Source organism: Bacillus sp. NPDC060175 (assembly GCF_042728695.1).
In the GTDB taxonomy this organism is placed as follows: domain Bacteria; phylum Bacillota; class Bacilli; order Bacillales; family Bacillaceae_G; genus Bacillus_A.
Genome location: NZ_JBHWYR010000016.1, coordinates 1 through 55,823, shown reverse-complemented (window position 1 = coordinate 55,823; position 55,823 = coordinate 1). Strand labels below are relative to the sequence as shown.

At 34.4% G+C, this 55,823-nt stretch carries 56 protein-coding genes and 2 pseudogenes; 12 read left to right on the top strand and 46 right to left on the bottom strand.

Annotation, left to right across the window (positions count from 1 at the left end; genetic code table 11):
• The coding region (locus ACFWDE_RS10920; protein WP_377892227.1) for a Gly-Xaa-Xaa repeat protein at positions 1–1,702 on the top strand (1,702 nt) is incomplete at its 5' end.
• 80 nt (positions 1,703–1,782) lie between these two features.
• On the opposite strand, the gene hfq is transcribed toward ACFWDE_RS10920, so the two are convergent.
• Both hfq and miaA read right to left on the bottom strand, forming a co-directional pair.
• Positions 1,783–2,007, bottom strand: coding sequence for an RNA chaperone Hfq (gene hfq / locus ACFWDE_RS10915; protein WP_000813896.1), 225 nt, complete (start codon positions 2,005–2,007; stop codon positions 1,783–1,785).
• Between the two features lie 21 nt (positions 2,008–2,028).
• Positions 2,029–2,982 (bottom strand): tRNA (adenosine(37)-N6)-dimethylallyltransferase MiaA, encoded by a 954-nt coding sequence (gene miaA, locus ACFWDE_RS10910; protein ID WP_377892225.1) that lies wholly within the window; start codon positions 2,980–2,982, stop codon positions 2,029–2,031.
• A 181-nt stretch (positions 2,983–3,163) separates the two neighbouring features.
• Here miaA and ACFWDE_RS10905 point away from each other — a divergent pair, with 181 nt between their 5' ends.
• Positions 3,164–3,409: a hypothetical protein gene (locus tag ACFWDE_RS10905; protein WP_002199601.1), complete on the top strand. Its 246-nt coding sequence runs from the start codon at positions 3,164–3,166 to the stop codon at positions 3,407–3,409.
• A 62-nt stretch (positions 3,410–3,471) separates the two neighbouring features.
• On the opposite strand, the gene entD is transcribed toward ACFWDE_RS10905, so the two are convergent.
• From entD to gabP, 8 genes are all read right to left on the bottom strand, one after another.
• A complete protein-coding gene (gene entD, locus ACFWDE_RS10900; protein WP_377892223.1) occupies positions 3,472–4,428 on the bottom strand; it encodes a cell wall-binding protein EntD in 957 nt (318 codons plus the stop codon).
• Between the two features lie 348 nt (positions 4,429–4,776).
• The gene (locus tag ACFWDE_RS10895; protein WP_377892220.1) at positions 4,777–6,633 is read right to left on the bottom strand and encodes a PTS fructose transporter subunit IIABC; all 1,857 of its coding nucleotides are present in this window, start codon (positions 6,631–6,633) and stop codon (positions 4,777–4,779) included.
• A gap of 13 nt (positions 6,634–6,646) precedes the next feature.
• Complete coding sequence (gene pfkB / locus ACFWDE_RS10890) at positions 6,647–7,558, bottom strand: 1-phosphofructokinase (protein WP_377892217.1); 912 nt, start codon at positions 7,556–7,558, stop codon at positions 6,647–6,649.
• Complete coding sequence (locus tag ACFWDE_RS10885) at positions 7,555–8,307, bottom strand: DeoR/GlpR family DNA-binding transcription regulator (protein WP_377892215.1); 753 nt, start codon at positions 8,305–8,307, stop codon at positions 7,555–7,557. Before ACFWDE_RS10885 ends, pfkB begins: the two co-directional genes overlap by 4 nt.
• A gap of 166 nt (positions 8,308–8,473) precedes the next feature.
• Positions 8,474–9,637 (bottom strand): iron-containing alcohol dehydrogenase, encoded by a 1,164-nt coding sequence (locus tag ACFWDE_RS10880; protein ID WP_377892213.1) that lies wholly within the window; start codon positions 9,635–9,637, stop codon positions 8,474–8,476.
• Between the two features lie 116 nt (positions 9,638–9,753).
• Positions 9,754–10,296 carry a DUF420 domain-containing protein gene (locus tag ACFWDE_RS10875; protein ID WP_219919617.1) on the bottom strand — a complete coding sequence of 181 codons (543 nt, stop codon included), beginning with the start codon at positions 10,294–10,296 and terminating at the stop codon, positions 9,754–9,756.
• Between the two features lie 317 nt (positions 10,297–10,613).
• Entirely contained in the window at positions 10,614–10,931 is a 318-nt protein-coding gene (locus ACFWDE_RS10870; protein ID WP_377892211.1) for a hypothetical protein, read from the bottom strand.
• Positions 10,932–11,086: 155 nt separating this feature from the next.
• Positions 11,087–12,481 carry a GABA permease gene (gene gabP / locus ACFWDE_RS10865; protein WP_377892209.1) on the bottom strand — a complete coding sequence of 465 codons (1,395 nt, stop codon included), beginning with the start codon at positions 12,479–12,481 and terminating at the stop codon, positions 11,087–11,089.
• A 270-nt stretch (positions 12,482–12,751) separates the two neighbouring features.
• On the opposite strand from gabP, the gene ACFWDE_RS10860 reads away from it, so the two are divergent.
• The gene (locus ACFWDE_RS10860) at positions 12,752–13,834 is read left to right on the top strand and encodes a chitinase (protein WP_377892206.1); all 1,083 of its coding nucleotides are present in this window, start codon (positions 12,752–12,754) and stop codon (positions 13,832–13,834) included.
• 57 nt (positions 13,835–13,891) lie between these two features.
• Here ACFWDE_RS10860 and ACFWDE_RS10855 read toward each other — a convergent pair whose 3' ends face one another.
• A complete protein-coding gene (locus ACFWDE_RS10855; RefSeq protein ID WP_377892203.1) occupies positions 13,892–15,109 on the bottom strand; it encodes a M20 family metallopeptidase in 1,218 nt (405 codons plus the stop codon).
• Between the two features lie 124 nt (positions 15,110–15,233).
• Positions 15,234–16,127: a metallophosphoesterase gene (locus ACFWDE_RS10850; RefSeq protein WP_377892201.1), complete on the bottom strand. Its 894-nt coding sequence runs from the start codon at positions 16,125–16,127 to the stop codon at positions 15,234–15,236.
• Positions 16,128–16,323: 196 nt separating this feature from the next.
• Here ACFWDE_RS10850 and ACFWDE_RS10845 point away from each other — a divergent pair.
• Together ACFWDE_RS10845 and ACFWDE_RS10840 are read left to right on the top strand one after the other, a co-directional pair.
• A pseudogene (locus tag ACFWDE_RS10845) lies at positions 16,324–17,139 on the top strand (formate/nitrite transporter family protein).
• 141 nt (positions 17,140–17,280) lie between these two features.
• The gene (locus ACFWDE_RS10840; RefSeq protein WP_001043902.1) at positions 17,281–17,553 is read left to right on the top strand and encodes an HU family DNA-binding protein; all 273 of its coding nucleotides are present in this window, start codon (positions 17,281–17,283) and stop codon (positions 17,551–17,553) included.
• A gap of 19 nt (positions 17,554–17,572) precedes the next feature.
• On the opposite strand, the gene ACFWDE_RS10835 is transcribed toward ACFWDE_RS10840, so the two are convergent.
• From ACFWDE_RS10835 to ACFWDE_RS10765, 15 genes and pseudogenes are all read right to left on the bottom strand, one after another.
• Positions 17,573–18,052 carry a GNAT family N-acetyltransferase gene (locus ACFWDE_RS10835; protein ID WP_377892198.1) on the bottom strand — a complete coding sequence of 160 codons (480 nt, stop codon included), beginning with the start codon at positions 18,050–18,052 and terminating at the stop codon, positions 17,573–17,575.
• A 145-nt stretch (positions 18,053–18,197) separates the two neighbouring features.
• Positions 18,198–20,615: a heavy metal translocating P-type ATPase gene (locus tag ACFWDE_RS10830; RefSeq protein ID WP_377892197.1), complete on the bottom strand. Its 2,418-nt coding sequence runs from the start codon at positions 20,613–20,615 to the stop codon at positions 18,198–18,200.
• Between the two features lie 98 nt (positions 20,616–20,713).
• The gene (gene copZ / locus ACFWDE_RS10825; protein ID WP_377892195.1) at positions 20,714–20,920 is read right to left on the bottom strand and encodes a copper chaperone CopZ; all 207 of its coding nucleotides are present in this window, start codon (positions 20,918–20,920) and stop codon (positions 20,714–20,716) included.
• A 197-nt stretch (positions 20,921–21,117) separates the two neighbouring features.
• A complete protein-coding gene (locus ACFWDE_RS10820; RefSeq protein WP_000349641.1) occupies positions 21,118–21,420 on the bottom strand; it encodes a metal-sensing transcriptional repressor in 303 nt (100 codons plus the stop codon).
• Positions 21,421–21,748: 328 nt separating this feature from the next.
• The gene (locus ACFWDE_RS10815) at positions 21,749–21,976 is read right to left on the bottom strand and encodes a hypothetical protein (RefSeq protein ID WP_000849103.1); all 228 of its coding nucleotides are present in this window, start codon (positions 21,974–21,976) and stop codon (positions 21,749–21,751) included.
• Positions 21,977–22,236: 260 nt separating this feature from the next.
• Positions 22,237–23,172, bottom strand: coding sequence for a cation diffusion facilitator family transporter (locus ACFWDE_RS10810; protein WP_377892191.1), 936 nt, complete (start codon positions 23,170–23,172; stop codon positions 22,237–22,239).
• Positions 23,173–23,264: 92 nt separating this feature from the next.
• Positions 23,265–23,525, bottom strand: coding sequence for a ferredoxin (locus tag ACFWDE_RS10805; protein WP_377892188.1), 261 nt, complete (start codon positions 23,523–23,525; stop codon positions 23,265–23,267).
• Positions 23,526–23,585: 60 nt separating this feature from the next.
• Positions 23,586–24,294 (bottom strand): annotated as a pseudogene (gene gpmA, locus ACFWDE_RS10800) (2,3-diphosphoglycerate-dependent phosphoglycerate mutase).
• Positions 24,295–24,360: 66 nt separating this feature from the next.
• Positions 24,361–24,735, bottom strand: coding sequence for an ArsR/SmtB family transcription factor (locus ACFWDE_RS10795; RefSeq protein WP_377892185.1), 375 nt, complete (start codon positions 24,733–24,735; stop codon positions 24,361–24,363).
• Positions 24,736–24,904: 169 nt separating this feature from the next.
• Entirely contained in the window at positions 24,905–25,723 is an 819-nt protein-coding gene (locus ACFWDE_RS10790; RefSeq protein WP_377892182.1) for an alpha/beta hydrolase, read from the bottom strand.
• A 16-nt stretch (positions 25,724–25,739) separates the two neighbouring features.
• Complete coding sequence (locus tag ACFWDE_RS10785; RefSeq protein ID WP_377892180.1) at positions 25,740–26,561, bottom strand: ABC transporter ATP-binding protein; 822 nt, start codon at positions 26,559–26,561, stop codon at positions 25,740–25,742.
• Between the two features lie 14 nt (positions 26,562–26,575).
• Positions 26,576–27,598 (bottom strand): FecCD family ABC transporter permease, encoded by a 1,023-nt coding sequence (locus ACFWDE_RS10780; protein ID WP_377892177.1) that lies wholly within the window; start codon positions 27,596–27,598, stop codon positions 26,576–26,578.
• The gene (locus ACFWDE_RS10775; RefSeq protein ID WP_377892175.1) at positions 27,591–28,598 is read right to left on the bottom strand and encodes a FecCD family ABC transporter permease; all 1,008 of its coding nucleotides are present in this window, start codon (positions 28,596–28,598) and stop codon (positions 27,591–27,593) included. Before ACFWDE_RS10775 ends, ACFWDE_RS10780 begins: the two co-directional genes overlap by 8 nt.
• A gap of 27 nt (positions 28,599–28,625) precedes the next feature.
• Entirely contained in the window at positions 28,626–29,591 is a 966-nt protein-coding gene (locus ACFWDE_RS10770; RefSeq protein WP_002146170.1) for an iron-hydroxamate ABC transporter substrate-binding protein, read from the bottom strand.
• 304 nt (positions 29,592–29,895) lie between these two features.
• Positions 29,896–30,654 (bottom strand): exodeoxyribonuclease III, encoded by a 759-nt coding sequence (locus tag ACFWDE_RS10765; protein WP_377892171.1) that lies wholly within the window; start codon positions 30,652–30,654, stop codon positions 29,896–29,898.
• 154 nt (positions 30,655–30,808) lie between these two features.
• Between ACFWDE_RS10765 and ACFWDE_RS10760 the strand changes: the two genes are divergently transcribed.
• From ACFWDE_RS10760 to ACFWDE_RS10750, 3 genes are read left to right on the top strand one after another with little or no spacing between them, the layout of a single operon-like run.
• On the top strand, positions 30,809–31,399 hold the full coding sequence (locus ACFWDE_RS10760; protein ID WP_377892168.1) for a bifunctional transcriptional activator/DNA repair enzyme AdaA: 591 nt from the start codon (positions 30,809–30,811) through the stop codon (positions 31,397–31,399).
• Entirely contained in the window at positions 31,386–31,916 is a 531-nt protein-coding gene (locus ACFWDE_RS10755) for a methylated-DNA--[protein]-cysteine S-methyltransferase (protein WP_002146167.1), read from the top strand. The genes ACFWDE_RS10760 and ACFWDE_RS10755 overlap by 14 nt, the downstream gene beginning before the upstream one ends.
• Positions 31,913–32,824: a DNA-3-methyladenine glycosylase 2 gene (locus tag ACFWDE_RS10750; RefSeq protein ID WP_377892164.1), complete on the top strand. Its 912-nt coding sequence runs from the start codon at positions 31,913–31,915 to the stop codon at positions 32,822–32,824. The genes ACFWDE_RS10755 and ACFWDE_RS10750 overlap by 4 nt, the downstream gene beginning before the upstream one ends.
• 39 nt (positions 32,825–32,863) lie before the next feature.
• Here ACFWDE_RS10750 and pepT read toward each other — a convergent pair whose 3' ends face one another.
• The gene (gene pepT, locus ACFWDE_RS10745) at positions 32,864–34,096 is read right to left on the bottom strand and encodes a peptidase T (RefSeq protein WP_377892161.1); all 1,233 of its coding nucleotides are present in this window, start codon (positions 34,094–34,096) and stop codon (positions 32,864–32,866) included.
• 196 nt (positions 34,097–34,292) lie between these two features.
• On the opposite strand from pepT, the gene ACFWDE_RS10740 reads away from it, so the two are divergent.
• A complete protein-coding gene (locus tag ACFWDE_RS10740) occupies positions 34,293–34,937 on the top strand; it encodes a YczE/YyaS/YitT family protein (protein WP_377892158.1) in 645 nt (214 codons plus the stop codon).
• Positions 34,938–35,073: 136 nt separating this feature from the next.
• On the opposite strand, the gene ACFWDE_RS10735 is transcribed toward ACFWDE_RS10740, so the two are convergent.
• From ACFWDE_RS10735 to ACFWDE_RS10725, 3 genes are all read right to left on the bottom strand, one after another.
• On the bottom strand, positions 35,074–35,391 hold the full coding sequence (locus ACFWDE_RS10735) for a hypothetical protein (protein ID WP_002146163.1): 318 nt from the start codon (positions 35,389–35,391) through the stop codon (positions 35,074–35,076).
• 321 nt (positions 35,392–35,712) lie between these two features.
• On the bottom strand, positions 35,713–36,288 hold the full coding sequence (locus tag ACFWDE_RS10730) for a histidine phosphatase family protein (protein ID WP_377892156.1): 576 nt from the start codon (positions 36,286–36,288) through the stop codon (positions 35,713–35,715).
• Positions 36,289–36,379: 91 nt separating this feature from the next.
• Positions 36,380–36,796, bottom strand: a complete 417-nt coding sequence (locus ACFWDE_RS10725) for a VOC family protein (RefSeq protein ID WP_377892154.1) — start codon at positions 36,794–36,796, stop codon at positions 36,380–36,382.
• 431 nt (positions 36,797–37,227) lie between these two features.
• Here ACFWDE_RS10725 and ACFWDE_RS10720 point away from each other — a divergent pair, with 431 nt between their 5' ends.
• Positions 37,228–39,948: a sensor domain-containing protein gene (locus ACFWDE_RS10720; RefSeq protein WP_377892151.1), complete on the top strand. Its 2,721-nt coding sequence runs from the start codon at positions 37,228–37,230 to the stop codon at positions 39,946–39,948.
• Positions 39,949–40,052: 104 nt separating this feature from the next.
• Here ACFWDE_RS10720 and ACFWDE_RS10715 read toward each other — a convergent pair whose 3' ends face one another.
• From ACFWDE_RS10715 to ACFWDE_RS10700, 4 genes are read right to left on the bottom strand one after another with little or no spacing between them, the layout of a single operon-like run.
• Complete coding sequence (locus tag ACFWDE_RS10715; protein ID WP_377892149.1) at positions 40,053–41,117, bottom strand: undecaprenyldiphospho-muramoylpentapeptide beta-N-acetylglucosaminyltransferase; 1,065 nt, start codon at positions 41,115–41,117, stop codon at positions 40,053–40,055.
• 48 nt (positions 41,118–41,165) lie between these two features.
• Positions 41,166–41,516 (bottom strand): DUF6572 domain-containing protein, encoded by a 351-nt coding sequence (locus tag ACFWDE_RS10710; RefSeq protein ID WP_377892147.1) that lies wholly within the window; start codon positions 41,514–41,516, stop codon positions 41,166–41,168.
• Complete coding sequence (locus tag ACFWDE_RS10705) at positions 41,513–42,424, bottom strand: SDR family oxidoreductase (RefSeq protein ID WP_377892145.1); 912 nt, start codon at positions 42,422–42,424, stop codon at positions 41,513–41,515. Before ACFWDE_RS10705 ends, ACFWDE_RS10710 begins: the two co-directional genes overlap by 4 nt.
• Positions 42,421–43,407 (bottom strand): UDP-N-acetylglucosamine 4,6-dehydratase family protein, encoded by a 987-nt coding sequence (locus ACFWDE_RS10700; protein WP_377892142.1) that lies wholly within the window; start codon positions 43,405–43,407, stop codon positions 42,421–42,423. The genes ACFWDE_RS10705 and ACFWDE_RS10700 overlap by 4 nt, the downstream gene beginning before the upstream one ends.
• Before the next feature lie 314 nt (positions 43,408–43,721).
• Between ACFWDE_RS10700 and ACFWDE_RS10695 the strand changes: the two genes are divergently transcribed.
• Both ACFWDE_RS10695 and ACFWDE_RS10690 read left to right on the top strand, forming a co-directional pair.
• Entirely contained in the window at positions 43,722–44,900 is a 1,179-nt protein-coding gene (locus ACFWDE_RS10695) for a DUF2515 domain-containing protein (RefSeq protein WP_377892140.1), read from the top strand.
• Entirely contained in the window at positions 44,875–45,276 is a 402-nt protein-coding gene (locus ACFWDE_RS10690) for a CBO0543 family protein (RefSeq protein WP_080019118.1), read from the top strand. Before ACFWDE_RS10695 ends, ACFWDE_RS10690 begins: the two co-directional genes overlap by 26 nt.
• Before the next feature lie 22 nt (positions 45,277–45,298).
• On the opposite strand, the gene ACFWDE_RS10685 is transcribed toward ACFWDE_RS10690, so the two are convergent.
• The 11 genes from ACFWDE_RS10685 to ACFWDE_RS10635 all read right to left on the bottom strand — a co-directional run bounded on the left by ACFWDE_RS10685 (position 45,299) and on the right by ACFWDE_RS10635 (position 55,623).
• A complete protein-coding gene (locus ACFWDE_RS10685; protein WP_377892136.1) occupies positions 45,299–45,724 on the bottom strand; it encodes a YfmQ family protein in 426 nt (141 codons plus the stop codon).
• Positions 45,725–45,745: 21 nt separating this feature from the next.
• Positions 45,746–46,417: an LrgB family protein gene (locus ACFWDE_RS10680; RefSeq protein ID WP_377892133.1), complete on the bottom strand. Its 672-nt coding sequence runs from the start codon at positions 46,415–46,417 to the stop codon at positions 45,746–45,748.
• 23 nt (positions 46,418–46,440) lie between these two features.
• On the bottom strand, positions 46,441–46,797 hold the full coding sequence (locus tag ACFWDE_RS10675) for a CidA/LrgA family holin-like protein (RefSeq protein WP_377892131.1): 357 nt from the start codon (positions 46,795–46,797) through the stop codon (positions 46,441–46,443).
• Between the two features lie 36 nt (positions 46,798–46,833).
• A complete protein-coding gene (gene pdxR / locus ACFWDE_RS10670) occupies positions 46,834–48,264 on the bottom strand; it encodes a MocR-like pyridoxine biosynthesis transcription factor PdxR (protein ID WP_377892129.1) in 1,431 nt (476 codons plus the stop codon).
• A 68-nt stretch (positions 48,265–48,332) separates the two neighbouring features.
• Positions 48,333–49,106, bottom strand: coding sequence for an alpha/beta fold hydrolase (locus ACFWDE_RS10665; RefSeq protein WP_377892126.1), 774 nt, complete (start codon positions 49,104–49,106; stop codon positions 48,333–48,335).
• Positions 49,107–49,129: 23 nt separating this feature from the next.
• Positions 49,130–49,810, bottom strand: coding sequence for a bacillithiol biosynthesis deacetylase BshB2 (gene bshB2 / locus ACFWDE_RS10660; protein WP_377892264.1), 681 nt, complete (start codon positions 49,808–49,810; stop codon positions 49,130–49,132).
• A gap of 32 nt (positions 49,811–49,842) precedes the next feature.
• On the bottom strand, positions 49,843–50,037 hold the full coding sequence (locus ACFWDE_RS10655; protein WP_002066705.1) for a hypothetical protein: 195 nt from the start codon (positions 50,035–50,037) through the stop codon (positions 49,843–49,845).
• A 214-nt stretch (positions 50,038–50,251) separates the two neighbouring features.
• The gene (locus ACFWDE_RS10650; RefSeq protein WP_377892123.1) at positions 50,252–50,959 is read right to left on the bottom strand and encodes a GntR family transcriptional regulator; all 708 of its coding nucleotides are present in this window, start codon (positions 50,957–50,959) and stop codon (positions 50,252–50,254) included.
• A 30-nt stretch (positions 50,960–50,989) separates the two neighbouring features.
• Positions 50,990–52,399: a glycoside hydrolase family 1 protein gene (locus ACFWDE_RS10645; protein WP_377892120.1), complete on the bottom strand. Its 1,410-nt coding sequence runs from the start codon at positions 52,397–52,399 to the stop codon at positions 50,990–50,992.
• A 204-nt stretch (positions 52,400–52,603) separates the two neighbouring features.
• Complete coding sequence (locus ACFWDE_RS10640) at positions 52,604–53,593, bottom strand: phosphatidylinositol-specific phospholipase C (protein ID WP_377892117.1); 990 nt, start codon at positions 53,591–53,593, stop codon at positions 52,604–52,606.
• 188 nt (positions 53,594–53,781) lie between these two features.
• The gene (locus ACFWDE_RS10635; RefSeq protein WP_377892115.1) at positions 53,782–55,623 is read right to left on the bottom strand and encodes a S8 family peptidase; all 1,842 of its coding nucleotides are present in this window, start codon (positions 55,621–55,623) and stop codon (positions 53,782–53,784) included.
• Positions 55,624–55,823 lie beyond the last annotated feature (200 nt).

The following is a 55,823-nucleotide window of genomic DNA, read 5'->3' as shown; positions in this document are numbered from 1 at the left end:
CAACACGGGCGCTACCGGACCTCAAGGTAATATAGGTGCTCAAGGTAACACGGGCGCTACCGGTGCTACTGGACCTCAAGGCAATACAGGCGCTCAGGGTAACACGGGCACTACTGGACCTCAAGGTAATACGGGCGCTCAAGGTAACACGGGCGCTCAAGGCAACACGGGCGCTCAAGGCAACACGGGCGCTACCGGACCTCAAGGTAATACAGGCGCTCAAGGTAACAAGGGCACTACTGGACCTCAAGGTAATACGGGCGCTCAAGGTAACACGGGCGCTCAAGGTAACACGGGCGCTCAAGGTAACACGGGCGCTCAAGGCAACACGGGCGCTACCGGACCTCAAGGTAATATAGGTGCTCAAGGTAACACGGGCGCTACCGGTGCTACTGGACCTCAAGGCAATACAGGCGCTCAAGGTAATACGGGCACTACTGGACCTCAAGGTAACACGGGCGCTCAAGGTAATATAGGTGCTCAAGGTAACACGGGCGCTACCGGTGCTACTGGACCTCAAGGCAATACAGGCGCTCAGGGTAACACAGGCGCTACCGGTGCTACTGGACCTCAAGGTAACACGGGCGCTACCGGTGCCACTGGACCTCAAGGTAATACGGGCGCTACCGGTGCCACTGGACCTCAAGGTAATACGGGCGCTCAGGGTAATACAGGTGCTACCGGCGCTATTGGACCTCGAGGCAACACGGGCGCTACTGGACCTCAAGGCAATACAGGCGCTCAGGGTAACACGGGCACTACTGGACCTCAAGGTAATACGGGCGCTCAAGGCAACACGGGCAACACGGGCGCTACCGGACCTCAAGGTAATACAGGCGCTCAAGGTAATACAGGGGCTCAAGGTAATACAGGGGCTCAAGGTAATACAGGGGCTCAAGGCAACACAGGTGCTCAAGGTAACACAGGGGCTCAAGGTAACACAGGGGCTACTGGTGCTACTGGACCTCAAGGTAATACAGGTGCTCAGGGTAACACAGGGGCTACTGGTGCTACTGGACCTCAAGGTAATACAGGCGCTCAAGGTAACACGGGTGCTACTGGCGCTACTGGTATCGGAGTTACTGGACCTTCTGGACCTTCTGGTGGACCTACTGGACCGACCGGGCCAACTGGCCCTCAAGGTAATACAGGGGCTACTGGCGCTACTGGACCTCAAGGCAATACAGGTGCTCAAGGTAACACGGGCGCTACCGGCGCTACTGGGCCTCAAGGTAATACAGGCGCTCAAGGACCAACTGGTGCTACTGGAATTGGCGTTACAGGACCGACTGGACCGACTGGAACTGGCTTCCCAGTAGCAACAATTGTCGTTACAAACAACATTCAACAAACAGTACTCCAATTTAATAACTTTATCTTTAGTACTGCAATTAACGTAAACAATATTATCTTTAACGGCATAAATACAGTTACTGTTATCAACGCTGGTATTTATGTAATTAGCGTATCCATTTCTACAACTGCGCCAGGATGTGCTCCACTTGGAGTAGGAATTTCAATTAATGGGGCAGTCGCAACTGACAACTTCTCTTCAAATCTAATAGGCGACTCACTTTCCTTTACAACAATTGAAACTTTAGCGGCTGGCACAAATCTTTCTGTCCAATCTACTCTTAACGAGATTACAATTCCTGCAACCGGAAACACTAACATCAGGCTAACTGTATTTAGAATCGCTTAAATTTCACTATTTATTGTTTATGACAAATAAAAAAAGAGCGAGAAACTCGCTCTTTTTTTGTTATGTACAATAATTCATTACTACTCTAATTCAATTGAAACATTCTTTTGTGGTACAAATGTAGAAATTGCATGTTTATAAATAAGCTGTTGCTTACCTTCTGTTTCTAGTAGGACTGTAAAGTTATCAAAACCTTTAATTAATCCACGAAGCTGGAAACCATTTAATAAGTACAGCGTAACGAACGTATTTTCTTTACGGAGTTGATTTAAAAACTGATCTTGAATATTGATTGATTGCTTCATGTCGAATCCTCCTCTTTTTCTCTACTTACTATTATTCGACTTTAGTTGTAACTTTCCTTCTATGTATCGTAAAATTTCTGACGTTTTTTCACCATCAGTAACATCGAACCACGCGACATCCATTTTATTACGGAACCACGTTAATTGACGTTTGGCATAACGGCGTGAATTCGTCTTTAATTGTGATACCGATTCTTCTAAAGAGACACGATTCTCAAAATAATCATATAGCTCTTTATAACCAATCGCTTGAATAGATTGACACTCTCGCACTCCTCTTTCATGCAGACCTTTTACTTCCTCTAATAAACCTTGTTCAATCATTAGGTCAACACGCAAGTTAATGCGATCGTATAGCATTTCTCGATCCATTGTCAAGCCAATTAATGAAACATCGTACAGTAACTCGTTTTCTTGTTTTTCGAGCTGGTTACTCATTTTTTCACCCGTCGTGTGAAAAATTTCTAACGCCCGAATAACACGCCTTACATTATTGGCATGAATACGCTCCGCACTTTCTGGATCTACTTCTTGCAACTTTTTATGTACATATTCCACACCGTGTTCTAATGCTAACTTTTCCATCTGTTCTCGGTATGTAGCGTCCCCAGCCTCATTTGTAAACTGGTAATCGAATAGAACAGATTGTATATAGAGACCGGTTCCACCAACAATAATTGGTAATTTCCCGCGCTCTGTAATTTCTCGAATGCACTTACGGACACGTTCTTGAAATTCCGCCACAGAAAATGAATCTTCCGGATTTTTTATATCAATCATATAATGCGGAATTCCGTCCATCTCATCTATCGTCACCTTTGCAGTCCCGATATCCATCGTACGATAAATTTGCATGGAATCACCACTAATAATCTCACCATTCAACGCTTTTGCAAGATCGATACTTAATTTCGTCTTTCCGACAGCAGTTGGCCCAATGATGACAGCAACTTTTTCGCGTTGCACTTCTCCCATATCATTCAACTCTCTTTATGTAATATACTCCATCTATTGATTATACCCAATCTTACCAATTTTAACGGCATGATTGCAAGTTCTTTGAATCTAGCACATGAAATTACACATAAAAAAAGAGCATAGCTTGTCCAATTCTGCATATACATGATAAAAATAGCTCGGAGAGGGTGCAATGACTATGAAACAAGCGACTATCGATTTTCCATTATTAATAAAAGACCTTATTTTAGCTACTGCTACAAAAGAACAAAATTGTTCACAAGAAGAATTATACTTCGCACTAAATTGTTTACTACGTTCCTTTCATTCTACTCTTCAAGAAACAGCGTTACATCCAGAAAATAAAAATACAGAGTATATGCAAACTCAATTTTGCACCGCGTATAAAATTATTACAGGCAAAACAATTTACCCTTTTCAATAATTCTTATATAAAAAAAGCGGCCGCTTAGACATTTTCAAGCAGCCGTTTTTTATTTTAATAAATTATTTTATAACTTTCACCTTAACAGATTTACGACCCCAACTATCAGCAGTGCTATCTGAACCAACTAAAACATCAATACGGTTTCCTTTAATCGCACCACCAGTATCTCCAGCAATCGCTTCTCCATATCCTTCCACCCACACTTTTGATCCGAGAGGAATTACTTTCGGATCAACAGCAATAACTTTCATATTTGGATTCGCTGTTAAATCATGCCCCATCGCAGTTAACACACGACCACCATATGTGCCATTTTCACCCGGATTCGCTGTGTAAGCTGTCGCTTCTACTGTTATTTCACGACCACCAGCAGGTGCACTTGTTTCAGTAGATTTCGCTGCTGGCTTCGCTTGTGCTACTGGTTTACTTGATGCTCCACTTTTAACAGATTCTTTTCCGTTAACTGCCGTATCATTTTTAGCCGGAGTTTTCTCCTTAACTGATGTATCATTTTTAACCGCCGTTTTCACCTTAGTTGGCGCTTCAGCTTGAGCTGGAACTTCTTTTCTTTCAATAACAGGTGCTGTACCTGTTAAAAATGGTACGTGAACATACGCCGCTTTCCCACCATATTCGAATTGTAACCATTCGTTTTGTACTTGATTTGTCGTTTCAATCAAGTCATCTTTTTTAAGCGTGCCCAGAATTTCTGAATCAGTATTCGCTCCAACACGAACGTTTAATACGTTTGCTGTTACATAATAAGAACTTTTCGTAAACTCAGCACTTACAAACGCTTCTTTGCCATCTAATTTAATTTTGGACCATCCGTTTTCTGTATTTATAACATCTAATTTATTTCCACTTAACATTTTACCTACAAGCTTTGATTCTACAGTTGGGTTTTCTCTAACGTTTAATACATCTGTTGTTACAATCGTTTCTGCTTTAGCAGAACCTGCAAAAATCCCAAGACCAAAAACTGCTGCTGTTGCTATACCTAATAATTTTTTCATGAATAGCCTCCATTTGCTTTGTTTTCGTGTTCTCATTATAGCAACAGTTTTTTGTAGAATTTCGAAAATCACACAATTACAAAGCATTCGTAATAAACGATTAATGATTTGTAACATAAATTTCCATATTAAAGAATTGTATTTCCACCAAAATTAGCAATAGTTTTCATATATTTCTCACACATTAGTATAAGAATTTTTTTCCAAAAAAAATTACAGTATTACTCTTTTGTTACAAAAAAATCACTTTTTATTACATCTTTTACCAAAATCAATCATAATCCAATTATTAAATTACTTTTTGTAATGAAAAAGGAACAACTCCTATTAGCTGTCCCTTTTTATCTTTTATTTAACTTTCTTCTTCCAAACCCCTATCATAATAGCTGAAACAATCGTCCCAATTAATATAGAGAAAATATATAGCAACGGTTTATTCACTAATGCGATAACAAACAATCCACCATGCGGTGCCGGCAATGTAATTTGGAATAACATAGATAAGGCACCCGCGATGCTTGAACCAACAACACAGCTTACAATTACACGCACCGGATCGGCAGCTGCAAATGGAATAGCACCTTCTGTAATAAACGACGCTCCCATAATATAATTTGTTAAACCAGATTTACGTTCCGCTTCTGTAAATTTTGTTTTAAAGAATGTAGTTGCTAATGCAATCGCAAGTGGCGGTACCATACCACCAGCCATAACAGCAGAGTGCACTCCGAAATTCTTTGCTTCTATTGCAGCAATACCAAATGTAAATGCAGCTTTATTAATTGGACCACCCATATCAATTGCCATCATACCACCTAAAATAAGGCCTAATAATATAGCATTCGTACCACTCAAACCATTTAACCACCCTGTTAACATTTCATTTAATGCTACTACAGGCGGGTTTACTACTTTTTGCATAACAACTCCTGTAATCAACAATCCAAAGACTGGATATAACAAAACAGGTTTAATTCCTTCTAACTGTACTGGTAATCCTGAAAATAATCTTTTCAACCCTAAAACAACATATCCAGCTAAGAAACCAGCGATTAATCCACCTAAAAATCCCGCATTCGCTTGTGCTGCTAAAAACCCACCTACAACACCAGGCATAAAACCAGGTCGATCAGCAATGGAACTCGCAATAAATCCAGCTAAAATTGGTACAAGGAATAAGAAGGCTCCTTTTTCTCCACCGCCAATAGCCATTAATATTTCAGCAATAGGACCTTTTGCCTTAATTCCACCGAACATAAACGCTAGCGCGATTAAAATCCCGCCACCAACAACGAATGGAAGCATATTACTTACACCGCTCATTAAATGCTTATAAATTCCTAATCCTTTTTCTTTCTCTATACTTTCTGCCTTCCCATCCTCTTTTTCACCTTTAAAGATTGGTGCATCTTGTTTTACAGCTCGATTAAGAAGGATTTCAGTTTTTCTAATACCATCAGCGACCGGCACTTGAATGACATGTTTTCCAGCAAAACGCTTCATTTCAACTTGTTTATCTGCCGCAACGATAATCGCTGTTGCACGCTCAATATCCTCTTTCGTTAAACCATTCTTTATACCTGTTGATCCGTTCGTTTCAACTTTAATCGCAATCCCTAACTCTGCTGCTTTTGCCTTTAAACTATCCGCAGCCATATATGTGTGAGCGATTCCAGTTGGACAAGCTGTAACAGCTAATACGTATGGTTCATCCCCTTCTGGCTTTGCTACTTCAGCTTCTTCTTCTTTTTCCTTCTCTTTTTCATCAAATAATCGAAGAAGTTCCTCTTCATCCTTTGCTTCTAATAATTGCTTGCGAAAGCCTTCATCCATTAATAATGTAGATAGACGCGACAACGTTTCTAAATGAGTATTATTCGCCCCTTCACTTGCAGCAATCATAAAGAATAAATGTGCAGGCTGTCCGTCAAGCGATTCATAATTGATACCGCTTACACTTCTACCGAAACAAATCGATGGTTGTTTAACAGCCTTCGTCTTCGCATGAGGTATTGCAATACCTTCACCAATTCCTGTTGTACTTTGTGACTCTCGCTTTAAAATAGCTTCTTTAAATTTAGCTTTACTATTTAAACGATTAGCACCATTTAATTTCTCAACTAATTCATCTATGACAGCTTCTTTATTTGAAGCTGTCAAATTCATAATGACTGTATCCCTTTTTAATAGTTTTGTAATTTTCATATGCTGTTTCCCCCTATCGCTTAACTACAACTACTTGCGACAATAATTCTTCTACTTTTTCCTTTGTACATAAATCTGCTGAAAATGCTGTTGCACTCCCCGTTGCAACACCATATTGAAATGCTTTTTCAATATCTTTTATCTGTTCATATTTACCTACAAATCCAGCAACGAGAGAATCTCCTGCCCCAACTGAATTAATTACAACACCTTTTGGAACAGTTGCTTCATATATACCTTCTGCCGTAAATAATAAAGCTCCATCTCCTGCCATTGATACGATAACGTGCTCTACACCTTGTTCGATTAATTTTTTTCCATACGGTAAAATGTCTTCTACTGTTGAAAGCTCCACTCCGAATAACTCACCAAGTTCATGATGGTTTGGCTTAATTAAAAATGGCTTATTTTTAATTACATGCTGCAGTGCACTTCCACTTGCATCTACTACTACACGAATACCTTTTTCCGATCCAAACGCAGCAATTGATTCATAAAAGGTATTTGGAATAGAGGCTGGTACACTTCCAGCAAGTACCACACAATCTCCAGATTGCATACTTTCAATTTTTTTCATTAACTGGCCAAACTGCTCTTTTGTCACAATAGGACCTTGTCCATTTAATTCTGTTTCTTCTTTCCCTTTTATTTTCACATTAATTCGAGTATCTTCATCTACTTGGACAAAGTTTGTTGTTACCCCTTCATCATGTAATACATCTTTAATAAATTGACCAGTAAATCCACCAGTAAATCCAAGTGCTACATTTTCAACACCTAAACGATGAAGAACACGAGAAACATTAATCCCTTTCCCTCCAGGAAACTTCATATCTTTTTCCGCTCGATTTACTGTTCCTAAATCAAAAGAATTAACTTGTACTACATAATCAATAGATGGGTTTAAAGTAACTGTATAGATCATTGTTTATCAGCCTCAATTACATTGGTTTGTTTTTTATATTTTTCTAAATCAATTTCTAAATGATTTGTAATAATATTTGCATCTTCAACATTTGCAATTTTCGCAAACGCAACTTCTGAAAACTTACTTTCATCAATTAAGAAATATCCTTCGTTCGCTAATGTTAGTGCCATTTGTTTTAAGAGTGCCTCTTCTGGATCTGGCGTTGTAAAACCAAGCTGTTCATGTACACCATTCGCTCCTAAAAAACATTTATCAAAGCGATATTTCTGCATACTTTCTTGCGCCATTGCACCAATTAAAGCTTTCGTCCTACTCTTCATCATCCCGCCTAGTAAATACGCACGAATATTATTTTCAACTAAAGCTTCAATATGCATAAGTCCGTTCGTAACGACAGTAACATCTTTATTTATTAAAAATGGAATCATTTCAAATGTTGTACTTCCTGCATCTAAATAAATGCAATCACCTTGTTCAACAACGCTAGCCGCATACTTAGCAATTTGTTGTTTTATTTGAATGTTTTTGGATGATTTTTCAACCATCGTTGGCTCCTGTCCTTTCCCTGTTAAAACAGAGGCTCCGCCATGAACTCTTTTTAATAACCTTTGCTTTTCCAATTGTGCTAAATCACGACGTATTGTTGATTCAGAGCTTTCTGTTCTTTCAACTAATTGCTGTAATTTAACTACTTTCTGTTCTTTTACAAGTTGCAATATCATTTGATGACGTTCAGGAGTTAACATTTTATTCACCTCTTCTTTGATTACAGTATAATCAAAACGATCACAAAAATCAACCATAAACAATCGAAAACAACCAAAAGTAATCATAAACATTCAAAAAACGATTGCAAATAACAAAAAAACCTATTTGATACAATAATCAAATAGGTTTCTTCTTTCGATCCACTTATAGAGAAGCTTTATATATATTTAGAACATCATCTTTATTTAATTTTTTAAAGTTACCGAATTCACCATAAGCCATCGCTTTATCCGCCATTAAGTCAATTTCACTTTCTCTAATAGCGTAATCAGCTAATGTTACTGGAGCTTCAATTGAAGTCCAAAATTGACGTAACGCCTCAATTCCCTCTAACGCAACCTCTTTATCTGTCTTCCCATCTGTTTCTACATCGAATACACGAATAGCAAACTGTTCAAAACGACTCACATTTTCATCTACAACATGCTTCATCCAATTTGGGAATAGAATTGCAAGGCCGCCCCCATGCGGTATGTCATGAACAGCAGAAACTGCATGCTCAATATTATGAGTTGCCCAGTCTCCTTTTACTCCCATCGCTAAAATGCCGTTTAACGCCATAGTACCGCAATATAAAATTGTTTCCCTATGCTCATAATTTTCTAAATCACTTAAAAGCTTAGGAGCTGTTTCAATTACTGTTCTTAAAACAGATTCACAATAACGATCTTGTAATTCTGTATTCATGCCGTGATGGAAATATTGCTCTAATACGTGCGACATAATATCGACCATACCGTAAATTGTTTGATCTTTCGGTACAGACGCAGTATGAACTGGATCTAAGATTGAAAACTGCGGGAAAGTAACTGGACTACCCCATCCATACTTTTCATTCGTTTCCCAGTTTGTAATTACTGAGCCTGCATTCATTTCAGAACCTGTCGCCGCAAGAGTAAGTACAGTACCAAATGGTAACGCCTCGCCAGCGAATGCTTTTTTCGTTACAATATCCCACACATCTCCATCATATTTACTGCCAGCAGCAATCGCTTTTGTACAGTCGATTACACTTCCACCACCAACTGCTAAAATAAATTCAACTCCATTGTCTTTACAAATTTGAATTCCTTTCTTTACAGTTGATAAACGTGGATTCGGTTCAACACCAGTTAATTCAAATACTTCCGCATTTATTTCCTGTAAAATAGAAATTACATTTTCATAAATACCGTTTCTTTTAATACTTCCTCCTCCATATACGAGAAGAACTTTTTTACCGAACTGTGGAATTTCAGTCTTTAACTGCTCCAATTGTCCTTTACCAAAAATAAGTTTTGTTGGGTTACGAAATACAAAATTTTGCATATACCTTTACCATCCCTTCCATATGAAAAGCAACTATACTTTTGTATACCACACTTTTTTAATTTCACAAACAAATTTGCTTAACAAAAAAATCCCAGCCTTTAGGCTGAGACTTTTTATTGGTAATAAGGTGAGATCATTAAGTAAACAATAACACCAGATAAACTTACATATAACCAAATCGGCATCGTCCAACGTACAATTTTACGGTGACGTGTTAATTGATTCGTAAAACCAAATACAAGTGCGAACAATGCAAGTGGTACAATAATTGCAGCAAGGATAATATGTGTAATTAAAATGATGAAGTACACATATTTAATAAATCCTTCTCCACCAAAATGTGTTGCCGGTGCCAAGTAATGATACGATAAATATGACACACAAAATAATAAAGTCGTTGTAAATGCCGCAAGAATAAAACCGCGGTGCATCTTTACATTCTTTTTAATAATAGAAAATAAAGCTGCTAATAAGAATACAAACGTAAAGCTATTAAAGATTGCATTTAACATTGGTAAAATTGTTACATCAAAATGTACTTCTCCTTCATAGCCAACAGGTCCAAAGAACAAAAATAATATAATCGCATTTACAATTACAGAAAGCGTTATCACAATAGGAGCATAGCTTTTCTGACTTGTTGATTGATCCACCAAAATGGTCACTCCCTCTTCCTTCAAATATGTATACGTAACCTCACTATTTTAACATATTATTCACAGTGTAAATGTGACAATAGTTTGACACAGTAAGACAAAACAAAGAAAAAATCCTTCTTAACAATACTTCTTAAGAAGGATTTTATCGCTTTATTATTTAAATAGCAATGCAATTAGTTTTTGTTAAAAAACGTATTGCTATACGCTTGATATATTTCAGACACTTGATATCCCATTAGTGAAATTGCTGTTAATGAAAAGAAACCAATCATAAGAAATCGAAACCACATATAAATCTCCTCCTTGTATTTAGCTTAAAAAACGTTAGCTATCTTACAAGTTAAGTGGCACTCTTCTTCATCACTTTCTTTCCTCTTCACAATCGCTGTTATAAAACGAATCATAAAGAATATAACAAAAGGCATTTGTTTATCATTTATATTGGCATAGTTTGGTAACGGCTCTCTTTGCAAATCGAACGGAGATGAGAAGGAATAGAACATACCTTGCTCTTCCATATATACGATTACAATCTTCATACAAAATACTATCCCGAGAAACGAAACAATATCTTGCCATTCTGTCGTATATAACAGGTTATACAGCTCTAATACGTACTCTTCCATCGTCATCCCCCCCTTCCTTTTTTATCATTTTGCTCTCCTTCATATAAAAAGTCAAGAAAAAAGTTTATTTTCACTATGCTAATAGTAATTACTTGTTTCTATGTTTATATATGATTCTTTTATAGCAATGATTGGGTGTAACTCTCTTCCAAAACAATAAATTAGAATCGAACAGATTCTTCCTTTCTACTTTCAGGTTTCAAAACTATGCTATTTTTATTTCTATTAAGAATAAAATAAGAAAGTATTATAAGAACAGTAACAAGCATCGTTAAAAGCGCTTGCGAACGTAAAGATTCAATTGCTAGCATTGCAACTAAAACTGCTATTATAGCGGCAATTGTAACATACGTTACATACGGGAAAAGCCACATTTTCACTTTCAAATTTTGTTGTTCTACTTTTCCCATTTTTTTACGCATCTTTAAATGTGAAACTGCAATAACGAGATAAACTAGTAATGCGATCCCACCAGATGCATTCACTAAAAATAAAAAGACTTTATCTGGAGATATGTAACTAAAAACAACTCCAATATAAGCGAAGAAAGTTCCAAATAAAACTGCCCGAACTGGAACACCACTACTGCTCAATTTTAAAAATACCTTTGGGGCATCTCCTCTTTCTGCCATCGAAAAAAGCATTCTTGAGTTTGTATATAAGCCCGAATTTAAGCAAGAAAGTACAGCTGTTAAAACGATAAAATTCATAATTTGTGCTGCTGCTGGTATTCCTATATGTTCAAGTACAGCTACAAACGGACTTTTTAGTATGTTTGCTGAATTCCATGGAAGGAGTGTAACAACTACAGCAATAGATCCAATGAAAAATACGAGAATACGCCAAATTACGCTATTTGTTGCTGTTTTTACTGCTTTTACAGGTTCAGCAGACTCACCAGCCGCCACTGCAACAATCTCTGACCCCATAAATGAAAATATAACGACGGTTATTCCAAGCAGAACCGAACTTATCCCATTTGGCATAAATCCCCCTTGCCCTACTAAATTTGAAGTGCCAAGTGCTTCCGTTCCTGGTACAAACCCTAAAATAACAGCAAGTCCAAGACAAAGGAATAAGACAATACTTATTACTTTAATAAAAGAAAACCAATATTCAAATTCTCCAAATGATTTCACCGAAAAAACATTCGTCAACGTTAATAAAATTGTTAATAGTAAGCTTAATAACCATAGTGGAATTTGTGGAATCCAGTATTGAATGATACCAGCACCTGCTGTAGCTTCTATTGCAATAACAATTACCCAGAAGAACCAATATAGCCACCCAATTGTATAACCCGCCCATGGACCAATTGCTTCTCGTGCATATGTTGCAAATGAACCACTTGTCGGGTTAATTGCTGCCATTTCCCCCAACATTCTCATGACGAAAATGACTAAAAGTCCTGCTAATGCATATGAAACGATAGAACCTGGTCCTGCTGAATGCACAACTGCACCACTTCCAACAAACAGACCAGCCCCTATTACGCCGCCAATTGAGATCATTGTAATGTGACGTATTTTGAGATCTTTCTTTAGATTTTTATCCAACTCTTGTACATCCCCTTCCAAACTTAATTTTGAAATTTATGTAAGAGTATTATGCATAAAATCTTGTCCTACACTTTAAGATATATCAAAATATTCTGAATTCAATAAATGTAATTCAACCTCCTACAGAAATTATTACATTAGGTTTAATAATTTTCCATACAAAATTGTTGAGAAAATTATAGTCACCTTAAAAAAGAACGAATTTTCAGATGCAATTAAATAAACAAGATTATACATCTAGACAACTTTTTGTATAGGAGTGTTGATATGTTAAACAAGTTCAAATTCATTTGTTGTCTGTTAGTAATTTTCTTACTGCTACCACTAGTCCCCTTCCAAACACAAGCTGCAAACAATTTAGGATCAAAACTACTCGTTGGATATTGGCATAACTTTGATAACGGTACTGGCATTATTAAATTAAAAGACGTTTCACCAAAATGGGATGTAATAAATGTATCTTTCGGTGAAACTGGTGGTGATCGTTCCACTGTTGAATTTTCCCCTGTGTATGGTACAGATGCAGAGTTCAAATCTGATATTTCCTATTTAAAAGGTAAAGGAAAAAAAGTGGTTCTTTCAATAGGTGGACAAAATGGGGTCGTTTTACTTCCTGACAATGCCGCTAAGCAACGTTTTATTAATTCCATACAATCTCTTATCGATAAATACGGTTTTGATGGAATAGATATTGACCTTGAATCAGGTATTTACTTAAACGGAAATGACACTAATTTTAAAAACCCGTCAACTCCTCAAATCGTGAATCTTATCTCAGCTATTCGAACAATTTCAGACCATTACGGTCCAGATCTTCTATTAAGCATGGCACCTGAAACAGCTTATGTTCAGGGCGGTTATAGTGCATATGGAAGCATATGGGGTGCGTATTTACCAATTATTTACGGAGTGAAAGACAAACTAACGTACATTCACGTTCAACATTACAATGCTGGTGGCGGCATTGGGATGGACGGTAATAATTATAATCAAGGAAACGCAGACTACGAGGTCGCGATGGCCGATATGCTCTTACATGGATTTCCTGTAGGTGGTAATCCAAATAACATTTTCCCGGCTCTTCGTTCAGATCAAGTAATGATTGGGCTTCCTGCAGCACCGGCAGCAGCTCCAAGCGGTGGATATATTTCTCCAACTGAAATGAAAAAAGCTTTAGATTATATTATTAAAGGCATTCCTTTCGGAGGAAAGTATAAACTTTCTAATCAAAGTGGCTACCCTGCATTTCGTGGTCTAATGTCTTGGTCCATTAATTGGGATGCAAAAAACAACTTTGAATTCTCCAATAACTATAGAACATATTTTGATGCCATTCCCTTGCAAAAATAATAAAAAACAACAATAGGTTATATAAAGTAACCTATTGTTATTTTTTATTTATGTAAATTACTTTTTCACATCCATATCTAAATTATGAAGAGATCCTTCTCCATTTCTTAAATAGCTATTTACGAGACTTAAAAGCAATTTACCACCAACTAACATTGCACGTTCATCAAAATCAAATTGAGGATGATGATGTGGATATGTTGCTCCTATTTCTTCATTACCCGCACCTGTGAAGAAAAATGCTCCTGGAACATGTTCTAAGTAGTATGCAAAATCTTCTCCACCCATAATTGGTGGAACCTCTAATACACGCTCTCTTCCAAAATCACGCTCTGCAATTTTCATAAAACGATTCGTTTCATCCAAATGATTAATTAATATTGGATATCCACGTTTGTATTGAATATCCACTTCCGCATGGAGTGAATGACAGATTCCCTCCACAATTCGTTTGAATTCTTCTTCTATAAAATCTCTTATTTCAGGATCTAACGTTCGAATTGTTCCTGTTAGTGTTGCTGTATCCGCAATAATATTATCCGCCTGACCAGCGTGGAATGTACCGACTGTTAACACGGCAGATTGAAGTGGATCTATTTTTCGACTCACTAAAAGTTGCAATTGATTAATAACTTGTGTCGCTACAATAATTGCATCTACAGTATGATGTGGCATCCCTCCGTGTCCACCTCGACCTTGAATCTTCACTTCAAAAGTATCCGCTGCTGCCATCATTGCTCCAGCTTTCGCACCAACAATGCCTAAGGGCATTTGTGACGATAAATGTGTTCCAAAAACAACATCTACTCCCTCTAAACAACCATCCTCAATCATCGCAATTGCACCACCAGGTTCTTTTTCTTCTGCATGTTGATGAATAAGAACTACTTTTCCAGAAAGCTGGTCTCTATGATCACTTAATATTTTTGCAACTCCTAAAAGTGTTGCTGTATGTCCATCATGCCCACAAGCATGCATGACCCCAGGAACCTTTGATTTATATGAGACTTGTTTTTCATCTTGAATAGGTAGTGCATCAAAATCAGCACGTAACGCTATCGTCTTCCCAGGTCTTCCACCTTCAATTACGCCGATTACCCCTCTTCCGCCTACATCCGTTTTCACATCAATACGAAGGCTTTTTAAGACTTCAGCTATTTTTTTCGGTGTTTCTATTTCTTGAAACGATAGCTCTGGGTATTGATGAAAATCTCTTCGCCACGAAACCATTTGATTATATAAACTTTCCAATTCTTTATGCCATGTTTCTATCATAGAAATTCCCCTTTCTTTTTAACAGTTTAAATAAAAAATACATAATATTATGTATTTAATCAATAAAAAAAGAGAACTTTCTTTAAAAGTACTCTTAATTCTTCAAAATATTAAACGTTCTACTTTAGTCACTACTTTGCTTCAATACAAATAGTGAAAGTTCCGGTACACTCAAAAATCTAACAGGCATTCGGGTTGTCCCAATACCACGATTTACGTATAAGTGTAACGGCCTATTCTTCCCTTCTAATTCATACATACCTTCAACATGACTCTCAGCTAGTTTTGTAGTAATTAATGGACCTATAAAAGGAATTTGAACTTGTCCTCCGTGACTATGTCCTGACATTTGAAAATCGACTGGATAACGAGATACTTTATCTACAACATCCGGCTCATGTATTAATAGCATATTGAAATCTTGTTGTCTTAAGTTTTTTAAAGTCGAGTCTATTTGTGGCTTCCCTAATAAAAAATCATCCAAACCTGATATTGTAATATACTTGCCGTTTTCCGCTTTAATTTTCTGCACTTCATTTACTAACACAGAAAAACCAGCTTCCTCCATATACTTTTTGTAAAATAAACTACCGCCCCCACCTCTATCATGATTCCCAAACACAGCATATTTTCCTAGGGGAGCTTTAATTTTCTGCAAAATAACCTTTGCTTCTTCTCTTTCCGCACTATAGGATCCAAACTTATCTATTAAATCTCCTGTAAAAACTACTATATCTGGATGTAATTCATTCATCCTCTCCACCAAATTTTCTAGTTGTTTCAATGTAAAATCTGGTCCTAAATGTACATCTGAGAACTGCAATATTTTTTTATTATTAAACTCTTTAGGAATTGTAGGAGCGTCTATTTCATTCCACGTAACTGTTACTAGTTTTCTTTCTATTTCAGTCGCATAGAAATACAAACTTACTGGTATCATTAATATACTTATGAAACTAATAATAAATATCTTTACGATTGATTTTTTTCGTTCTTTTTTTACATGATGCGTATTCATGTTTTCACCTCTAAAATCACTTTAAAGCCTTATTGTTACATTAATGTGACAACATGAACAATGTTCATTATATCCAATTTTATCCCCACTCACTTTGACAAATTTATACAGAAGTCATAACATATTTTTATAATACATAGATTCTTTAAAATGTTTCTTCTATTCATTTCATCATTCTATTAAGGAGAGGTTATTCATGTCTGTATTTACACCAGAAGAAATTACGGAACTTGCTGCTAATTCCGGAAGAAAAAAAGCTCATTTATCATTGCTCCCTATGCTAATTCTCGGTTTTTTTGGTGGTGCTTTCATAGCATTAGGATATTTACTTGATATCCATGTTATCGGAACAATGCCACAATCTTGGGGATCATTTACTAGTTTTCTAGGTGCTGCCGTATTCCCTATCGGTCTTATACTCGTTATCCTTGCAGGCGGTGAATTAGTAACTGGCAACATGATGACCGTTTCAATGGCATGGCTTCACAAAAAAATCGACTTATTTCACTTCATACGAAATTTAGTTATTGTTACGTTTAGCAACTTCATAGGTGCTATATTCGTCGCTTATTTTTTTGGTCATATCGTCGGCTTAACGGAGGGAGCTTTTTTAGCAAAAACAGTTTCTATTGCACAAGCTAAACTACAAGATACACCACTACAAGCCTTCATTTCTGCAATCGGGTGTAATTGGCTCGTTTGTTTAGCTGTTTGGCTCAGTATGGGAAGTAAAGAATTTATCGGAAAGATTGTCGGTATTTGGTTCCCTGTTATGACTTTTGTTGCGATTGGATTTCAACACGTTGTAGCCAATATGTTTGTCATCCCAGCTGCAATTTTTTCTGGTCATTTAACTTGGGGTTAATATTTTCCAAACTTCATTTTTGTTTTCTTCGGAAACTTAGTAGGGGGTATGTTATTTGTAGCATTACCTTATTTCATATCTTATAATAAGAAACTATCTTCCAATAAAGAGCAAACTGCATTAAAGAAAAAATCTGTATCCGCTTAAATTGAATGTCTATAAAGTGGTCCTAAAAAATATTACAAATTTCATTTTTTTTGCGAATATATGTACGTACACTTGTTCTCGAATGTTTTATACGATATAATAACAACTTAAATAGCATTATTTACATATGAGGTGAAAAACATGAATAAAACAGAATTAATTAAAAACGTAGCACAAAACGCTGAGATTTCTCAAAAAGAAGCTACTGTAGTTTTACAAACTGTAGTAGAATCAATCACTAACACTTTAGCTGCTGGTGAAAAAGTACAACTTATCGGATTCGGTACATTCGAAGTTCGTGAAAGAGCTGCTCGTACAGGCCGTAACCCACAGACGGGTGAAGAAATGCAAATCGCAGCTTCTAAAGTACCTGCTTTCAAAGCTGGTAAAGAACTAAAAGAAGCTGTAAAATAATGAAAAATAGCCTTCTCATTTATGAGAAGGCTATTTTTTTCATTATATAATTAATAAAAATCTGACTATTATGTTGCTTATTTTGTTCCTTTATGCAAATAAAACCTTTGCTTTCAAAGAAAAGTTTTGCTGTAATACTCGCTTCTGTAAATATATCTCTATGCTGCAAGTTCACCGCTTCTTTTTCTAACTTCTGTAGTATGTAAGAAGCTATCCCTTTCCCCTGATAGTCTTTATGCGTAAATAAGCGATCTACGTAATGTTCCTCATTATAATCCCCAAATCCTACTATCACACCTTTATACTCTGCAACATAACAAATATTCTTTTCTAAAGATTGTAGCCAACTTTCTCTATCTAGTCGCTCTGGTGCCCAGGCATTTAACTGTAGCGTATTATAATCTTTTGCATTAACCGTATGAACCGTTTCATAGAATAATTGCAATACTTGTTCTAAATCCTCTTTCTGAAATGTTCTAATTATAATATCTTTAAACATATATAAATCTCCTCATCAAGCTATCACTTCTATTTCTGCTATATTATATCTTTTTTCTTTCTATACGAACAAAAAACAATACTTATTCAAAGTATTGTTTTTTGTATAAAAGCATATTCAATTACTCTATAAATTAAAATTTTTATTATTTTAATTTAACTCTTTGCAATCTTAATGCATTTAATACGACTGATACAGAGCTAAACGCCATCGCTGCACCCGCAACCCAAGGAGCTAAGAAACCAAGTGCTGCAATTGGGATTCCTAGGCCGTTATAGGCTAACGCCCAGAATAGATTTTGCTTAATATTTCTAATCGTCATTTTACTCATAAAGATGGCATCGGCAATACTATTCAAGTCACCACGGATTAATGTAATATCCGCTGCTTCCATTGCTACATCTGTCCCTGTTCCAATTGCCATTCCAATGTCTGCTGTAGCAAGAGCAGGAGCATCATTAATTCCATCTCCAACCATCGCTACTTTCTTACCACTAGCTTGAAGTTTTTTCACTTCTTCTGCTTTTCCTTCTGGTAATACTTCTGCAATTACGTGATCAATACCAACTTGCTTGGCAATTGCCTGAGCAGTTTGTGTATTATCACCTGTAATCATAACGACATCGAGACCCATTTTCTTAAGCCTTGCAATTGCTGCTTTTGAAGTATCTTTTACTGTATCTGCAACGGCAACAATCCCAGCATATTCCTTATCGATCGCAATAAGCATTGCTGTTTTTCCTTCTCGCTCTAGTTCTTCCATCGATTTAGAAACTTCTTCAATATCAATATTGAATTTTTTCATTAATCGGCGTGTACCAATTAATAATTGTTTTCCTTCGACAACCGATTCAATACCAAATCCAGGAATTGCTTCAAACGTTTCTGAACTTGGGATATCAATTCCCTTTTCTTTAATTCCTTCTACAATCGCTTCTGCAAGTGGGTGTTCAGAGTTTTTTTCTGCCGCACCTACTAAACATAGTATTTCTTTTTCATGGAATCCATCTGCTACAATTACGTCTGTTAATATTGGTTTTCCATTTGTAACTGTACCTGTTTTATCCAAAATAATCGTATCTAATCGATGTGTCGCTTCTAGATGCTCTCCACCTTTAAATAAAATACCATGTTCAGCTGATCTTCCTGATCCCGCCATAATAGATGTAGGTGTTGCAAGACCTAAAGCACATGGACAAGCAATAACAAGTACTGCTATCATTTTCTCAAGTGCTCCTCCAAAATCACCAGGTGTAACAAATACCATCCATACTACAAAAGTGATAATAGCAATCCCAACTACAACAGGTACGAAAATACCTGAAATTTGATCCGCTACCCTTTGAATAGGAGCTTTCGAACCTTGAGCCTCTTCTACTACTTTAATAATTTGTGCTAATGCAGTGTCTCTTCCTACTTTAGTTGCCTTAACTTTTAAAAATCCATTTTTATTCATTGTAGAACCGATTACTACATCCCCAATTGTTTTATCAACTGGAATACTCTCACCTGTTAACATCGATTCATCTATCGCTGATTTTCCTTCTACAATTTCCCCATCTACCGGGATTTTTTCACCAGGTTTTACATAGACGATATCACCTGCTACCACTTCTTCGATTAAAATTTTTATTTCTGTTCCATCTCGTACAACTGTAGCAGTTTTCGCCTGTAATCCCATCAATTTTTTAATAGCTTCTGATGAACGTCCTTTTGCTTTTGCCTCAAATAATTTACCTAAAATAATTAATGTAATAAGTACTGCGCTCGTTTCAAAATATAAATCTGTCATATGTTCCGAAGAACCAATTGATTGAATGCTTAAATACACACTGTAGAAATACGCTGCAGAGGTTCCAAGTGCCACGAGAACATCCATGTTGGCACTTTTATTGCGTAACGCTTTATAAGCACCAATATAAAACTGGCCTCCAATTATAAACTGTACTGGAGTTGCAAGAGCTAGCTGCACCCAAGGATTCATAAGCATATCAGGTAAATAAATAAACGATGTAAATGAGAAGTGGCTCACCATTGCCCACAATAACGGGAATGATAAAATAAATGAAATGATAAATTTCTTCTTTTGTCGCTCAATTTCTTGTAATCGATGATCAGTTGATGCATCCTGCTCATCTGATTTTACTTCTAATTTATATCCTAACTTTGTAATCGCGCTCTTCATTTCATTTACACTGATTTCATCAGGATTAAAGTCAACTGTAGCCGATTCTAAAGCAAAATTTACTGTCGCTTTATTCACACCTTCTAGCTTATTCAAACGCTTTTCTACTCTATTCGCACATGCTGCACATGTCATTCCCGAAACAGTAAACTCAGCTTTATCACTTACAATTCCATATCCTAACGATTCAACTTTTTCTTTAAATTGTTGCGGATTTGTTTGAGTGGGATCGTACAAAATTTTTGTTTTTTCAAGCGCAAAATTTACATTTGCCTCTTGAACACCTTCTACTTTTTTAAGACCTTTTTCAATTCTATTCGCACATGCGGCACATGTCATTCCTGATATTTGAAGATTGGCCTCTTTTTTCTCATTCATTTCATTCACCCCTACCATATACCCTCAAGAGGTATATTTTTTAGCAAAATAAATCGCACTTTATTTAAAGTACGATTTATTCCAGTATTTAAAAATTTTTATATAACATCGTATCCTTGATCTTCGATTACACTAACAATATCTTTTAAAGTAATGATTGATGAGTCAATGGTAACTTCAACTGTTCCTTCTGCTAATTGTACTTTTACTTGTTCAACACCATTTAGTTCTTTCACATTACTTTCAATAGAATTTACACAATGGCCACAAGACATACCTTCAACTTGTAATGTTAACTGTTCCATTTAAAATCCTCCTCTTGTTTCTTCATTGTTTGTTTATCACAACTACATCTTACCATACCCCCCTAAGGTAATCAATGGTTTTGTATCATGATTTTAAATTTTTTCTAAACTCTTTATTTCTTTGCTCCAATTATGAATTTGTAATCCCTTCCCCTATATAAAGAAAAAGCCAAGCTAATTAAATACTAGCTTGGCCTTTATGCTTTTGAAAAACGTTCAAATACTGTCATTAATTCTTCAATTGCTTCGTCACCATTACCATCTTTAATAGCTCCTGAAACACAATGACTTGTATGGTTTTTTAAGACACCCATTCCTACTTTTTTCATCGCTGCATTAATCGCAGAAATTTGAACTAAAATATCAACGCAATAACGATCATTTTCAATCATGTTTTGAATACCACGGACTTGGCCTTCAATCCTCTTTAATCTATTTATAATTTGTTCTTTTTCTTTTTCTGATCTATGTGTTACTGATTCATGCTCTTTATGATCCATATTATCACCTTCTCAAAGTTTCTCTTCATCCAATAAAACAATTACTTTTACGAGTATACCAATTATAGCATTAAATATCTATGTATGATACCCCATATGAGTATATTTCCTCTTTATGATTATTCTTAACACATTATTAGCTTCTCAGTCCCAATTATCATTATACCCTTCCCTTTTTCTCAAAAAAGCATTACATCTCCCCTCAAAATTCAATAAAATGAAACATCAATAAGCGGGGATTGTCCGTCCCCGCTTATTAATGTTTCACAAATATAAAAGTCTCAATCTTTACATATCTAAATTGAGACTTTTTTCTTCCTATATATAATTATTGTTGATCGCATACTTTTGTATCATTCACTACAGAAGTTCCTTCAACGGTTACCGTATGAAAACAATCATTCACTCGAACTGTCACAACATTATCTTGCCGATCAATGATATGATATTCATTAAAATTTTTATTCAGAGCACTGCGAATTTGTTCTCCTTCATAAATTGGAATGCCATGTGATAAAACCCAAATAAGCCCAGCGATAGCAAGAATAGTTTTCATACGATCTACCTCCTTGAGAATATAGTGAACTTTTAATCCGCGCTTTTTCAGCTTTACTAATCATAAATTGAATTAACCAAGCCTTTTGGAAGTAAGTTCATTTCGTCTATTTTATGTTTATGCTAATTGTGACGGAATTGTGACAACTTTTTGTCTCTTTAGACGAAAAGTTGAAACAAAACGTTCAAAAAGGACAATTCTACTTACGTGAACAAAAAGGCTATGGAGAATTTCCTCCATAGCCTTTTTGTTGAATTTTATTAAATGACCATTTCACTATGCTTAATCTTAAGCGTTTCAATTTGAATTGTAGCATGTTCAATATGGAACTCCTGTTTTAACATAGTAATAATATTTTGAAGCACTTCTTGATCGTCCTGTTTTTTATCGATCATTACATGGACACTTAATGCATCTAATCCTGATGTAATTGTCCAAATGTGGAGATCGTGTATATCACGTACACCATCTACTTCTTTAATAGCTTGCTTAACTTGTTCTATCTCAATTGAAACAGGTGTACCCTCCATAAGTATATGAATGGAATGTTTTGTTACTCCCCATGCACTCTTTAAAATTAATAGCGCTACAATTACTGAGATAATTGGATCTGCAATATACCATGAAAATAAAGACATAAGTGCACCAGCTACTAACGCACCAACTGAACCTAAAGCATCTCCAAGAACATGTAAATATGCGCTACGTAAATTGACGTTATTTTTCACATCACCTTGTCTCATAAGAGCCCATGCACTAATTAAATTTGCTAGTAAACCAATTGATGCGATTAACATCATTGGACCACTCGCTACAGTTGGTGGTTCAAAAAACCTTCCGATTGCTTCCCACACGATTAGTCCCGCCACGACAAATAATGTAATTCCATTAATTAATGCAGCTAAAATTTCAAAACGATAATATCCATACGTTTTTGTAGAAGTAACTGTTCTAGCTGCTAATCCAATGGCAATTAAACTTAATAATAACGAGCTTGTATCACTTAACATATGTCCTGAATCAGATAATAAGGCTAAACTATTTGTAACTAGTCCTCCAAAAAATTCAAGAAACATAATAATTGCCGTAATTACTAATGCCGTAATTAAACCTTTCTTATTCCCTTCTCTACTCTCTTCAAAATGATGATGTCCGTGGGAATGCCCATGATGTTGGTGACCGTGATGATGTCCCATATAAATTCCTCCTTTTATTAATCTATTAACATTTGTTCTGAAGTTCACCACTTCTATCTGTCTATTGCTTTTATTAATATAGAAATGCGGCTTTAATCCATTCTCATACCATTTTCTAATTTTTGATTTTCAAACAACTCTTTTCCTACTCGAATCGAATTTGTCGGACAACTTTCATATGCTGCCACCATTGCATTCAAAAATGTAGTTGGAATTCCAATTATTCCTTCATTGTGATCTAATGCACCAAATGCTTTACTTTTACAATCCAATTGATATATATCTGGTGCTATAGAGCGGCATAATCCACATGATTCACAAGTTTCTTTATTTACAACAGTATAATGTAACAATATTTGTTACTCCCATTAATCTCATACAATACTAAGGTAGGGTATATCAAAATGATTATTTTACACTATTTTTCTTTCCATCACTTCTCCTTTTCCCCTTAAATAATAATGACATATCGGTTTTAAATCGTTATCTAATTCATAAACTATTGGTGTTCCTGTTGGAATGTTTACATATTCTATATCTTCATCTGAAATTTGATCTAAATGTTTTACTAAAGCTCGTATTGTATTTCCATGCGCTGCAATAATCACTTTTTTTCCATCTTTTAAATTAGGGGCTATTTCTTCATCCCAATATGAAACAACTCGTTTTTCTGTATCTTCTAGATTTTCTGTAAGGGGAAACTTATTTTCTTTTAAATCTCTATACTTCGGATGTGCCGCTTCATATCTCTCATCATCTTTTGTAAGAGCTGGTGGGTGTACATTTGTTGAACGTCTCCATAAAGTTACTCTCTCATCACCATATTTTCTCGCTGTTTCTTCTTTATTTAATCCTTGAAGTGCACCGTAATGTCTCTCATTTAATTTCCAGTTTTTATGAATAGGTATCCACATCAAATCCATTTCCTCAAGAGTAATCCACAAAGTACGCATCGCTCTTTTTAAAACAGATGTATATGCTATATCGAATGAGAATCCATCGGCTTTCAAAATCTCTCCAGCTTCTCTTGCTTCTCGAAGACCAGCATTTGATAAGTCTACATCTGTCCAGATTTTCAACATTCCATTCACTTTGTCCGTGTCTTATTAAAACGAGCTTAATCCTTATTATCTCCTCTCCTTTTAAAGTTGCATTTTCATAAAGAAATATCTTTATGAAAATGCACGATTACTTATTGAATTCTTTCTTGTTCATTTCACTACTATGACTAAACGCCAATTCAATTAATCCATTTACATGAGAATCATCTAATGAATAAAAAACAAGTTTTCCTTCTTTACGCTTTTTTGCTAATCCTATTGTTTGTAACAGTCTTAAATGATGCGAAGCCGTTGCAATACTACTATGAATAATACTTGCGACATCGCGTACACAAAGTTCCTTTTCCGTATACAGTGCATACGCAATTTTTAATCGTGTTTCATCCGCGAGTGCCTTGAACATTTTCGCTACACTACTTATATTTTCTTTCTCCAATATGTCACTTGCATGCTTTACTTTTTGCTCATCGTGATAACAAAGTTCACAATGTTCTTCTTTCATAAGTAACACCTCTTATTCAAATATATATTTGATTATGTATGTAGTATACCTTATTAACCAAAAACATTCAAATGTTTATTTGAATGTTTTTGGTTAATACTTTAAATATGTCTATATAACAAAAAGAATCCCACATAATATGGGATTCTTTTTTATGCTATTAATTCTTCTATAAATGACTAATAAATCTTAATCCTTTACTTAAAGAAGTCGGCACAACAGATGCATGATTCTCCCCTTCAGCTTCATAAAACTTAAATATAAACTGATCGTGTTTTACTTGGAGAAGGCGCTCTGATAATTCATTTGCACCTACAACCATATGCTCTCGCTCCAATGATCCAACTGTAAGGAATACCCCTGTTTCAAACTTAGCATTATTTAATTCATTTATAAGGTTCTCTTCTTTTTTAAGCACGGATTGGTTATTCCACCAAATAGATGGGCTACTAATAAAATAATTTTGGAAGGCATTTACGTTTGTAAACAGTATATGTAAAGCAAATAGACCACCTAAAGAATGCCCAAATAACGTTTGCTTTCCCTTATCAATCTCAAAACTTTTTTCAATTTGTGGTTTCAATTCTTCTTCAATAAATGTAAAGAAGTTAGGTGCCCCTCCTGTTTTAGGCCACGGTTTGCCATCCGGTTTTAAAGGAGCATCTTTTGAAATTACAATAGGCGTAAAATCATAGCATCTTTCTTCTCCTGAAAATGCCCCTTCAATTGGATAACCAATACCTACTATAATAGCTGGTGAAACACCTGTTTTTTCCGCTCTAACTGACTGTATTTTAACCGCTTCGTGGAATGTTTGAAAAAATGCGTTTCCATCTAATACATATATGACAGGATAACCTGAATCCGGTGCTGGCTGCTTCGGTTTTGAAATATGAATTTGATATTCCTTACCTTCTAATTTTGAATACATTTTCCACTGTTCTGTATTAGATGTAACAATCTGCTGTTTTTCAATAGTAGTATTCATTGTAAATCCCCCTTTGTTAACTTGTTACATATATTTCTACTTTCTCTTCTTGAGATACAACGCTATCGTAGCCGAAACAAACAGGAGACCCATTATACGGATCAATCATGACACGCGCATCAATATGAAATACTTCTTTTAATACTTCATTTGTAATTATTTCTTCTGGGCTACCAGTTGTAACAATTTCCCCTTCTTTCATTGCAATAATTTCATCTGAAAATCTCGCTGCATGGTTAATATCATGCAGTACCATTACGACCGTACAATTATGTTCTTTATTTAATTTCTCCACGATTTGCAGTACATCTAATTGGTGTGACATATCAAGGTATGTCGTTGGCTCGTCTAATAATAAAACTTCAGTCTCTTGTGCTAAAGCCATCGCTAGCCACACCTTTTGTCTTTGTCCACCTGATAAGTTTGCAATTTGTCTCGTTCGAAACGCAGATGTTTTCGTTATATCTAATGCCCAATCAATCATCTCTTTATCTTTTGCTGTTAGCTTATTTACGTTATTTCGATGTGGGTAACGCCCATAAGAAACCAACTCTTCTACCTTAATCTCTCCCGGGGCAATTGGATTTTGCGGAAGTAAAGCTAACTGTTTCGCGATTTCTTTCGTTGAAATCGTGTTTAAATCTTGGCCTTGTAAATATACTTTACCGCTTTTTTGTTTTAAAATTCGTCCCATCGTTTTTAATAGTGTTGATTTCCCACACCCATTTGGACCGATAATTGTCGTTACTTTTCCTTTTTGTATTTCCACATTTAAATCGCGAAACACTGTAAGTTTTTCATAATTTGCTTCTAAGTTTTTTGCACTTAAAATACTCACTTTTATTCCCCCTCTTACGCTTTCGCCTTATAAAGTAAATATAAGAAATACGGTACACCGACAATAGAAATAACAATTCCAACTGGTAACTCTACAGGTGTGAAAACTGTTTTTGCAATAAAGTCTGAAGCAATTACGAGAAACATTCCAATTACTCCGCACGTAGGTATTATGTGCTTATGCTGAATTCCGACAAGTCTTTTCGCTATATGCGGTGCCATTAATCCGATGAAACCAATACTTCCTGAAACAGCAACACATGCGCTCACAAGTCCGATACTACTTAATAGTAAAACAGACTTCTCTCTTTCTACTGAAACACCTAAACTTGTAATACTCGTTTCTTCCAATTGGAATAAATCTAATAAATAAGCTTTCCTTTGTATAAGAGGAATTAAGATAATAAGCCACGGCAACATAGCAACAATATATTTCCAGTTTGCACTATATATACTTCCAGACACCCACACTGCAGCCATCTCGAAATCAGTTGACTTCATTTTGAGTGATAAATACATAGAAAAGGCTCCAAATCCTGATCCAATTGCAATCCCTGTTAATAAAAGTCGCTGCGAGTCTAGCTTACCGTTTTTCCAAGAAAACAGATAAATTATTATCGCTGCACCTAATCCACCTATTAAGCCAAACATCGGCATCATCATTATAGAAACCCAGTCTGTGCTCTTTAATTGCCCTTGAAAGAAAAACATAAAAATTACGATTGCTGTACCTGCCCCGGCATTCACTCCTAAAATACCTGGGTCCGCCAATCCATTTCTCGTAATCCCTTGAATTACAGCACCCGCAACGCCGAGGCCTAATCCTACTAATCCAGCAATTACAATGCGCGGAAGACGAAAATCAAAAATAACTAAATCATGTTCTGGTACTGGATCAATTCGAAAAAGTGTTTTAAATACATCTGTAATCGTAATATCGAACGTACCATTCGTTAAACTAATATAGATAGCACCAAAAATTAAAAATATAATAATCCCCATCGTCATTCCAAAACGTTGACTTGAACTTTTAGGCATGTCTCTCTCCTCCTCTTGTACGGATTAAATAAAGGAAGAAAGGAATTCCAATTAAAGATGTAACAACTCCAATTGGCGTTTCAAATGGATAATTTACAAACCTACTTAAAACATCACATAATGCTAAGAAAACTCCACCAATAACGCCTGCACATGGCAAAATCCATTTATAGTCTACCCCAATTATAAAACGAGTAATGTGTGGAATAATTAAGCCTACAAAACCAACTTTCCCCACTAAAGCGACTGCCGTTCCTGTTAAAAAAATTACTGATAAAATGGCCATCGCTTTAACTAATTTTGTACGCTGCCCTAGATTAATAGAAACCTCTTCTCCTAAAGAAAGAATGGTAATAGATTTTGATATTAACAGCGCTAAAACTATCCCAATTATCCCAAAAGGTATCGTGATTTTAATTATATTAGGGTCCACTTGATCTAATTTTGCATTAAACCAAAAACTAACATTTTGAGAGATTTGGAAATATGAGGCCATAGCGGCCGATACACTGCTTAAAAATGTTCCAATAACTGTTCCTATAATCGCTAACCTAACAGGGGATAAGCCATTTTGAAGGAGCGAACCAAAACCAAACACGATACCGGCTCCTAGTGCAGAACCAATCATTGAACATAAAATCATACCAATCGATGACATTCCCGGAAGAAAAATCATACAAAGTGTAATAACAAAAGCTGCACCATCCGTCACACCCATAATAGAAGGGGATGCAAGATAGTTTCTTGTCATCCCCTGCATAAGTGCTCCTGATATGGCTAGAAATGCTCCGACTAAAAGAGCTGCAACTACCCTTGGTAAACGTGAAGTAATAATAATATTATGATCTACATCGCTTGAATCAAAATGAAATAATGCGTTCCACACTGTTTCAACATCAATACTTTTTGCCCCATACAAAATAGAAAGTATAACTGTAAATAAGATGAATATGGGTGCTATACATAATATAGTTACTGGTACTGCATTAGTTTTCTGCATATCATTCAACGCACCTTACCTATTGTATTATTTAGATAAATTTTTTACTGCTTCTTTTAAGAATGCTGTTTTACTCCAAGCTGTACCACCTTGCGCCATCGGATCTACAACGTTTACAAATACTTTCTTTTCCTTCGCAGCATTCATACTTTGCCAAATTGGATTTTTTTCAATGTCTTCTAGCACTTTTGGTTTATTATTTTCGCTTGCCTCGTATTGTAAGAAGATATAATCCGGATTAACTTCAGCAAGTTTTTCTAAAGAAATCTTTTCTTGTGCTTTTACAGTTTTAAGTTGTTCTGGAGCAGTTAATCCAAGATCTTTATAAATGACAGGATTAAAGTATACTCCTTCTGGGTATAGGAATAGGTCGTTTGCTCTTAGTCTAATGACAAGTACTTTTTTATCTTTTAACTTATCTCCAAGTTTTGTTTTTGCTTTTTCAGCGTCCGCATTATAGTCTTTAATAATTTTTTCTGCTTTATCTTTTTTACCAGTTAGTTCTCCCATTAACTTTAAGTTATCTTCCCAATTTGTTGAAACGTGTGATACCGGGAATGTAGGAGCTACTTTCGTAAACTTCTCAGCTGTTTCTGCTGGGAATTTCGTACTTGATGTAATAACATCTGGTTTTAATTGAAGTAATGTTTCGAAATTCGGTTCCATTTTCTCTCCTACAGATTTTGCACCTTCTAAATCTTTTTCAAGATACTTTGGTAATTTACCACCTACAGTAATCGCTCCAACTGGTTTAATTCCAAGTACTGCCGCATCTTCCATTGACTCTAAACTAGCTGTCGCAATTTTATCTACTTTTGCTGGCACTGTATATTCTTTACCTAAATATGTAATTTTTCGTTTTTCGTCTTTTTTCGTCTCACTAGCCTTTGTTTGTTGTTTTTGTTCTCCTGAAGTCTTATCTGCACTATTACATGCTGCTAAACCTACACTTAAAACTGTTACCATCCCTAATGTAAATAATTTCTTGTTCATCTTTATATATCTCCTCTCGAAATCTGTAAATAGATTATTTTTATATAAAAACTTAACTACATGAAACTTGTCCCATACATATATTTCATTAGATTAATGATTTTATCCGGAACTCATTCTCGTTCACTTCCCCTAAACTATAATTCTTTTTTACACCCCATCTGTTGATAATCACTTTCAGTGATAATGATTATCGTTACTAAGTATATATTTAATATTAAATTATTTCAAGAATGATTTGAAAAGTTTTAACAAATTGAATAAAAAAAGAAGTATCCCCGCTATCAGGAAGATACTTCTTTTTTTAGAAATTTATATGCAATTCAACTGGACAATGGTCTGATCCCATTACTTCACTGTTAATTTTCGCATCTATTATTTGACCTTTTATTCTTTCCGAGACAACAAAATAATCTAAACGCCATCCAATATTTTTCGCTCTTGCTCCCATACGATATGACCACCAAGAGTATGCTCCTTCCTGGTTAGGATAAAGATAACGATACGTATCAACAAACCCTTCTTCTAAAGCAAGTGTGAACTTCTCCCTTTCTTCATCAGAAAATCCAGGGTTTTTGCGATTACTTTTTGGATTTTTCAAATCTATTTCTTTATGAGAAACGTTTAAATCTCCACAGAAAATAACCGGTTTCTTTTCATCTAATCGCTTAATATGCGCCCGGAAATCGTCTTCCCATTTCATTCTGTAATCTAAACGTTCTAATCCTCGTTTGGAGTTTGGTGTATACAGTGTTATCAAATAAAAATCATCGAATTCCAATGTAATAACTCGTCCTTCTTGATCATGCTCTTCAATTCCTAAACCGTATGTAACAGAAATTGGTTCTTGTTTCGTAAAAATAGCCGTTCCTGAATAGCCTTTTTTCACAGCGTAATTCCAGTATGTATAGTATCCCTCTGGATTTAAATCAATTTGTCCACTTTGTAATTTAATCTCTTGTAAACAAAATATATCTGCATTGGATTCTTCTAGATATTCTAAAAATCCACCTTTTGCGATAACTGCTCGCAAACCATTTACATTCCATGAAATTAACTTCACTTATAGTCCTCCTCTTGATGTTCACTTCCAAATTTCATGCTATCACAAAATAGAAAAACAAGCATATTTTCATCTTTGTAATCTTGCTTTTACATTTTTGAATACGTACATACGCACTTTATTCAGGTTATACTAATTTCAGAGGTGATGTTCTTTGCACAATGAAGGGTTTACGCTAACGAGTGAGTATTGGCAAGCAATTATTCATAATGATTCTTCATATGATAACAAATTCTTTTATGCTGTGAAATCAACCGGGATCTTTTGCCGGCCATCGTGTAAATCAAGAATACCGAATAAAAACAACGTACGAATTTTTCTAAATGCAGAGCAAGCATTACATGAACACTTTCGTCCGTGCAAACGTTGTAAACCAAATGGGATCATTTTACCTAATGAGGAGTGGGTAGAACAAATTAAAGACTATATCGAAAAGCATTATGACAACGCACTAACTCTCGACATACTTGCGGAAGTTTGTCACGGTAGCCCTTTTCATTTACAACGCACTTTCAAAAGAATGACAGGAATAAGTCCAATAGAATATATACAACAATTTAGGATTGTTAAAGCGGCAGAATATCTTTCACATACAAATCAATCCGTTAAGAAAATTAGTACTGCTGTCGGGATAGAAAACTCGGAGTATTTCGCAACTTTATTTAAAAAGAAAACCGGATTTACTCCTACTGAATATCGAAAAAAGAACGAAATGAAAGAGGGATACAATAATGAATTCCTATAAAAATAAATCTTTATATTGGATGCTACTTACACATGAAAATTGGCGCTTGCATATTGCTGCAACTGAAAATGGACTATGTTTCATTGGATCTCAAGACGAAAATTTTGAAGAACTAAATGTGTGGGCTAGAAAAAAACTGCCACAACATATATTGACTCGCAATCCAGATTACCTGCAAACATATACGAAAGAAATTATCGAGTATTTAGAAAATAAGCGAGAAACCTTCACATTGCCTATTGATGCTTACGGAACTGAATTTCAATTATCTGTTTGGAATACGATACGTGAAATCCCTTACGGAAAAACATATTCTTATTCAGAAATTGCAGAAAAAATCCAAAAACCTACAGCTGTACGCGCCGTTGCTTCTGCTATTGCTGCCAACCCACTTCTTATTACAATTCCTTGCCATCGCGTTATAGGAAAAGATGGAAAACTAACTGGTTTTAGAGGTGGATTAGAAATGAAGGAGGAATTGCTTACATTAGAAAAGTTACAGGTGGAATTCATATGACAGCAAAATATAATAGCGCATTGACTTTAGCAGCTCCAAAAGAATTTAATTTCCAAGAAAACTTACGCTATCTATCACGTTCTAACAATGAATGTATGTTTCACATTGAAGATAACAAAATTTATAAAGTCATCCCTGTTGAACATGTAAATCCTTTAGTTGAAATTAGTATAAATACTGACGGAAATATTCAAATACGTTTTTTAGAAGAATCCTATAACTCTGAAAAATGGGTATGCGATGCTGTAGTTAACTATGTAAAAGAGTGGTTTGATTTAACTACCGATTTAGCTCCCTTTTATACATTAGCTAAACATGACCCACTCCTTCAAGGCCCTATTCAAGAGTATTATGGGCTTCGCACATTAGGTATTCCAGATTTATTTGAAGCACTTTCCTGGGGAATTATCGGTCAACAAATTAACCTCGCATATGCTTATACGCTAAAAAGAAGATTGGTTGAACAATTTGGAAGTTACGTAAAATGGAACGATAAAAAACATAGGATATTTCCATCACCTGAAACAATTGCAAATTTACATGTAGAGGATCTTAAAAAATTAAAAATGACGACTAAAAAATGTGAATATTTAATCGGTATTGCGAAGCTTATTACAGAAGGGAAACTATCAAAAGAATCATTACTACAAACACAAGATGTAAAGCTTGCTGAAAAACAATTAACCGCTATCCATGGTATAGGACCATGGACTGCCCACTATGTTTTAATGCGCTGTTTACGCTTCCCTTCAGCCTTTCCAATTGATGATGTTGGTCTACATAATGCAATTAAATTTATAAAAGGTTCCGAAAATAAACCGACTAAAAATGAAATAAAAGACTTTGCGGCAAACTGGACAAATTGGGAATCTTATGCAACTTTTTATTTGTGGCGCGTGCTATATTAAAAAGAACCAAGTAGCACATTCGTACTACTCGGTTCTTTTTTAGGCTTGTTCTTCAAATCGTCTTGCGATTTCTACAATAACTTGAACAGCTTTTTCCATAGTATCTACCGAAACATACTCAAATTTACCGTGGTAGTTTTCACCACCAGTGAAAATATTTGGCGTCGGTAATCCCATATATGATAATTGTGATCCATCTGTTCCACCACGAATCGGGTGAATGTTCGGTTCGATATTTAAACTTTTCATCGCTTCATATGCAATATCAACGATTTCTCTCACTGGTTCAATTTTTTCAAGCATGTTATAGTATTGATCATTCATTTCTAAAACGACCGCATCTTGCCCATACTTTTCTTGCATTTGCTTCACAATATTTTCAACGTTATTTTTACGTCCCTCAAAATTTTCACGATCAAAATCTCGAATAATATAATACGCTTTACTTTGCTCAACATCACCATTTAAAGAAAGTAAATGATAGAATCCTTCATAACCTTCCGTATATTCTGGTGCATCTTCCACCGGTAGATGTCCATTAAACTCCATAGCAAGTTTAGTTGCGTTACGCATTTTATTTTTCGCTGTTCCAGGATGTGTATTCGTTCCGTTAAACGTTAACTTAGCACCTGCCGCATTAAAACTTTCATATTCTAAACCACCTAATGGACCTCCGTCCATCGTATAGGCAAAGGATGCACCAAACGCTTCTACATCAAAATGTGATGGTCCACGGCCAATTTCTTCATCCGGCGTAAATGCTACTCTTATTTTCCCGTGTTTAATTTGCGGATTATGTATTAAATAATTCATTGCCACCATAATTTCTGTAAGACCAGCTTTATCATCTGCTCCAAGAAGTGTTGTACCATCAGTTGTAATAATTGTATGTCCTTTATATGATGGTAATTCTGGGAACTGTTCAGGTGTTAACACAACATTTAATTCTTCATTTAACGTAATCGCATTACCATCAAAATTTTCATGGATTTGTGGTTTTACATTTTTCCCTGTAAAGTCTGTCGCTGTATCTAAATGTGCTAAAAATCCTATTACAGGAACATCCTTGTCCGTATTAGCAGGAAGTGTCGCCATTACATAACCATTGTCATCCATCGTCACTTCTGATAATCCAATCTCTTTTAACTCTTCTACTAATAACTTACCAAATTCAATCTGTCCTCGTGTTGTTGGCACTGTATGGCTTTCTTCATTTGATTGTGTATCAATTTTTACATATCTCGTAAATCTTTCAATAAGTTCTTGTTTCAAGTTCGTTCACTCCCTTTTATGTTTCTCTCTCCATTATAATCCTTAATACGAAATATTTTAACTTTTTTGACTGTGAAGATGTATAATTCATTTACATTGTTAACAATTTTAAACGAATTATAAAAAGACATAATATTTGTACATTAAAACCTTAACAGGTAACATACATAATTATAAAATATGGGAGGTTTTAAAGATGAGGCTAACTCTCTTTCGCTATTTTCTTTTTTTCTTAGGATTAATTTTCTTTGGCCTTGGAAATGCTCTTGCAGTCAAAGTTAAATTCCTCGGGTTACATCCTTGGGAAGTTTTAAATATGGCTCTCTATGAACGATTCGGATGGACACTTGGTACTTGGAGTGTTATATGCGGGTTATGCCTCGTACTTATTTCTTTACTAGTAGATCCAAAATATATAAACGTAGGCACATTTTTAAATGCAATGCTTATCGGCCCTATTATGGACTTTTTCTTACAATCAAACATCCTTCCAAACGCTACTGATTATTTATGGATAAATTTATTCATTTTGTTTTCTGGTATTGTAATTACAGGTATTGGGGGCGGTATGTACGTTGCGGCTGGAATTGGTGCTGGACCACGCGATGGATTCATGCTTACTATTTCTGACAAAACTGGATTGTCTATTAGCCGGGCTCGAATCATTGTAGAATGCGTTGTACTAGTTATTGGATATATGCTAGGAGGTCCTGTTTTCATCGTAACTTTTCTATACACTTTTATTCAAAGTCCAATCTTTCAGCAATCATTTAAAGTATTTCAAACACTCTTACATACTTTACATAGCAAAAACAAAGAGCAAATTAATGAAAATATATAAAACATAACTTAATACCAATTACTCTTTTCATTAACTTTCTTACAAATAATTCACCCTATTTACGATTCCCACCGCAAATAGGGTGTTTCTTTTTTCATCCGATAATATATATTTAATTAAACATCAAGAGCATATACTACTCATTCACAATAAAAGTATATACATCATTATAAATACAACCATTTACTCTAATAACATACTTACCTGGTTTATTGAACTGAACTGTATAATTACTTAATTGTACCGCTTCTTTATCTCCTGAAAGAATATCAATACTTCTACCACTCAATAAATAAGATTCACTTTGATTCATCGCTACATTAATAGCATTGAACTTCTCCTCTTTCACTTGCATTGTTTCTGCAGCGCTTACACTTGGTTCTAAAAAAAGTAATCCACTTAATCCAATTGAACCCGCTAGAGCTACTCCTGCAAATTTTTTCATTTTTTTCATCACAATGACCTCCTTATAATTTTAGTGTAAAGGCGGTGTCCCCCCTTACACCACAAAGCCTATATGTTAAGAAATGAAAAGTAAACGTGTACAGTAAGACAAAATTCTACATTTTTTTCTCCTATTGAATATAAATCCAGCGTTTGGAGTTTTGTCACATTTAAAATTGTTTCCCTAAACCAATTTTCCAATGGATTATTCAAAAGCTGAATAATTACTTATTAATTTAACATTCTAAAAATAGTTGATAAAAACTATTTCTCTTCAAAAAAAGAGTGTGTTTTAAAAGTAATTCTTAAAACACACTCCATATAATCCATTTCATTTCTCTCTCCATAATCTCTCTATATTTATTAATTGCTCGTCTTTAAATTCCAGCTTATATACGTCTGGCTTTGATGTATTCATTAAAAATTCAAGCCCATATTGGTTATCAAAATAGTTCATCATCAATGTCATGACAAGCCCATGTGTACCAATTACAATTTTATGTCCTTGAAAATCTATTACTATTTCTTTTAATATTTTCACTACTCTTCTCTGACAATCCACATACGACTCTCCTCCAGTTAGTGTGAAATCTGGATTAGAGAACATCTTCTTTACGAGTGGATACACTTCCTTATCTGATATAATCTTATCCTCACTTAAAAACCTACACTCTTTGAGATTTTCATATACTACTATTTCTTTTTCATGGAAATTAGCTAACTTTTCTATTGTTAACATAGCCCTCTTATACGGACTTGAAATGAAAGTATCAATCCCCTCTGTTTTTAATATCTCAGTTACTTTATGGGCATCTAAAGTTCCCTTCTCAGTTAATCCACGTGTTCTTTCATTTCCTTCTAATTTTGGTGATTCACCATGTCTAACCATATAGATGTATGTATTCATAAGTCCTCCTTGAAAATATTTATAAGTTAATTACTTATTTTAATCTTTGCCGTCTCAAAACTTGCGTACAATCAAAATATTAATTCTTCTTTTAAACTATTTTATGAACTTTGCTAAGCTGTTCGTCTATTTTCATTAACACAATTCTCCAACCATCCGGATCCTCTATCGTTATCCCCTTATCTTTCCAATATGGATTTTCTGGTTCTACTTCATCGTATCCCATTGCATGCAGCCTTTTACTCAATTTTTTCATTTCACTATCTTCACGCATGTAAAATACAAGTAAATTGTCTTTTGTTGGAGCCGGACAAGGACTCCCATCTATATGTCTTGTAAATTCTAAATGATACTCTTCATCTGGTAGACCGAACATGATCCCATCATAGCCTTCATGATCGTAGAATTCACCTATACGTTTTAAACCTAACCCTTTTTCATAGAATGCTATAACCTCTTCAAATTTATCAGTTGGACGTGCTATTCTAAACTTCACCCATTTCATCATGATTTTCCCTCCGCATTAGAAATTAATTACTGTATTACATATTATTGTATATAATCAACACGTTTCTTTAATCCCTCATTAGTATGAGAATAGGTACATACAAAGGTCTTACTTAATACTCTATAATAACGAAAAACTCCCCTCATCTAGAGAGAAGTTCCCATCACTTTATATGCAATTTTACATCTCCGCTTGTAAATCACTAAAAAACCTTTAAAATCTAAAGGATGACTAAATATACAAATTCTATCTGCATTCCTTATAAACTAAAAATTATTGAACTCAATACTTTTTCAAATTTAAGAAGTATCATACTCTTCATTTTTTTCTTATAAGCATGCTTTTTATAAGGAAATCTGATACAATCCTTAAGTAATATTATTATGTATAGATATTACGAATATAGTGCATACTTAAAGAAGGTGATTTTATTGAAATTAAATAAAAATTTACAACTATGTATATTAATTACAACATTAATATGCTATTCAATCTATTTTATGTTTTTCTTTCTGTTCCCTACTCATTTTTCAAATTTCAATGTACGCTTCGCTTCACTCATCGTTGAAGCCATTACATTTATATCGCTAATTTACTCTATATATTCTAAAAAAGTTAGTTCAAATCCTTTTTGGATATGTATTACAATTGCAATTGGTAGTTTTTTATTAGGAAAAGTAGTATATACGTATCAAGATACTTTTTTCGAACTTCCAATACATCATTTTGCTGTTTCTGATGTATTTTACATGTTTTTTCTGTTCTTCTGTCTTATCGCTTTCTGCTATAAGATCTTAAAAGAATGCAATAAATGGGAAAAAGCTTTCTTTATTTGTGATATATGTATAGTACTTACTTCCATATTCACATTAGAATGGTATTTATTTAATCAGCCAAATTTAAATATATTCTCACTTTCACTCGGAGATGTTTTCCTTTCATTTCTATATCCAATTGCAGATCTATTATTTCTTCTACTAGGTGTTAGTCTCTTTTTCCGCCCAACAATTTTTAAGTCCAAGCGGAAAATTTATATTTTTATTTTTGTATTAATAAGTTCTGCAACTTTTAACTATATTTATTTTTACTTACATAACCATTTATCAACTGACACGATAACATCATTACGTCTTTTATATAGAATACCTATATTACTTATCGCAATAGCTGGGGCTATTTCAGAAGATTATAATAGTCATAAAAATTATTTCATTGTAAACCCTATACTAGGAAAAAAAGTATTAGTCGTATTTCCCTATCTTGCTGTTGCAATACTAATCTGGTTTACCTTAAAAGAACAAACATCATCTTCAACTCTCATTACAGGAAATTGTATTACTTTTGTTTTCGTACTCATCCGTCATTCTATTGTACATATGCAAAATAATTCCCTAACAAAACGTTTACAGGCATTTAATGCTCAACTAGAAGAAAAAGTTACTTTAAGAACCTCTGATTTAGTCCAAAAATCAGAGGCTTTATCTCAAAAACAACAAAAATTCAAATCTTTATATGAGTATCACCCTGATCCTATTTTTACGATTGATTTAAATGGAATATTCTTAAATGTAAATAAAGCTGGGAGTATACTACTTGGAGCACCAACGAACGAGTTACTTGGTGAAACATGTTTTTCGATTATTTTAGAAGAAGATAAACATAAACTAGCATCTGCATTAGAAAAGGTTAAACAACAAGAATCAGCATCTTTACAACTTAGTTCTCAATATAAAGATGGCTTTACTTATTTTTTATACGTTACCATCGTTCCTATTATGATAGATGGACAAATTTCAGGAAGCTATATTATGGTAAAGGATATTACTGCGCTCAAAAAACAACAAGAAGAAATAAAATATTTAGCATTCCATGATACTGTAACGAAAATTGGGAACCGTGCCTTTTTCCATAAGAAATTAAGAAAAGTTATAAAAAATGCTAAAACAGCACAAAGTGAGTTCGCATTATTATATTTAGATTTAGACCGCTTTAAAGTAATTAACGATACACTAGGACATTCGTCAGGTGATTACATATTAGAAGAAGTAGCAAAACGTTTCCAATCATGTCTTCCATCACATACTCATGTGTCAAGAATCGGTGGCGATGAATTTACAATTTTAATCGAAAACTATATAGACCAAGATTCCTTATTACATTTATGTAACAAACTATTTGAAAGCATGAAAAAACCGTTTGTCATACATGAGCATAAATTAACTTTATCACTTAGTATCGGGATTGCTATATATCCATCTGGTGGAATCGATACCGCTACACTCTTAAAAAACGCTAATGTTGCAATGTATGATGCTAAGGAAAAAGAGCTTAACTCTGTCTCTATTTATGACGATGTAATCGCTAAAAAAATTGAAAGACGATTAAAATTAGAGAAAGATTTACCAAATGCAATTCAAAATGAAGAATTATTCCTTTTATATCAACCTCAGGTTGATAGTGAATCTAATAAAATTATTGGTGCTGAAGCTTTAATCAGATGGAACCATCCCGAATTAGGTGTTATTTCTCCATATGAATTTATTCCGATTGCCGAGGAAACACTACAAATTATTCCAATAGGAAAATGGACATTACAGCAAGCCTGTCAGCAAATGAAACGTTGGCACGCACTCGGATATTCACATTTAAAAATAGGAGTAAATTTATCTGCTAAAGAATTTGAACAAGAAGGTTTTGTAAAGTCTATTTCTTCTACTTTAGCAACTACAGGTTTACCAGCAAGTTCTCTCGATCTTGAATTAACAGAACGAATTGCAATGATGGATGAGCGAGAAACATTGATAAAACTGCGTACACTAAAAAACTTAGGGATTTACATTTCAATCGACGACTTTGGTACAGGCTATTCTTCGCTAGCCTACTTACCTTTATATCCCATCGATACGTTAAAAATCCCGAGAGAATTTATTACAATGTCTGAAACGTGTGAAGATGGAATGGAAATCATTAAAACGATCATCACATTAGCACATACATTAGGAATGTCTGTCATTGCTGAAGGTGTAGAAACGAAAGAACACGTGAATTTCCTTCAAAAAAATAAATGTCAGTTTATTCAAGGTTATTATTACAGTAAACCTATTTATACAAATGCATTTACTAAGCTGCTAGAAAACGGTATTCGTCCATAGTATATAGCTCTATACAGAATATAATAGGCTACATAATAATAAATTTGAAAAACAAAAGGAAAGAAGATACCTTCTTTCCTTTTGTTTTTCCATTTAACCCCCTATTATTTCACCACTTCATTTATTAAATCTATTAATTGATGAATCCCCTCATCATTTGTTTTCTTATATCCATTCATGTTTTGAACATATTTCTCCTTATTTGCATATAGCTGGTTTACTGCATGTGTAAATGTACTAGTGTTTACTCTATCTTGAAGTAAAACTTCCGCATATCCTTGCCTAGAAAAATGGTCAGCATTTAAAACTTGATCCCCTCTACTGGAACCATTAGTTAAAGGAATAAGCAACATCGGTTTCTTCAAAAATAACAATTCAGAAATAGCAGTAGAACCCGCTCTGGAAACTACAACACTTGCTATATTCAGTATATGCGGTAACTCTTCCCCTATATATTCAAATTGCATATAACCTTCCATTCCAATAGCTGAGTCCACCTTCCCTTTACCACACATATGAACAATATTAAAATTTAATATTAATGTATCTAAACTTTTCCTTACCATATCATTTATCCACTTAGCACCTTGACTCCCACCCATTATTAACAATACCGGTTTATTTTGCTGAAATTTACAATAGCCTCTTCCTCGTAATACGTTACCTCTCTCAATTTCTTCCCTTACAATTGGCCCTACATAAACCTTCTTCTCATTACTTACATTACCCCCTGTTTGAGGAAATGTTGTACATAGTTTTTTAGAAAAAGGTAATGCTATTTTATTTGCCAACCCTAACGTACTATCTGGTTCACGTATTATTATAGGTACACGATTTAACCATGCCCCTATAACTACAGGAACTGAAACAAATCCTCCTGCAGAAAAGATAACGTCAGGCTTCATTTTCTTAATTAATTTATAACTTTGTAAACAACCTTGTATAATTTTGAAAGGATCTTTAAAGTTCTCCCAATCCCAATATCTCCTAAGCTTCCCGGTTGAAATACTATTATACTTAACATTTTGAACTAATAATTTTTCAATTCCATTTTGAGATCCAGTATACTCGACTCTCCATCCCTTTTCTATAAATTTAGGAATCAATACAATGTTAATCATAACGTGTCCGGCTGTACCGCCCCCAGTAAAAAGAATCGTTTTGCTCATAACCTATATCCACCTTTATCATTAAAAATCTAGCTTTATATTAATCTTTCAAATGTAAATATGCTTACTATTATTTATATATATCTTCAACTCAAGTCCTATATCTTGTAAAAGATCTTTGATGAGTTCATAAAAATCATTTCCATACTCACTACACTCATACTGAGCAAAAACTTGAATCACATGCCTAGTTCTTGTCTCTAGTGCTGGCTTTATTCGATCAACCTTTTTTCCTTCCACATACGCTCGATATTGATTTATTGCCTCATAGAGGTGCAACACATGCGCTTCTTCATCTTTCCAATCCAGCGTATCAACAATCGAAAGTAATAGCGTATTTTGATTATCTATTGCTTCATAACCATTCATATACTTCTTACACCCTTTTTTATTTTTCATTGAATGCAGATGTCACTGCGCTTCGCATACTCAAGTACATCTTTTAATGATTGATGAAATTGGATTTTTGGGACCCAACCTAACTTTTTTATATCCTCTAACACTAAACTTTTATTTGAGTCATCCTCAAAATTCTCTGTTTCTTTTATAGTAAAGTTCTGCTGTGTTAATCCTTTATATTGTTCTAATACATCTAATAAAGATCGTTTTACTCCTGACCCAATATTATATTCTTTTCCATTTATACCATCACGCAATAACACATGATACGCTTTAACTGCATCACGTACATCTAGAAAGTCCCTACTATCTTTCAAACTGTTTACTTCAATAATTGGTTCACTTTTACCCGACTCTATATCTATCATTTTTTTTGCAAGAATAGAACAAATACCATTCGATACTCCTGGACCAATTAAGTTCGAGGGCTTTGCAATGATAATATTTGAATTCATTAATCCACCCCAAGCCTCTGCGACGATTACTTGCATAGTTTTACTTAAACTATATGGATTTGAAACTTTTATGTTGTTCATACTATCTGCTTGCAATGCAGATCCTATAACTAATGTTCTACAATGTGGTGCTTCTTGCTTAATTGCTTCTAATAAATATAACGTCCCTATTACATTAATCTCCATGTATTCAAGAGCAGCTGTCCAAGACTCTATGACCGAATTCCTTCCTGCTAAATGCAATACATAGTCTGGCTTTATTTGTTTAATTACCTTCATTACTTCGCTCTTATTAGTTAAATTACAAGCAATTCCATTCCTGCATTTTTCTCTATGTGAACGATTTTGAAACATAGGAATTACATGAAAGCCCTTGTCTAAAAAATATTGGCAAGCATGGCGGCCTGTGAAGCCATTTGCACCAGTTATTAAAAGGCTCGCATTTTTTTTCATAGTAAAAATCCTCCTTTTTCTAACATTTGTTTCACCTCATATTTTGCAAGTAAGTCTTGTTGAGAACTAAAACTCTTCACATCCACAAGCGGATAACTAGCATAATATTCTTGAAGTCCTTCTATAGGAATAGTCGGTAGTACCACAAAATAATTTTGATCAAAACTTATACTTGTTTTACTCTCTACCTCAGATAAAAGCATTTCACTTAATTTTTCACCAGGTCTTATCCCTACCTCTTTTATCTTCACGTTTTCTTTTTTTGAATCTTCAATCAACACTTTTGCTAAATCCGTTATTTTACACGCTGGCATTTTCATAACAAAGATCTCCCCTCCTCTTCCTTCAGATGCTGCTTTAAATAACAATCCAACAGCATCTTCAATTGTTAAGAAAAATCTAGTCATATTTTCATCAGTAATCCCTACCTGTGAAGACTTTTTAATTTGCTTTTTAAAAAGCGGTACCACACTTCCACTCGTCCCTAAAACATTTCCACCACGAACACAAATGAATTTTGTTTTCTTTGTTTGCACATTCGCATGAACCATTAACTTTTCACCAATTGCTTTTGTCATCCCATACGTATTTGATGGGTCGGCCGCTTTATCAGTTGAAACATATATAACTTTCTCAACTTGCTTCTGGATTGATGCTTCAATCACATTTTGCGTACCATGTATATTTGTTTTTATAGCTTCATAAGGATAATACTCACATACTGGAACATGTTTTAAAGCTGCAAGATGGAATACATAATGTACACCTTGGCAAGCATAGACTAGTTGGTCTTTATCACGAATATCTCCAATAATAAATTTTAATCTATCGTCATTTATAAACTGTTGCTGCATTTCAAACTGAACTGTTTCATTCCTTGAAAAAACCCTAATTTCTTTCGGCGATTTTTCTAATAGTTGTTTTATAAGTTCATGTCCCCACGAACCTGTGCCACCAGTAATTAAAATTATTTTATTAAGCATTCCTTTTCCTCCTACCATACATTTCAATAAAAATTGTACTTACCAAAGCTATTGAATTATTTTCAATTGATTCAAATCATAATCGTCGTTTGTTACATTAAATTGACAAAATAAAAAAACAGAAACTATTAAACATAGTTTCTGTTTTTTTATCTTACTTCTTAACGATACGATTTTCTTTATACTGTTTGAATCATAACTATAATACTTGTTTAAAAAACACCGTTCATTTATTTCTCATACTCGTAATAAAATAAATGGAATGATTCATAACCAATACCACATTTAAATTCATGGCAAAGGGAGGTAATGGAATGTACCGAAGCAATTCAAGCAACACAAATAACGAACCTTCCAAAGTACTCCCTCTCTCCCTATTCGACGTGAAAAATGAGTTAATACAAAAAAGCAACCTCATCCATTCTGATACAATGTGTAAATTAACGAAAGAAGAGCAACTCATCATCGACAACATAAAAGCACAAACAAAACAACTAAATAAAAATAATGTAACAAGAACACGTGCATACTACCAATTTTACATTCAATATCCAGAAATACATTGGGCACTACTTGGGCATATGGTATCACGTAACGGTGGTTGGAATATGACCGATTTAAAGGGAGATTTATATACGAGAATTTTATCTGAGAAAGATCAAATTACATTTTTTTCTTTCTTAGAAAGAGGAAATTGGCTCATTTTCCAAGATGTATATCCTCAATTTTTGCTATATGAACAAAGTGTAAAAAGATCACAAAGGCTATTTCACCTTCTCCCTCACCTAAATGTTTCTACATTTATGGAAACGATGTGGAACGATTTTTGGAAAACAGGTAACAAAAAAACATTAGCGATTGCAACTATTATTAATGAACAAAACTACTTAGAAAAAAGAGTTATTCAAAATGTACACTTTAAAAAGACTGTACTAAATAGTATTGGATTTAAACTCTTTGATTTCTTTCAGTTTAATCATATCCTTTTCCCATTCTACGAAAATGATAAGAAACAAAAAGTATTACTATTTGGTGATACAATGAAGCATTTTATGTCCTTGCATGAACGAATCTTAATTGGAAAAAGGTTGTATTCACTATTATTTCGGGATACACATATTTTATCTCAAATAATAAGTTGGGCCGAGCATCATCCACACACAGGCTCAAGGAAAGATTACTGGCCTCATTTATTTTCAAGTGTAAATGAATCTTTTTCCCGTGAGTTTTATAAACGCCGAATAAAGAAATGCCAGTTGCGTAGTGGCGCATATCGTATATACAGCCCTGCACTCATCTACGCATGGCGCGATATGAAACATGAAGAAGATGAAAGTAAAGATTGGTTTACTGATTGGCAAGTTGTAAATTACTTAGTTGATAAGGAGGAAAGTATAAGTGGACAAATTTCAGAAGACTACTGCAAAACACTCGAAAAAATTGAACTTGCCATTCTCGCAAAGAAAAATGTCCTCCTCCGAGAGGAAGAATGACTTTCTAGCTTTAATAATTACAGTTTTTTTCTCTGCTATTATTGGAACTTGTTTAGATGCTTTCTTTGTTAATAAACAACTATATTCCTTTCCAGTTAGGCCCTTCTCATCCATATTTTCAGTTAACATAGCTTTTACGTTGTTTGTACTGCCGATTTTAACAGCCTCTTTTATACAAATTTCAAAAAAATTATCTACAGTTTCTAGAACTCTATTTATTTTTTCAATAGGTATTTGTGCTAGTATTTTTGAGCAAGTTGCTGAGAGATTAGGTTTATTTGTACATAGTGCAGATTGGAACCATACATATTCTTTATTTGGTTATATGATTTTCCATTCTTTTATTTGGAAAGTATATAATTGGTTACAAAAATAAAGAGACCATTATAGGTCTCTTCTTAAGCATACTCTTCAGTTATGGCTAATGATGTAGGTGTTTGCAGACTCTTAGAGCGTAAACGATAGGCAACGACTTTCTTCTTATATTGCTTTATTACATCAACATGTTCCTCATAGCTATATAGAGAAAATCTAATCTCTTTATTCCCTTTTTTCGTATCAATGACTATTGGCGTTCCTTCTCCTTGAGGTGGGAAATAATGTTTATCCAAAAATAAGGCCTCATTAAATTCGTTAATAAATTGTAGTTTCATTTCTCCCTCTATATTTTTTCCATCTATCGATATAGAGGTATTCTCCTCCTCAAGTTTTTGATGTAATTCAAATCTACTAATAATAGATTCTACAACAGAAGTTGGCATACTAGAAACTAGTACTTTAAGAGAACCAAAAATAAATAATGTAACTATAAACCATGTTGTCACTTTTATCATCTCCATTACATTTTAAAATATAATTTTCGTTCCATACGGTATTAATATACTAATGAGTATTCCGGTTACAATCATCGTTACCGAACCGATAGTCGCTTCTTTCTCGCCTTCCTTCACTAGACGACTCACACCGATAATATGTGAGGCGCAGCCCATTCCAACTCCTTTTCCAATCGTACTTGTTATATGGAAAAACTTAAGTACTGTTGGTCCGATAATAGCACCTGTTATTCCTGCAACAACTACAAAACTAGAAGTCATAGAAGGAATACCACCAATTTGATCTGCTAATGAAATGGCAATAGGCATCGTCGCTAATTGCGGTAGAGTTGTTAGTATAAGTTCCTTATCTATATTTAAAATTCCACCAATCACTACATTCATACTCATTAAAGCCACTATACCTATCACTACGCCGATCAGTATCGATAAAAAGTTTTTCATAAGTATCTTTCTCTCTTTAAATAGAGGTATGGCTAACGCTACAATTGCAGGGCTCAAGAAGCCTGAAAGAATGTCTCCTCCATTTTCCTTATACTCATGATGAGAGATTCCAAAAATAAGGAATAAACAAATCATAATCGTCGTAACTGTTAACACCGGTAAAGTAAATGGAAACGTAAATTTTTTATATAGCTTTGTCGCCAATATATAAATCACTACAGTAATAAAAATTAAGACCATTTGAATAGCGCACCTTGTCGATTTTATTTTTTTGATGTTACTAACAATTGACTTACATACCCTGAAACAATCAATGTTACTATCGTACTTGCAACAACTAAAAGGAATATAACACTCCCCTTACTTAAAAGAAAAGATCCGTATTCCATTAACCCTGTTGTCGAAGGGATTAGAAATAACGGTAAAAATACTATTAATTTTTCCGCACCTACCTCAAACCACTTTAATGGCAAAATACGAGTAGAAAGGAGTAAGAACAGCATTAACATCCCAATTAAACTTCCTGGCATCGATAGATGGAATACTCCCTGAATCCAAGTACCAGCTAAGCTAAATACATATAGCACACCTACTTGAAGTAGAAGCGTCACGTACTTCATCTCTTTCCCTCATTTCAATATCGTGCATCACTATTCTTAAATTTCATTTAAAGTGTCCGCAAATCTCATAATTCCAAGTGAAATTTGTTCTACATCCACTCGTCCAAAAGTAAAACGAATATATTCACTTTTAGAACCTAAAACACTTCCCGGAACGAATGCTACACCATTTCGTATAGATTCACCTAATAAATGATATTCATCAAACTTTCCTTGCACTTTGCACCATAAATGTATTCCGCCCTCCGGAACGAAAAATTCAACTCGATCCCCTAATAATTCTTCAAGCTTTCTAATTAACTCATCTCTTCTTTGTTTCAATTGTCCACGAAGCATTGTAATATGCGCATGAAAATCCTCTGATTCTAAAAATTGATTTGCTACCCACTGCGTAAATACACTATGACCAAAATCAACTTGCTGCTTCGCATCTGCTAAACGCTCTATTACGCGCGTAGGACCAATTACCCAGCCAATACGTAATCCTGATGCAACAATTTTTGATAATGAACTTACATAAAGAACATTTCCATTTTGATCCATTGATTTTAATGTTGGATTCACTTCTCCATTAAAAGAAGTTAAACTGTATGGGTCATCTTCTACAATCGGTATACCGAATTCAGAAGACAGCTCTAAAATCTTTTTACGTCTCGCTAATGAAAGCACAGTGCCAGTTGGATTTTGATAATCTGGATTCAAAAACACCATACGAATACGATGCTTTTTGTGCAAATCAATTAAATCATCTGGATTCATTCCGTGCTGATCAACAGGTAAATGGAATATTTTTAAACCAGCGGATTTAAACATCGGAAGTGAGAAACAATACGACGGATCCTCAATTGCAATCGCATCGCCAGGTTTTAATAAACATTGAACGATAAGATTAAGCGCCTGTTGTGCTCCAGATGTAATGAGTATAGAACTTGAATCCGCTTCAATTTGTTTATATTGCTCGACATGTGCTGCAATTGTTTTTCTCAACATTTCATTTCCAAGTGGATGATCATAACCTAGATTTTCCATAAATGTGTTCTCCGACAAAATCGTTCGAAATCTATCGCTCGGAATTAATTCTGGTGACAATTCACCACTCGCTAAATTAATTAAATCATCTTTTTGTGTTTCCGTTCTAATTTGTTGAACAAGTGGTACATTAGGTAAGAACGATCCATCCTCAACGTACCTACCCCAGTTCGGTATTCGTTTATGTGACACACCCCATATGTCTGTATTTACCCGCGTTCCGCTTCCTTTTTGCCGTTCTACTACTCCAAGTGATTTTAATTCTTCATATGCAGCTACTATTGTGCTCCGGTTCACTTGAAACTCCTTTGCCAACATACGCTCAGAAGGTAACTTACTATCAGAAGGAAATTCACCTGAAGAAATACCTCTTTCAATATAATCAGCAATTTGTTTATATACAGGTGTCTTATCTGCACGATTTGGTTTCCATTCCATATAGTTGCCTCCTCTCAAAACTAACTATACCTTACTCACTAATAACAGTATTCACTGTTATAATGGTGTTAATTAAGCGCATGATTTAAAAATGTTTCTACCGTCATATTAAAGCTAATCGGCTGTTCTAAATAAGGCAAGTGCCCGCTATTTTTAAACTCAATGAAAGTTGTATTTTTTAAATGTTTTTCAAACTCTCTTACATATTTTTCTGGGACAAAATCATCATTTTCCCCTCTTATAATTAAAGCAGGACATGAAATATTTGAAAGAAACGGTCTTTGATCATAATCAACTAATTCAGTAAATAACCTTTGAATATGCACCGGATTAATAGACAGTAAAGATTGATAAAATCCTCGAACGATTCCTTCATTACCTTCTACTCCCATCGCCTTCAATAATGTATCCGCCCATGTTTTTCCGTTATCATGTAAGCTAAGTAAATCATATACTTCAAGTCGTTCTTTCCGATCTTTTAATTCCAAATAGGGAAATGCATTTACAACAATTAAGCTAGAAACATAACTTGGATATTGAATAGCAAAATCAATTCCTACTCTAGCCCCCTTTGAAAGACCACAAATGACTACTTTTTGTAACTTTAAATAATTGCATAACTCATACAAAACATTTGAGTATTTTTTAAAGCTAATTTCTAGTCCTTCAGATTTCCCATGTCCAGGTAAATCAATTGAAACCACTGTCCAACTTCCCTTAAAATATCGCCTTTGATATAACCAATTATTTGAGTTTCCTCCAAGACCGTGTAAAAACAATATGACAGGACCCGATCCTTCTATATTGTAAAAAATCTTTCGATTCTTATATTCAAAATACATATTCATCACCTTCAGCTATAGCATCACTTATTCTTATCTTTGAATGGATATATCCAAAACGGTTCTCTTTCTAACCACTCGACTGTTTCCGGCATACCATCTGCATACTCTCTCTTCAGTTCCATTACCTTAGCGGAAAATTGTGATGCATGCGCTCGCAATGCCTCCAACTTTTTTGGTACATATTCTTTCACTTCATTTTTAAAATTTGGAGGCCCTATTTCTGCTTCATGATTATTTGAAAAAGCTACAGCATAAAATGTTGGCCTTTTATTTTCTGGGATATTAGCTAACGCCCTGGCTACGGCTTCTCCTGTTGCATCATGATCTGGATGAACTGCATATCCCGGATAAAAAGAAATGACTAACGAAGGATTCAATTCTTCCACACATTTTTGTATTACACTTCTTAATTCTCCAGGAGTTTCAAATTCAAGAGTCTTATCACGGTATCCCATCATACGTAAATCTTTAATCCCTAAAATATTAGTAGCTCTCTTTAACTCTTTTTCTCTAATAGCGTATAAAGATTCACGTGTTGCAAATGGGGGATTCCCCATCGCTCTCCCCATTTCACCAAGTGTTAAGCAAACATAAGTGAGAGGGACTTTTTTCTCAGTATAGGCCAAAATTGTACCAGCCACGCAATACGACTCATCATCTGGATGTGGAAAAACAACTAAAACGTGGCGCTCATTTTTCATCAATACATTAACTCCTTCATCATATACAAACTTTATAAAATAACGACCGCATACCACGTAACTCCTACAAGAAGCACTAAAAGAAGAATGATATAGATAGCAGATAAGTTTTTCACATTCCTCTTTGTAGACTTACCGTAATTCTCTTCCACATTTCGTGCGACTAGTACGGTCCCAAACAGTGATACAACTACAATAATAACAACTAGTGAAATTGCAAAACTCATTGTATTTTCACCTCTCTAAGGCCAGTCTATTTTAATAAAAAACTTCCTCTTTAAAACGTCGATAAAATACTACCTTTCTTCTCTTATCATAATAGATGTTTGTAAAAAACGGACCAACCACTTTTGTGTTTTTTTGCTCATCCACTTTAAAAATAAAAAGCAACTGATTTCCTAGGATCAGTTGCTTTTTTACAAGGCTACTTATTTTCATTTTTCACTTAAAATTAATCCGATTCAGAAGTTTGGTCTTTTCATAATGAAACATCGATTGAGATAACTCAAAAATTGTTCCATTTACAAGATAAACTGTATTTTCAATAAGAATCGCCGGATCACCTTCATTTAGTTCTAAAAGCTGTGCATTTTCTTTATTTACTTTTTCACAACTAATAACTTTATCGGCAAAACCAATATTTAATCGTAAATCTTCAATGAAATAGCTGTATACAGAGCTTAATGCTATCTCTTCATTCAAATACGGAATGATATCTTTTTTAAAATAACTTACTTCAATAGAGAATGGTTTCCCATCTACAATTCTTAAGCGCTTCAAAAAATATAACCTATTTCCAATTTCACATTGCATCCGCTTTGCTATCTCTTCGTCTGCATCTATTACTTCAAGCTCTAACACTTGCGTTTCAATATTTTGCGAAACGAGGTTTTTCGTTAATCCACGTAAACTTCCTAAATTAATGTAATCTGTTACAGAAGTTTCGCGTAAAAACATCCCACTACCTTGCACTTGAAAAATATAGCCTCTATTCACAAGTTGACTAATTACTTTTCGTATCGTATTACGGCTTACTTCAAATCGATTCATCAATGCTTCTTCTGTAGGTAGTTTTTTTGTTTCATTAAAAAGTCCATCTCGAATGTTTTGCTCTAACACATCTGCAATTTGTTTATACTTTGCACTCATACACTTTCTCCTAAAATACTCTTTTATCTGTTATAATTCTTCTCCTCTCGTTTCAATCACATGTTTATACCAATGAAACGAAAGTTTCTTCTTACGTTTTAAGTTATCATTATGATCGACAAAAATAAAGCCATATTGCTTTTTATATCCATTTAGCCAGCTTAACAAGTCAATAACTGACCATGCATAATAGCCTTTTAAATTGATTCCCTCTTGAATCGCACGTTTCATTACTTTTAAATGCTCTTCAATAAATTTAATTCTCGGCACATCTACAATTTCCCCGTCAATAATTGGGTCTTCATCACCAAGTCCGTTTTCTGTCACATACATCTTTATATCACCGTAACGATCTTTCAACATATGCAAGCCATCTAAGAAACCTTCCGGAGATATTTCCCATCCCCATTTTGTATATGTTTTATCATCCATTTTAACTGTTCGATAAAATCCATCAAAAGAAGGATTACCTGGAGCAAGTGTAGAGTTTTCTCGAGAATGTTCCTCATTCTTTAGATCCACATCGTATCTTTCCACTCGTATCGGTTGATAATAATTCAAGCCAATAAAATCATTTTTCCCAGCATTTTGTTTAATGATTTCTAATTCTTCAACCGTCCAATTAGGAGTCCATCCTTTTTCCTTTAATTGTTGTACAACATAGGACGGATACTCGCCTTTTAAAACTGGATCATAATACCAATACGTTTCATATTCATTCGCATGATTTGCTGCTAGTATATTTTCCTTTTGATCATCCACACTATAAGCAGGCAAGAAAACATGCGTGATACCAATCTCGCCATATTGTTTCAACTGCTTGTACACTGCAACTGTTTTTGCATGTGCATAAAATACATAATGAGTCGCTTGAAAATACTTTGGAACATCATTTTGTATCCCTGGTGGATGTGCACCTTTTAAGTACCCTAATCCACAAAACATCACTGTCTCATTAAAAGTAATCCAATGTTTAACTCTATCACCAAACGCCTTAAAGCAAATCTCTGCGTACTTTACAAAAGCTTCCGCTGTTCTTTTATTCGTCCATCCACCGTCCTTTTCTAAAGGTAACGGTAAATCCCAATGATATAAAGTGACAAACGGTACAATCCCATATTTTAAACATTCATCAATTAAGTTGTTATAAAATTCTATTCCTTTTTTATTTACCTCTCCATCTCCAGTCGGCAATATTCTCGCCCACGAAATAGAAAAACGATACGATTCTAATCCCATCTCAGCCATTAAACGAACATCTTCCTTATATCGATGATAATGATCAACAGCTACATCACCATTTGTTCCATTATATGTCTTGCCATGGATTTTTGAAAACTCATCCCAATTCGTAACACCTTTTCCATCTTCATTCCATGCACCTTCTACTTGATAAGAAGCTGAAGCAGCCCCAAATAAAAAATCATGTGGAAACTTCATAATATATACCTCCGTTTCATTACAATAAATAAAATTTATTACTACACATAAAATTTATGGGTACAAATTTTATATGTGTAATTATAGCTTAAGTTTCAATTTTTTTCTATCATGAACGTATGATATATAAAACTATATTTAATGTTAATTATTAGAAAACAAAAAAGAAGCGACGTATTTCATCGCTTCTTACTCTCATCAGCTTTACTCTTTTACAAGTGACTTATTCGCTCTTATAACTTCTTGATAAAGTATTGGTGACCATTTTTCATTTATATAATCTTGAATCATCCAGCCTACTCTTGTAGGATTCTTTTGTTTCATATAGTTTGCAATTTCAGGATTTATATAAGAGGCGTAATAATATGGACTATTCCATGCTGTACCGCCAGAAGACAAGCTTGTAAAATTAATATACAGATGATTACAATCTTCACTATTGTTAATCGTTTCATTTATCGTATCTTTAATAGATTTTACTTTCTCATCATAACTCACTTTATATTTATCTTGTACTGTTACATTTACATTTTGATTTACAGTTGTCGTAAACGTCTCATTATCTGGCCAATAAAAATTATTATATCCTCCAGATTCATTACTACCACTATATCTTTTTAGTAGTACAATTTTCCCTCGAGCATCTCCAAGCTTTATATTCCCTTCTGTTTTTAAAAAGATAGGATCAAGAAAATAATTTTTTTCAAATGTACTACTAAATGAATCTTCTGCCCCTTTCATATCCTCATACTCTTTTTTTAAAGACATAATAATCGTTTCACTTGGGTTATCTTTTAAAAATTGTTTCGCTTCATTTATAAATTCGTGCAATGTTACATAAAGATATAATGGCCCATGATGAAGAACTATCGTATTATCATCTGTTAAACGCCCTCTAATATCAAAAATTCTAGCTCCGTGATCCATTTGGTAACGAAAATCATATTCTTGCGTCATTCCCCATACTTGCTTTATCGGATTTTGCAACTTGAACGTTCCACTATCATGTGTTCCTGGAATTGAAATTCGTGTTAACGGTATGTCATCAGGTATAGGTTGCATCCATTTTGACCAGTTTTCAAGCCCATTACCAGAACTAGCTGCAACTGCTTGCTTATCATTGAAAGCAAATACAAATGTGCTAAGTATAGTACTACATATGAATAATTTCAAAATAAACTTCTTATTGTTCATTATTATTCCTCCTTTTTCTGTTTTATATCTAACTTATTGAATATAACATAAGCTACTTAATAAATAATGTTTCATAAATATGGAATATTGCATAGAAGTAAAATTTAAAAACATCCACATATTCTTGATATACTAAAAAACTTTAAAGAAATAAAACAAAAGGAACTTGTTTAGAAACTCCTTTTGTTTTATTTTATATTCAATACATACGAACCATCTTTATTCTCATACTTATAAACATAAAGATAATATTTACCTGGTTTTGCACTATATGTTCCTTTAATTACATTTCCTTCGTTTTCACCATATGCTACATAGGTATTTAAATCTGATTCATGATGAAGCACCCATGTCATTCCAATATTCTTTTCATTTAGTAGAGAAATATTAATATTTTCTGGCGAGTCAATTTGGAAAGTAAATACATCCACATTATCGCTATTATGGAGTTTTCCTTTCATTGGTGTATGAAAGTTAACTTTATTTGCCTGTCTAGGTTCATTATTTGGTTCATTTTCTGTTACTTGTAACTCATTCCCACCGTTTGGTTCTCTTCGTTCATACCCTAAGTTTACTAATATAGACTTCAAATCTGGTAAAACACCAATTTTATCTGAATATGGATCTTTAGACTTCGTTCCAGTGTTATGGTTACTTAATATCGTTCTTAGTTCACTTGGTCTATATGGTTGCCCTAAATTTTCTTTAGCAATACTTTGTACTAAAGTCGCTGCTCCGGCAATAATAGGCGAAGCACTAGACGTGCCACTAAAGCTGGATGTATAAAGATTTACAGCGCTTCTACTTTGCTCAGCTGTAGTTGTATCTACGTTTTCTCCCCAGCCGTACACATCAATACGGCTTCCATAATTCGAAAACCACATACGTTCATGAGGGAAAGATGAAGAGCCCGCTCCTACCATAATTGCACCTGAATCTTTAAAGTCTTTACTATTACGATTTAAAATTTGTTTACCATTTCTATCTTTAAATTGATCTAAATCATTCCAACCATTTGCTCCAGCCTCTATAATTACAACACCCTTATCTGTACCAGCACGAATTGCATCAAAGATATCTGGTTGTACTTCAACAGGTAAATATTTATCACCATATCCATCAAAGGAAGCTTGTGCCTCTAATAATAAAACATCCCCAGCTTCTAAATGATTTACAGCACTTAGTATTGCATCAGCTGTATTATACTGTCCGTTATCTCTTATTTGAGAAATCACTTTTGCTTTCGCTTTTGGCGCAATCCCAATATTCCCCACTTCATTATCTTCAGAGGATACAATTCCTAATACAGATGTCCCATGGCCGACATGTTGTTCTATATTTCTCCCAGACATCAATTCAATGTTTTGATGCACTAAATCCTCATGATTTAATAACCAACCATATTCCATATCAACAAAAGTTATACCCTTTCCATTTCCTCCTTGAACTCCCCAGGCGAAAGGTGCATTAATACCGTATGGTGCTGCTTCAAGATAGCCTTGTTTATTAAATCTAGGATTATTATTAGGATTAATGGATACACTTGATGGTTGCATTTCAGGTGGCGTTATTTTTTCTTGTTTCTTCATATACACATCTTCTATTAAAGAAGATGCTTTTAACTTATCTACTAGAGCTTCTTCACGCTCACCATTTTGAGTTTGAAGAATATAGTAGTTTAATAAGCTTGTAGATACATTATTAGGTGCTTGCACTTCAAGCTCTTGTATTTCTTCCGGACTTACAGATGTGAATAAACGAGTAAATGTTACATCTGGATATTCTGCCAAAAAATCTTCTAGTACTTTATCGTTCGTTTGAGATTGTATCTGTTTTTCAATACCATCTTCATATGGAAATTTCAAATCCGCTCTGAATTTTACAATGATTTGCTTATCTGTTTCTTGTTCTATCGCTAATTTACTCTGCTGTTCTATAGAATCAGCATTTACAATATTAATAGTGCCTCCAATTCCTATAAGTGTTGAAACAATTACAGCTGAAACACATATCCTTTGAAATATTTTCATTACATCAATCCTCCTATCAATAATTATCAATCTTTATATTAATCTATAATGATTTAATTTCTATAACATATTAAGGTACCTTTCTACTAAATAGATTATAGTAATCAGCAATATGAACTTCAATATATTTTTATATGCAATATTTCATATTTGAATCCTATATGATATAAATAAAAAACTTATAATGATTATTTGTTTTA

Coding starts and splice junctions, on each gene's coding strand:
- ACFWDE_RS10895 (WP_377892220.1), bottom strand. CDS start 6,633: ATGAAAATTACAAAACTATTAAAAAGGGATACAGTCATTATGAATTTG.
- ACFWDE_RS10850 (WP_377892201.1), bottom strand. CDS start 16,127: ATGAATACGCATCATGTAAAAAAAGAACGAAAAAAATCAATCGTAAAG.
- ACFWDE_RS10665 (WP_377892126.1), bottom strand. CDS start 49,106: ATGTATTTTGAATATAAGAATCGAAAGATTTTTTACAATATAGAAGGA.
- ACFWDE_RS10870 (WP_377892211.1), bottom strand. CDS start 10,931: ATGACGATGGAAGAGTACGTATTAGAGCTGTATAACCTGTTATATACG.
- ACFWDE_RS10810 (WP_377892191.1), bottom strand. CDS start 23,172: ATGGGACATCATCACGGTCACCAACATCATGGGCATTCCCACGGACAT.
- hfq (WP_000813896.1), bottom strand. CDS start 2,007: ATGAAGCAATCAATCAATATTCAAGATCAGTTTTTAAATCAACTCCGT.
- ACFWDE_RS10755 (WP_002146167.1), top strand. CDS start 31,386: ATGAATTCCTATAAAAATAAATCTTTATATTGGATGCTACTTACACAT.
- ACFWDE_RS10735 (WP_002146163.1), bottom strand. CDS start 35,391: ATGAAAAAAATGAAAAAATTTGCAGGAGTAGCTCTAGCGGGTTCAATT.
- copZ (WP_377892195.1), bottom strand. CDS start 20,920: ATGGAACAGTTAACATTACAAGTTGAAGGTATGTCTTGTGGCCATTGT.
- miaA (WP_377892225.1), bottom strand. CDS start 2,982: ATGGGAGAAGTGCAACGCGAAAAAGTTGCTGTCATCATTGGGCCAACT.
- bshB2 (WP_377892264.1), bottom strand. CDS start 49,810: ATGAAAAATGAGCGCCACGTTTTAGTTGTTTTTCCACATCCAGATGAT.
- ACFWDE_RS10835 (WP_377892198.1), bottom strand. CDS start 18,052: ATGTTTAAAGATATTATAATTAGAACATTTCAGAAAGAGGATTTAGAA.
- ACFWDE_RS10830 (WP_377892197.1), bottom strand. CDS start 20,615: ATGAATGAGAAAAAAGAGGCCAATCTTCAAATATCAGGAATGACATGT.
- ACFWDE_RS10780 (WP_377892177.1), bottom strand. CDS start 27,598: ATGCCTAAAAGTTCAAGTCAACGTTTTGGAATGACGATGGGGATTATT.
- ACFWDE_RS10770 (WP_002146170.1), bottom strand. CDS start 29,591: ATGAACAAGAAATTATTTACATTAGGGATGGTAACAGTTTTAAGTGTA.
- ACFWDE_RS10885 (WP_377892215.1), bottom strand. CDS start 8,307: ATGTTAACTCCTGAACGTCATCAAATGATATTGCAACTTGTAAAAGAA.
- ACFWDE_RS10645 (WP_377892120.1), bottom strand. CDS start 52,399: ATGAAGTTTCCACATGATTTTTTATTTGGGGCTGCTTCAGCTTCTTAT.
- ACFWDE_RS10730 (WP_377892156.1), bottom strand. CDS start 36,288: ATGAATACATACATCTATATGGTTAGACATGGTGAATCACCAAAATTA.
- ACFWDE_RS10840 (WP_001043902.1), top strand. CDS start 17,281: ATGAATAAAACAGAATTAATTAAAAACGTAGCACAAAACGCTGAGATT.
- pdxR (WP_377892129.1), bottom strand. CDS start 48,264: ATGGAATGGAAACCAAATCGTGCAGATAAGACACCTGTATATAAACAA.
- ACFWDE_RS10750 (WP_377892164.1), top strand. CDS start 31,913: ATGACAGCAAAATATAATAGCGCATTGACTTTAGCAGCTCCAAAAGAA.
- ACFWDE_RS10775 (WP_377892175.1), bottom strand. CDS start 28,598: ATGCAGAAAACTAATGCAGTACCAGTAACTATATTATGTATAGCACCC.
- ACFWDE_RS10705 (WP_377892145.1), bottom strand. CDS start 42,424: ATGAAAAAAAATGCGAGCCTTTTAATAACTGGTGCAAATGGCTTCACA.
- ACFWDE_RS10640 (WP_377892117.1), bottom strand. CDS start 53,593: ATGAACAATAAGAAGTTTATTTTGAAATTATTCATATGTAGTACTATA.
- ACFWDE_RS10855 (WP_377892203.1), bottom strand. CDS start 15,109: ATGATAGAAACATGGCATAAAGAATTGGAAAGTTTATATAATCAAATG.
- ACFWDE_RS10880 (WP_377892213.1), bottom strand. CDS start 9,637: ATGCAAAATTTTGTATTTCGTAACCCAACAAAACTTATTTTTGGTAAA.
- ACFWDE_RS10715 (WP_377892149.1), bottom strand. CDS start 41,117: ATGAGCAAAACGATTCTTTTTACTGGGGGCGGTACAGCCGGACACGTT.
- ACFWDE_RS10740 (WP_377892158.1), top strand. CDS start 34,293: ATGAGGCTAACTCTCTTTCGCTATTTTCTTTTTTTCTTAGGATTAATT.
- ACFWDE_RS10690 (WP_080019118.1), top strand. CDS start 44,875: ATGTCCTCCTCCGAGAGGAAGAATGACTTTCTAGCTTTAATAATTACA.
- ACFWDE_RS10680 (WP_377892133.1), bottom strand. CDS start 46,417: ATGGTCTTAATTTTTATTACTGTAGTGATTTATATATTGGCGACAAAG.
- ACFWDE_RS10695 (WP_377892140.1), top strand. CDS start 43,722: ATGTACCGAAGCAATTCAAGCAACACAAATAACGAACCTTCCAAAGTA.
- ACFWDE_RS10725 (WP_377892154.1), bottom strand. CDS start 36,796: ATGATGAAATGGGTGAAGTTTAGAATAGCACGTCCAACTGATAAATTT.
- ACFWDE_RS10905 (WP_002199601.1), top strand. CDS start 3,164: ATGAAACAAGCGACTATCGATTTTCCATTATTAATAAAAGACCTTATT.
- ACFWDE_RS10635 (WP_377892115.1), bottom strand. CDS start 55,623: ATGAAAATATTTCAAAGGATATGTGTTTCAGCTGTAATTGTTTCAACA.
- entD (WP_377892223.1), bottom strand. CDS start 4,428: ATGAAAAAATTATTAGGTATAGCAACAGCAGCAGTTTTTGGTCTTGGG.
- ACFWDE_RS10675 (WP_377892131.1), bottom strand. CDS start 46,797: ATGAAGTACGTGACGCTTCTACTTCAAGTAGGTGTGCTATATGTATTT.
- ACFWDE_RS10700 (WP_377892142.1), bottom strand. CDS start 43,407: ATGCTTAATAAAATAATTTTAATTACTGGTGGCACAGGTTCGTGGGGA.
- ACFWDE_RS10795 (WP_377892185.1), bottom strand. CDS start 24,735: ATGAAAGAAGAACATTGTGAACTTTGTTATCACGATGAGCAAAAAGTA.
- pfkB (WP_377892217.1), bottom strand. CDS start 7,558: ATGATCTATACAGTTACTTTAAACCCATCTATTGATTATGTAGTACAA.
- ACFWDE_RS10860 (WP_377892206.1), top strand. CDS start 12,752: ATGTTAAACAAGTTCAAATTCATTTGTTGTCTGTTAGTAATTTTCTTA.
- ACFWDE_RS10815 (WP_000849103.1), bottom strand. CDS start 21,976: ATGAAAACTATTCTTGCTATCGCTGGGCTTATTTGGGTTTTATCACAT.
- ACFWDE_RS10710 (WP_377892147.1), bottom strand. CDS start 41,516: ATGAAAAATAAAAAAGGGTGTAAGAAGTATATGAATGGTTATGAAGCA.
- ACFWDE_RS10655 (WP_002066705.1), bottom strand. CDS start 50,037: ATGAGTTTTGCAATTTCACTAGTTGTTATTATTGTAGTTGTATCACTG.
- ACFWDE_RS10820 (WP_000349641.1), bottom strand. CDS start 21,420: ATGGATCATAAAGAGCATGAATCAGTAACACATAGATCAGAAAAAGAA.
- ACFWDE_RS10650 (WP_377892123.1), bottom strand. CDS start 50,959: ATGAGTGCAAAGTATAAACAAATTGCAGATGTGTTAGAGCAAAACATT.
- ACFWDE_RS10790 (WP_377892182.1), bottom strand. CDS start 25,723: ATGAATACTACTATTGAAAAACAGCAGATTGTTACATCTAATACAGAA.